This window comes from Variovorax sp. GW821-FHT09D05, assembly GCF_059416325.1.
Genome location: NZ_JBWKOZ010000007.1, coordinates 225,600 through 282,258, shown reverse-complemented (window position 1 = coordinate 282,258; position 56,659 = coordinate 225,600). Strand labels below are relative to the sequence as shown.

Annotated in this window: 52 protein-coding genes and 5 tRNA genes (2 of these 57 only partly in view); 40 read left to right on the top strand and 17 right to left on the bottom strand. The window is 65.4% G+C overall.

Features of this window, described 5'->3' with window-relative positions; all coding sequences use genetic code 11:
- On the bottom strand, positions 1-687 hold the beginning of the coding sequence (metE, locus tag AC07O3_RS20615; protein ID WP_495340212.1) for a 5-methyltetrahydropteroyltriglutamate--homocysteine S-methyltransferase. It extends 1,605 nt beyond the left edge of the window; 687 of the gene's 2,292 nt are visible here — the first part of the coding sequence; the start codon lies at positions 685-687; the stop codon falls past the left edge of the window.
- 107 nt (positions 688-794) lie between these two features.
- Between metE and AC07O3_RS20610 the strand changes: the two genes are divergently transcribed.
- Positions 795-1,676 carry a LysR family transcriptional regulator gene (locus AC07O3_RS20610; protein WP_093058789.1) on the top strand — a complete coding sequence of 294 codons (882 nt, stop codon included), beginning with the start codon at positions 795-797 and terminating at the stop codon, positions 1,674-1,676.
- A 34-nt stretch (positions 1,677-1,710) separates the two neighbouring features.
- Here the strand turns inward: AC07O3_RS20610 and prpF are convergent, their stop codons facing one another.
- The 6 genes from prpF to AC07O3_RS20580 form a co-directional block, all read right to left on the bottom strand.
- Positions 1,711-2,904: a 2-methylaconitate cis-trans isomerase PrpF gene (gene prpF, locus AC07O3_RS20605; protein WP_495340211.1), complete on the bottom strand. Its 1,194-nt coding sequence runs from the start codon at positions 2,902-2,904 to the stop codon at positions 1,711-1,713.
- A gap of 23 nt (positions 2,905-2,927) precedes the next feature.
- Positions 2,928-5,552, bottom strand: a complete 2,625-nt coding sequence (acnD, locus tag AC07O3_RS20600; protein WP_495340210.1) for a Fe/S-dependent 2-methylisocitrate dehydratase AcnD — start codon at positions 5,550-5,552, stop codon at positions 2,928-2,930.
- Between the two features lie 21 nt (positions 5,553-5,573).
- Complete coding sequence (locus AC07O3_RS20595) at positions 5,574-6,557, bottom strand: tripartite tricarboxylate transporter substrate binding protein (protein WP_495340209.1); 984 nt, start codon at positions 6,555-6,557, stop codon at positions 5,574-5,576.
- A gap of 119 nt (positions 6,558-6,676) precedes the next feature.
- On the bottom strand, positions 6,677-7,861 hold the full coding sequence (prpC, locus tag AC07O3_RS20590; protein WP_495340208.1) for a bifunctional 2-methylcitrate synthase/citrate synthase: 1,185 nt from the start codon (positions 7,859-7,861) through the stop codon (positions 6,677-6,679).
- The gene (locus tag AC07O3_RS20585; RefSeq protein ID WP_093058793.1) at positions 7,858-8,253 is read right to left on the bottom strand and encodes an acyl-CoA thioesterase; all 396 of its coding nucleotides are present in this window, start codon (positions 8,251-8,253) and stop codon (positions 7,858-7,860) included. Before AC07O3_RS20585 ends, prpC begins: the two co-directional genes overlap by 4 nt.
- A 181-nt stretch (positions 8,254-8,434) precedes the next feature.
- Positions 8,435-9,235 carry an IclR family transcriptional regulator gene (locus tag AC07O3_RS20580; RefSeq protein ID WP_495340207.1) on the bottom strand — a complete coding sequence of 267 codons (801 nt, stop codon included), beginning with the start codon at positions 9,233-9,235 and terminating at the stop codon, positions 8,435-8,437.
- Between the two features lie 192 nt (positions 9,236-9,427).
- Here AC07O3_RS20580 and AC07O3_RS20575 point away from each other — a divergent pair, with 192 nt between their 5' ends.
- From AC07O3_RS20575 to AC07O3_RS20555, 5 genes are all read left to right on the top strand, one after another.
- Positions 9,428-10,399 carry a tripartite tricarboxylate transporter substrate binding protein gene (locus tag AC07O3_RS20575; RefSeq protein ID WP_495340206.1) on the top strand — a complete coding sequence of 324 codons (972 nt, stop codon included), beginning with the start codon at positions 9,428-9,430 and terminating at the stop codon, positions 10,397-10,399.
- Positions 10,400-10,431: 32 nt separating this feature from the next.
- Positions 10,432-11,223: an enoyl-CoA hydratase/isomerase family protein gene (locus AC07O3_RS20570; RefSeq protein WP_495340205.1), complete on the top strand. Its 792-nt coding sequence runs from the start codon at positions 10,432-10,434 to the stop codon at positions 11,221-11,223.
- 3 nt (positions 11,224-11,226) lie between these two features.
- A complete protein-coding gene (locus AC07O3_RS20565) occupies positions 11,227-13,326 on the top strand; it encodes an acetate--CoA ligase family protein (RefSeq protein ID WP_495340204.1) in 2,100 nt (699 codons plus the stop codon).
- A gap of 53 nt (positions 13,327-13,379) precedes the next feature.
- On the top strand, positions 13,380-14,717 hold the full coding sequence (locus tag AC07O3_RS20560; RefSeq protein WP_495340203.1) for an MmgE/PrpD family protein: 1,338 nt from the start codon (positions 13,380-13,382) through the stop codon (positions 14,715-14,717).
- Between the two features lie 121 nt (positions 14,718-14,838).
- On the top strand, positions 14,839-15,543 hold the full coding sequence (locus AC07O3_RS20555; RefSeq protein ID WP_495340202.1) for a phosphoglycolate phosphatase: 705 nt from the start codon (positions 14,839-14,841) through the stop codon (positions 15,541-15,543).
- A gap of 9 nt (positions 15,544-15,552) precedes the next feature.
- Here AC07O3_RS20555 and AC07O3_RS20550 read toward each other — a convergent pair whose 3' ends face one another.
- The gene (locus AC07O3_RS20550; protein ID WP_093077145.1) at positions 15,553-16,155 is read right to left on the bottom strand and encodes a chalcone isomerase family protein; all 603 of its coding nucleotides are present in this window, start codon (positions 16,153-16,155) and stop codon (positions 15,553-15,555) included.
- 349 nt (positions 16,156-16,504) lie between these two features.
- On the opposite strand from AC07O3_RS20550, the gene trpE reads away from it, so the two are divergent.
- From trpE to AC07O3_RS20415, 27 genes are all read left to right on the top strand, one after another.
- Positions 16,505-18,007 (top strand): anthranilate synthase component I, encoded by a 1,503-nt coding sequence (gene trpE, locus AC07O3_RS20545; protein WP_093058806.1) that lies wholly within the window; start codon positions 16,505-16,507, stop codon positions 18,005-18,007.
- The gene (locus tag AC07O3_RS20540; protein WP_093058807.1) at positions 18,004-18,396 is read left to right on the top strand and encodes a GxxExxY protein; all 393 of its coding nucleotides are present in this window, start codon (positions 18,004-18,006) and stop codon (positions 18,394-18,396) included. Before trpE ends, AC07O3_RS20540 begins: the two co-directional genes overlap by 4 nt.
- Positions 18,393-18,977 (top strand): aminodeoxychorismate/anthranilate synthase component II, encoded by a 585-nt coding sequence (locus AC07O3_RS20535; protein WP_093058808.1) that lies wholly within the window; start codon positions 18,393-18,395, stop codon positions 18,975-18,977. The genes AC07O3_RS20540 and AC07O3_RS20535 overlap by 4 nt, the downstream gene beginning before the upstream one ends.
- A gap of 6 nt (positions 18,978-18,983) precedes the next feature.
- Positions 18,984-20,042, top strand: coding sequence for a low-specificity L-threonine aldolase (gene ltaE / locus AC07O3_RS20530; protein ID WP_093077147.1), 1,059 nt, complete (start codon positions 18,984-18,986; stop codon positions 20,040-20,042).
- 16 nt (positions 20,043-20,058) lie between these two features.
- Positions 20,059-20,721, top strand: coding sequence for a LysE family translocator (locus AC07O3_RS20525; RefSeq protein ID WP_495340201.1), 663 nt, complete (start codon positions 20,059-20,061; stop codon positions 20,719-20,721).
- A gap of 22 nt (positions 20,722-20,743) precedes the next feature.
- The gene (trpD, locus tag AC07O3_RS20520) at positions 20,744-21,766 is read left to right on the top strand and encodes an anthranilate phosphoribosyltransferase (RefSeq protein ID WP_495340200.1); all 1,023 of its coding nucleotides are present in this window, start codon (positions 20,744-20,746) and stop codon (positions 21,764-21,766) included.
- 29 nt (positions 21,767-21,795) lie between these two features.
- Complete coding sequence (gene trpC, locus AC07O3_RS20515; RefSeq protein ID WP_093058812.1) at positions 21,796-22,596, top strand: indole-3-glycerol phosphate synthase TrpC; 801 nt, start codon at positions 21,796-21,798, stop codon at positions 22,594-22,596.
- On the top strand, positions 22,593-23,300 hold the full coding sequence (locus AC07O3_RS20510) for a uracil-DNA glycosylase (protein ID WP_495340199.1): 708 nt from the start codon (positions 22,593-22,595) through the stop codon (positions 23,298-23,300). The genes trpC and AC07O3_RS20510 overlap by 4 nt, the downstream gene beginning before the upstream one ends.
- 106 nt (positions 23,301-23,406) lie before the next feature.
- A tRNA-Tyr gene (locus AC07O3_RS20505) sits at positions 23,407-23,492 on the top strand.
- 64 nt (positions 23,493-23,556) lie between these two features.
- A tRNA-Gly gene (locus tag AC07O3_RS20500) sits at positions 23,557-23,630 on the top strand.
- A gap of 51 nt (positions 23,631-23,681) precedes the next feature.
- Positions 23,682-23,756, top strand: a tRNA-Thr gene (locus AC07O3_RS20495).
- Positions 23,757-23,830: 74 nt separating this feature from the next.
- Positions 23,831-25,024, top strand: coding sequence for an elongation factor Tu (gene tuf / locus AC07O3_RS20490; RefSeq protein ID WP_093060175.1), 1,194 nt, complete (start codon positions 23,831-23,833; stop codon positions 25,022-25,024).
- 21 nt (positions 25,025-25,045) lie between these two features.
- Positions 25,046-25,121: transfer RNA gene (locus AC07O3_RS20485), tRNA-Trp, on the top strand.
- Between the two features lie 104 nt (positions 25,122-25,225).
- A complete protein-coding gene (gene secE / locus AC07O3_RS20480) occupies positions 25,226-25,609 on the top strand; it encodes a preprotein translocase subunit SecE (protein ID WP_093057178.1) in 384 nt (127 codons plus the stop codon).
- On the top strand, positions 25,610-26,230 hold the full coding sequence (gene nusG / locus AC07O3_RS20475; protein WP_256217011.1) for a transcription termination/antitermination protein NusG: 621 nt from the start codon (positions 25,610-25,612) through the stop codon (positions 26,228-26,230).
- A gap of 143 nt (positions 26,231-26,373) precedes the next feature.
- The gene (rplK, locus tag AC07O3_RS20470) at positions 26,374-26,805 is read left to right on the top strand and encodes a 50S ribosomal protein L11 (protein WP_007831051.1); all 432 of its coding nucleotides are present in this window, start codon (positions 26,374-26,376) and stop codon (positions 26,803-26,805) included.
- Positions 26,806-27,504, top strand: coding sequence for a 50S ribosomal protein L1 (rplA, locus tag AC07O3_RS20465; RefSeq protein WP_093057179.1), 699 nt, complete (start codon positions 26,806-26,808; stop codon positions 27,502-27,504).
- Positions 27,505-27,749: 245 nt separating this feature from the next.
- Positions 27,750-28,286 carry a 50S ribosomal protein L10 gene (gene rplJ / locus AC07O3_RS20460; protein WP_093057180.1) on the top strand — a complete coding sequence of 179 codons (537 nt, stop codon included), beginning with the start codon at positions 27,750-27,752 and terminating at the stop codon, positions 28,284-28,286.
- Positions 28,287-28,329: 43 nt separating this feature from the next.
- Complete coding sequence (gene rplL / locus AC07O3_RS20455) at positions 28,330-28,704, top strand: 50S ribosomal protein L7/L12 (protein WP_093057181.1); 375 nt, start codon at positions 28,330-28,332, stop codon at positions 28,702-28,704.
- A gap of 294 nt (positions 28,705-28,998) precedes the next feature.
- Complete coding sequence (rpoB, locus tag AC07O3_RS20450) at positions 28,999-33,123, top strand: DNA-directed RNA polymerase subunit beta (protein WP_093057182.1); 4,125 nt, start codon at positions 28,999-29,001, stop codon at positions 33,121-33,123.
- 21 nt (positions 33,124-33,144) lie between these two features.
- Positions 33,145-37,380: a DNA-directed RNA polymerase subunit beta' gene (gene rpoC / locus AC07O3_RS20445; protein WP_093057183.1), complete on the top strand. Its 4,236-nt coding sequence runs from the start codon at positions 33,145-33,147 to the stop codon at positions 37,378-37,380.
- A 102-nt stretch (positions 37,381-37,482) separates the two neighbouring features.
- Positions 37,483-38,091: a LemA family protein gene (locus AC07O3_RS20440; RefSeq protein ID WP_093180099.1), complete on the top strand. Its 609-nt coding sequence runs from the start codon at positions 37,483-37,485 to the stop codon at positions 38,089-38,091.
- 80 nt (positions 38,092-38,171) lie between these two features.
- The gene (gene rsmB / locus AC07O3_RS20435; RefSeq protein ID WP_436318311.1) at positions 38,172-39,560 is read left to right on the top strand and encodes a 16S rRNA (cytosine(967)-C(5))-methyltransferase RsmB; all 1,389 of its coding nucleotides are present in this window, start codon (positions 38,172-38,174) and stop codon (positions 39,558-39,560) included.
- Between the two features lie 46 nt (positions 39,561-39,606).
- Entirely contained in the window at positions 39,607-40,182 is a 576-nt protein-coding gene (locus tag AC07O3_RS20430; protein ID WP_371127394.1) for a DUF4390 domain-containing protein, read from the top strand.
- Complete coding sequence (locus tag AC07O3_RS20425; protein WP_495340198.1) at positions 40,179-42,509, top strand: sensor histidine kinase; 2,331 nt, start codon at positions 40,179-40,181, stop codon at positions 42,507-42,509. Before AC07O3_RS20430 ends, AC07O3_RS20425 begins: the two co-directional genes overlap by 4 nt.
- 92 nt (positions 42,510-42,601) lie before the next feature.
- Positions 42,602-43,303: a response regulator gene (locus AC07O3_RS20420; RefSeq protein WP_093057187.1), complete on the top strand. Its 702-nt coding sequence runs from the start codon at positions 42,602-42,604 to the stop codon at positions 43,301-43,303.
- 24 nt (positions 43,304-43,327) lie between these two features.
- A tRNA-Phe gene (locus AC07O3_RS20415) sits at positions 43,328-43,403 on the top strand.
- Between the two features lie 78 nt (positions 43,404-43,481).
- On the opposite strand, the gene AC07O3_RS20410 is transcribed toward AC07O3_RS20415, so the two are convergent.
- From AC07O3_RS20410 to AC07O3_RS20380, 7 genes are all read right to left on the bottom strand, one after another.
- Complete coding sequence (locus tag AC07O3_RS20410) at positions 43,482-43,832, bottom strand: hypothetical protein (RefSeq protein WP_495340197.1); 351 nt, start codon at positions 43,830-43,832, stop codon at positions 43,482-43,484.
- A 116-nt stretch (positions 43,833-43,948) separates the two neighbouring features.
- Positions 43,949-44,398, bottom strand: a complete 450-nt coding sequence (locus AC07O3_RS20405; protein ID WP_495340196.1) for a low affinity iron permease family protein — start codon at positions 44,396-44,398, stop codon at positions 43,949-43,951.
- Between the two features lie 53 nt (positions 44,399-44,451).
- Positions 44,452-44,655 carry a hypothetical protein gene (locus tag AC07O3_RS20400; RefSeq protein WP_495340195.1) on the bottom strand — a complete coding sequence of 68 codons (204 nt, stop codon included), beginning with the start codon at positions 44,653-44,655 and terminating at the stop codon, positions 44,452-44,454.
- 29 nt (positions 44,656-44,684) lie between these two features.
- A complete protein-coding gene (locus AC07O3_RS20395) occupies positions 44,685-45,116 on the bottom strand; it encodes a hypothetical protein (protein ID WP_495340194.1) in 432 nt (143 codons plus the stop codon).
- A gap of 260 nt (positions 45,117-45,376) precedes the next feature.
- Entirely contained in the window at positions 45,377-46,267 is an 891-nt protein-coding gene (locus AC07O3_RS20390) for a hypothetical protein (protein WP_097200281.1), read from the bottom strand.
- Between the two features lie 240 nt (positions 46,268-46,507).
- Complete coding sequence (locus tag AC07O3_RS20385) at positions 46,508-46,915, bottom strand: PaaI family thioesterase (RefSeq protein ID WP_495340193.1); 408 nt, start codon at positions 46,913-46,915, stop codon at positions 46,508-46,510.
- A 73-nt stretch (positions 46,916-46,988) separates the two neighbouring features.
- Positions 46,989-47,771 carry an IclR family transcriptional regulator gene (locus AC07O3_RS20380; protein ID WP_093079318.1) on the bottom strand — a complete coding sequence of 261 codons (783 nt, stop codon included), beginning with the start codon at positions 47,769-47,771 and terminating at the stop codon, positions 46,989-46,991.
- Between the two features lie 108 nt (positions 47,772-47,879).
- On the opposite strand from AC07O3_RS20380, the gene AC07O3_RS20375 reads away from it, so the two are divergent.
- Genes AC07O3_RS20375 through AC07O3_RS20355 form a run of 5 tightly spaced genes read left to right on the top strand, consistent with a single transcriptional unit; the run spans position 47,880 to position 52,267 of the window.
- Positions 47,880-48,890: a TRAP transporter substrate-binding protein gene (locus AC07O3_RS20375; RefSeq protein ID WP_093178228.1), complete on the top strand. Its 1,011-nt coding sequence runs from the start codon at positions 47,880-47,882 to the stop codon at positions 48,888-48,890.
- Between the two features lie 22 nt (positions 48,891-48,912).
- Complete coding sequence (locus AC07O3_RS20370; RefSeq protein WP_354336986.1) at positions 48,913-49,359, top strand: type II 3-dehydroquinate dehydratase; 447 nt, start codon at positions 48,913-48,915, stop codon at positions 49,357-49,359.
- Between the two features lie 15 nt (positions 49,360-49,374).
- Positions 49,375-49,956: a TRAP transporter small permease gene (locus AC07O3_RS20365; RefSeq protein ID WP_093079440.1), complete on the top strand. Its 582-nt coding sequence runs from the start codon at positions 49,375-49,377 to the stop codon at positions 49,954-49,956.
- Positions 49,953-51,233 carry a TRAP transporter large permease gene (locus tag AC07O3_RS20360; protein WP_093178232.1) on the top strand — a complete coding sequence of 427 codons (1,281 nt, stop codon included), beginning with the start codon at positions 49,953-49,955 and terminating at the stop codon, positions 51,231-51,233. The genes AC07O3_RS20365 and AC07O3_RS20360 overlap by 4 nt, the downstream gene beginning before the upstream one ends.
- 26 nt (positions 51,234-51,259) lie before the next feature.
- Positions 51,260-52,267, top strand: a complete 1,008-nt coding sequence (locus tag AC07O3_RS20355; RefSeq protein WP_495340192.1) for a TRAP transporter substrate-binding protein — start codon at positions 51,260-51,262, stop codon at positions 52,265-52,267.
- A gap of 9 nt (positions 52,268-52,276) precedes the next feature.
- Here AC07O3_RS20355 and AC07O3_RS20350 read toward each other — a convergent pair whose 3' ends face one another.
- Positions 52,277-52,972: an aspartate/glutamate racemase family protein gene (locus AC07O3_RS20350; protein WP_495340191.1), complete on the bottom strand. Its 696-nt coding sequence runs from the start codon at positions 52,970-52,972 to the stop codon at positions 52,277-52,279.
- A gap of 43 nt (positions 52,973-53,015) precedes the next feature.
- A complete protein-coding gene (locus AC07O3_RS20345; RefSeq protein ID WP_495340190.1) occupies positions 53,016-54,434 on the bottom strand; it encodes an MFS transporter in 1,419 nt (472 codons plus the stop codon).
- A 252-nt stretch (positions 54,435-54,686) separates the two neighbouring features.
- Between AC07O3_RS20345 and AC07O3_RS20340 the strand changes: the two genes are divergently transcribed.
- Positions 54,687-56,048, top strand: coding sequence for a dicarboxylate/amino acid:cation symporter (locus AC07O3_RS20340; RefSeq protein ID WP_093079297.1), 1,362 nt, complete (start codon positions 54,687-54,689; stop codon positions 56,046-56,048).
- A gap of 93 nt (positions 56,049-56,141) precedes the next feature.
- Positions 56,142-56,659 carry the start of a sensor histidine kinase gene (locus AC07O3_RS20335; RefSeq protein ID WP_093057211.1) on the top strand. The gene runs 1,336 nt beyond the window's last position, so the window shows 518 of its 1,854 coding nt (coding positions 1-518); it begins with the start codon at positions 56,142-56,144; its stop codon lies beyond the right edge, outside the window.

The window sequence follows — 56,659 nt, the reverse complement described above, 5'->3', positions numbered from 1 at the left end:
GTTGAAGGCATGCTGCCAGTCGGCATCCAGCTCGGTGACGAGCAGGGGCTCGTCGATCTGCACCCACTCGACGCCCTGGGCTGCCAGCGCGTCGAGCAGTTCCGCGTACACCGGCAGCAGGCGCGGCAGCAGCGCGAGCTTGTCGGAGTCGTCCTTGGCCTTTCCGATGGACAGGTACGTCACGGGGCCGACCAGCACGGGCTTGGCCTTCACGCCCTGCGCCTTGGCTTCGGCGAGCTGCTCCAGGATGCGCGATGCGTCGAGCTTGAACTCGGTTGCCGACGTGAACTCGGGGACGATGTAGTGGTAGTTGGTGTCGAACCACTTCGTCATCTCGCCCGCGGCCACGCCGCCGCAGCAGCCCGCGTGGTCTTCGGCGGACTGCGCCGAGCGGCCGCGCGCCACGCGGAAGTAGTTGTCCAGGGTGTCGCCGTGAAAGCCGCGCACGCGCTCGGGCAGGTTGCCGAGCGTGAAGCTCATGTCCAGCACCTGGTCGTAGAACGCGAAATCGCCCACCGGCACCAGGTCGATTCCGGCCTGGTCTTGCCAGTGGCGTTGGCGCAGCTCGGCGCCGAGGGCCTTGAGCGCGTCGCGCGAGGACTCTCCCTTCCAGTACGACTCGAGCGCGAACTTCAGTTCGCGCCTGGCGCCGATGCGGGGAAAGCCAAGGTTGTGGGTGGTGGTCATGGGTATCGGAGCGTCCGGGCAGTCAGAGAAAGGGTGGATCCTAGGTTTGACGACTCTTGAAGTAAAATGGTCTTATTTCACGTATCCATGAATACTGCTCATTAGTCATGTTGGAGCGCACGCATCTGGCCATCGTCCAGGAAGTGGACAAGCAAGGCTCGCTCACGGCCGCTGCCGAGGTGCTGCACCTGACGCAGTCGGCCTTGAGCCATTCCATCCGCAAGCTCGAGATCCAGCTCGGAACGGAGATCTGGCAGCGCGAAGGGCGCAGCCTGCGGCTGACCCAGGCGGGCCAGTACCTGCTGGCGGTCGCCAACCGCGTGCTGCCGCAGCTCACGCTGGCGGAGGAACGCCTGCGCCAGTTCGCCCAGGGCGAACGCGGGTCGCTGCGCATCGGCATGGAATGCCATCCCTGCTACCAGTGGCTGCTGAAGGTGGTGTCGCCGTACCTGGCGTCATGGCCCGACGTGGACGTCGACGTGAAGCAGAAATTCCAGTTCGGCGGCATCGGCGCGCTCTTCGGCTACGAGATCGACCTGCTGGTGACCCCCGATCCGCTCTACAAGCCAGGCCTGCACTACGAGCCCGTGTTCGACTACGAACAGGTGCTCGCGGTCGCGCGCGGCCACCGCCTGGCGAACGTGCCCTACGTGAAACCCGCGCAACTGACCGAGGAGGTTCTCGTCACCTACCCGGTTGCGACGGACCGGCTGGACATCTACAACATGTTCCTGATGCCCGCGGGCGTGACGCCCAAGCGCCACAAGGCCATCGAGACAACGGACATCATGTTGCAGATGGTGGCGAGCGGCCGTGGCGTGGCCGCGCTGCCTCGCTGGCTGGTGGAGGAGTACGCGGAGAAGATGGAAATCGTGCCGGTCCGGCTGGGCTCGCGCGGCATCGCCAAGCAGATCTTTCTTGGCGCGCGGGAAGCGGACACCGACGTCGATTACCTGAAGGCCTTTGTCGAGCTGGCGCGTCAGGTGTAGCGCCTTTCCAGCGCGTCCCACTCCGGCTTGTCGATCAGAAACTGTCGCCAGGCACGCGCACCCAGCCTTCCATCAACACGCGGGCGCTCCGGCTCATCAGGGCCTTGGTCACCACCCATTCGCCATCGACCTTGTGGGCCTCGGCGCCGACGCGCAGCGTGCCCGATGGGTGGCCGAAGCGCACTGCCTGGCGCTCGCCACCGCCGGCCGCAAGGTTCACCAGCGTGCCGGGGATCGCCGCTGCGGTGCCGATGGCGACCGCGGCCGTGCCCATCATGGCGTGGTGCAGCTTGCCCATCGACAGCGCACGCACGAGCAGGTCCACGTCCGCCGCCTTCACTGCCTTGCCGCTGGAGGCCGTGTAGTCCCTGGGCGTTGCGACGAAGGCCACCTTGGGCGTGTGCTGGCGCTTGGCGGCTTCACCGATGTCCTTGATGAGGCCCATCTTCACCGCGCCATGCGCGCGGATCGTCTCGAACATTGCCAGTGCCTTCGCATCGCTGTTGATCGCGTCCTGCAACTCGGTGCCGGTGTAGCCGATGTCGCCTGCGTTGACGAAGATGGTCGGAATGCCCGCGTTGATCAGCGTGGCGCGCAAAGTGCCCACGCCGGGCACTTCGAGCTCTTCGACCACCTTGCCGGTCGGGAACATCGCGCCGCCGCCTTCGCCGTCGCCCTCGTCGGCCGGGTCGATGAATTCCAGCGGCACCTCGGCCGCGGGGAAGGTCACGCCGTCGAGTTCGAAGTCGCCGGTTTCCTGAACCTCGCCTCGGGCGATCGGCACGTGGGCGGCGATGGTCTTGCCGATGTTGGCCTGCCAGATGCGCACGGTGCACGTGCCGCTTTGCGGCACGCGCGCCCGGTCGATCAGGCCCTGCGCAATTGCGAACGGCCCGACCGCCGCCGACAGGTTGCCGCAGTTGCCCGACCAGTCGACGAAGGCGCTGTCGATGGAGACCTGGCCGAACAGGTAGTCGACATCGTGGTCCGGCCGCGTGGAGCGCGACAGGATCACGGTCTTCGATGTGGAGGAGGTGGCCGCACCCATGCCGTCGATCTGCTTGGCGTAGGGGTCGGGGCTGCCGATCACGCGCAGCAGCAGCGCGTCGCGCGCCGGCCCGGGCTGCCGCGCCGCCGCGGGCAGGTCTTGCAGGCGAAAGAACACGCCCTTGCTGGTGCCGCCGCGCATATAGACGGCGGGAATCTTGATCTGGGGAACGGATGCCATGGCAAATGGAGTGGTGGTTGTCTTCAGGCTGCCGACTTGTTCTCGGCCAGGAAGTCTTGTGCAAAGCGCTGCAGCACGCCGCCTGCTTCGTAGATCGACACTTCCTCGGCCGTGTCCAGCCGGCAGGTCACCGGAACCTGCAGCGTGTCGCCGCCCTTGCGGTGGACGACCAGCGTGAGGTCGGCGCGCGGTGCGGGCTTGCCGATCACGTCGTAGGTTTCGGTGCCGTCCAGGCGCAGCGTGAGTCGTGTGGTGCCGGGCTTGAACTCCAGCGGCAGCACGCCCATGCCGAGCAGGTTGGTGCGGTGGATGCGCTCGAAGCCTTCGGCCACCACGGTTTCCACGCCGGCCAGGCGTACGCCCTTGGCAGCCCAGTCGCGTGACGAGCCCTGGCCGTAGTCGGCGCCGGCCACGATGATCAATGGCTGCCTGCGGTTCAGGTACGTCTCGATCGCCTCCCACATGCGCACGATCTTGCCTTCAGGCTCGATGCGCGCGAGCGATCCCTTCTTCTGCACGCCGTCGATCACCGCCATCTCGTTGACGAGTTGCGGGTTGGCGAAGGTGGCGCGCATGGCCGTGAGGTGGTCGCCGCGGTGCGTGGCGTAGGAGTTGAAGTCTTCTTCCGGAAGGCCCATCTTCGCCAGGTACTCGCCGGCGGCGCTGTCCAGCAGGATCGCGTTGGACGGCGACAGATGGTCGGTCGTGATGTTGTCCGGCAGCAGCGCCAGCGGCCGCATGCCGCGCAGCGTGCGCGGATTGGCCGCGAGCGCGCCCACGCCCTCGCTGTCCCAGTAGGGCGGGCGGCGGATGTAGGTGGACTGCGGCCGCCAGTCGTACTGCGGGCTCACCTTCTCGCCGTTGTCTGCGTGGATCGCGAACATGGGCTCGTACACCTTGCGGAACATCTCGGGCCTGACGGAGGCCGCGACGATCGAGTCGATTTCCTCGTCGCTCGGCCAGAGGTCCTGCAGGCGTATCTCCTTGCCGTTCACGACGTCCAGCACGTCGCGCTCGATGTCGAATCGCATGGTGCCCGCTATCGCGTAGGCCACGACCAGCGGCGGCGACGCGAGAAAGGCCTGCTTCGCGTACGGATGGATGCGGCCGTCGAAGTTGCGATTGCCCGAGAGCACCGCGGTGGCGTACAGGTCGCGCTCGATGATCTCCTGCTGGATCTTCGGGTCCAGCGCACCCGACATGCCGTTGCAGGTGGTGCAGGCAAAGGCGACGATGCCGAAGCCGAGCTGCTCCAGCTCGTGCAGCAGGCCGGCGTCGCGCAGGTAGAGCTCCACGGCCTTGGAGCCCGGAGCCAGCGATGACTTGACCCAAGGCTTGCGCTTGAGGCCCAGGCGGTTGGCATTGCGCGCCAGCAGCGCGGCGGCGATCACGTTGCGCGGGTTCGAAGTGTTGGTGCACGACGTGATGGCCGCGATGATCACGGCGCCGTCGGGCATCAGGCCCGCCGCTTCCTGCCGCCTGGCCTCTGCAAGACCGACGGCGATGTTGCGCTCGGCCAGCTGCGAGGTGGGCAGTCGGCGGTGCGGGTTGGAAGGGCCTGCCATGTTGCGCACCACGCTCGACAGGTCGAACTTCAGCACGCGTTCGTAGCTGGCGGTCTTCAGCGCATCGCCCCAGAAGCCGGCTGTCTTCGCATACGTTTCGACCAGCGCGACCTGTGCGTCTTCGCGGCCGGTAAGCCGCAGGTAGGTGAGCGTCTGGTCGTCGATGTAGAAGAGCGCGGCCGTGGCGCCGTACTCGGGGCACATGTTGGAAATGGTCGCGCGGTCGCCGATGGTCAGGCCGTGCGTGCCTTCGCCGAAGAACTCCAGGTACGCACCGACCACTTTTTCCTTGCGCAGGAACTCGGTGAGCGCCAGCACGATGTCGGTGGCGGTGATGCCCGGTTGGCGCCGGCCGGTCAGCTCCACGCCGACGATGTCGGGCAGGCGCATCCACGAGGCGCGGCCCAGCATCACGTTCTCGGCCTCCAGGCCGCCGACGCCCACCGCGATCACGCCCAGCGCATCGACGTGCGGCGTGTGACTGTCGGTGCCCACGCAGGTGTCCGGAAAGGCCAGGCCGTCCTGCACGTAGACCACCGGCGACATCTTCTCCAGATTGATCTGATGCATGATGCCGTTGCCCGCCGGAATCACTTCCATGTTGGCGAAGGCGCGCTTCGTCCAGTCGATGAAATGGAAGCGGTCCTCGTTGCGGCGGTCTTCGATCTGCCGGTTTTTCTCGAAGGCGTGCGGATCGAATCCGCCGCACTCCACGGCCAGCGAATGGTCGACGATCAGCTGCACCGGCACCACCGGGTTCACCTGCGCGGGGTCGCCGCCCTCGGCCGCTATCGCGTCGCGCAAACCCGCCAGATCCACCAGCGCGGTCTGGCCCAGGATGTCGTGGCACACCACGCGCACGGGAAACCACGGAAAGTCACGATCACGCCGGCGCTCGATGAGCTGCAGCAGGCATTCATCGAGGATGGACGGGTCGCAGCGGCGCACCAGGTTCTCGGCATGCACGCGCGCGGTGTAGGGCAGGGTGTCCCAGGCGCCGGGGCGCAGCGCATCGACCGCGGCGCGGGCGTCGATGTAGTCCAGCGTGGTGCCCGGGAGTTGTTTTCTGTGTCGTGAATTCATCGTGGCAAATCGGGAAGCGGCTTACTCGGAGCGGATGTCGTTGTCTTTCACGACCTTGGCGTAGCGCGGAATTTCGGCGCGAATCAGCGCGCCGAACTGTTCCGCCGTGCCGCCTGCAGCAGACACACCGGTGGGCTCCAGCTTGGCGTTGAGTTCGGGCGCCTTGAGGCCGGCGTCGAGCGCGCCGTTGAGCTTCGCGAGCACGGCGGGCGGCACGCCCTTGGGCGCGATCAGCCCGTGCCATGCCACCACGTCGTACTCGGGCAGGCCGCCGGCCTCGGCGATCGAGGGAATGTTGGGGTAGGCCTGCAGGCGCTGCGCAGTGGTCACCGCGAACGCACGCAGCCGGCCCGACTGCACGTGCGGCATCAAGGCCTCGGTGCCCGCGACCAGCATGTCCACGTTGCCTGCCACCAGGTCGGTGACAGCCGGCCCCGTGCCCCGGTACGGCACGTGCGTGGCCTTGACCTTGGCCATGCCGAACATGTACTCGGTCACGATGTGCAGGTGGCTGCCGTTGCCCGCCGAGGCGAAGGTCAGCTTGCCCGGGTTCTGGCGCCCGTAGTCGAGCAGCTCCTTCAGGTTCTTCGCCGGCACCTTGGCCGGGTTGACGCACAGCACGTATGCGCCCTTCGACAACTGGATCACCGGCGTCATGTCGGCGACCGGGTCGAAGCGCAGCTTGTACAGGGACGGGTTGACGGTGTAGCTGCCGGCAATCAGCAGCAGCGTGTAGCCGTCGCCGGGCGTGTGCAATGCGTACTCGGTGCCGAGCGTGCCGCCGGCGCCCGGCCGGTTGTCCACCACCACGGCCTGGCCCAGCCGCTGGCTGAGCACGTTCGACGCAACGCGCGCGATGAAGTCGGAGCCCCCGCCGGGTGCGAAGGGGCAGACGATCTTGAGCGGCTTGGCCGGAAAGGCATCCTGGGCCCAGCCGGTGCGGGCGACGGGCAATGTAAGCCCGGCCAGGGCGGCTGATGAAAAGGCGCGGCGATTCAGGGTCATGCTGTTGTCTCCAGTGTTGTTGTGCATGCCTCCCGCGACGGCGTGCCATCGCGGTGGCAGGCGCTAGTTTGCGCCCGTATGGCAAACCCGCGACAAACGCTCGGAGACTCCCGTGCGGCTCAGATCCGCGCCTCGATCGGCACGAACTTCACGTCCTCGGGGCCGGTGTAGTTGGCGCTCGGGCGAATGATCTTGTTGTCTACGCGCTGCTCGATCACATGCGCGGCCCAGCCGCTGGTGCGCGCGATCACGAACAGGGGCGTGAACATCGCGGTGGGCACGCCCATCATGTGATAGCTCACGGCGCTGAACCAGTCGAGGTTGGGAAACATCTTCTTGGCCTCCCACATCACCGATTCCAGCCGCTGCGCGATGTCGAACATCTTGGTCGAACCGGCTTCGTCGGACAGCCGCCTGGCCACGCCCTTGATCACCACGTTGCGTGGGTCGCTCACCGTGTAGACAGGGTGGCCGAAGCCGATCACCACCTCCTTGGCCTCCACGCGGCGGCGGATGTCAGCCTCGGCTTCGTCGGGCGAGTCGTAGCGCTTCTGGATCTCGAAGGCCACTTCGTTGGCGCCGCCGTGCTTGGGGCCGCGCAGCGCGCCGATTGCGCCCGCGATGGACGAATACATGTCGCTGCCGGTGCCGGCGATCACGCGCGCGGTGAAGGTCGAGGCGTTGAACTCGTGCTCCGCGTACAGGTTCAGCGAGGTGTGCATCGCACGCACCCAGGCCTTGGAAGGCTTCTCGCCATGCAGCAGGTGCAGGAAGTGGCCGCCGATGGAGTCGTCGTCGGTCTCCACGTCGATGCGCTTGCCCTGCGTGCTCCAGTGATACCAGTACAGCAGCATCGAGCCGAGCGAAGCCATCAGGCGGTCTGCGATGTCGCGCGCGCCGGGCAGGTTGTGGTCGTCTCTCTCGGGCAGGATGCAGCCCAGCGCGGAGACGCCGGTGCGCATCACGTCCATCGGGTGGGCGCCGGCGGGCAGGCTCTCCAGTGCGTCTTTCACGTTCGCCGGCAGGCCGCGCATGGCCTTCAGGCGTGCCTTGTAGGCCTTGAGCTCGGCACGCGTGGGCAGCTTGCCGTGCACCAGCAGGTGGGCGATTTCTTCGAATTCGCAGACCTCGGCGATGTCCAGGATGTCGTAGCCGCGGTAGTGCAGGTCGTTGCCGGTGCGGCCCACGGTGCAAAGCGCCGTGTTGCCCGCGGTCACGCCCGACAGGGCGACGGACTTCTTGGCCTTGAAGCCGGCCGGTGCGGCGATCTCGGTCGTGGGGGTCATGAGGGTCGTGGTGGTCATGCGGTTTCCTTGTCCAGATATGAGCGATCGATGGCGGCGGGGCGGCCGGCGGCATCGACCGCCACCATTTCGAACACGCCCTTGAGGACTTCTTCCGCCGGAACGCCCGGCACGTCGGCCAGGCCGGTCACGCACACGGTCATCGAACAGCGGCCGATGCGGCTGACCCATCCGCGCAGGACGAGTTGATAGCCCACCGGCACGGGCGAGAGAAAGCTGACGCTGGTCACCTCGGCCATCACCACTTCGCGCTGCGCCAGACCGCGCGCCGCCAGGAAGGCCGCCTTGCTCATGAGCTGCAGGCCCTGGCCGGCGAAGAGCGTGCCGCGGTGATTGGCATGCACCGGCAGCACCAGTTCGCGGAGTTCGGTTGTTCCAACGGGTGTCGTCATGGTTCGCAATCTACGCAGAAAGCAACGACTGCAGAAGGACTGAAAGGGCGAACTCCTGCGAACGGGAGCAGGCAGATTTGCGAATGCTGCGAAGTTCAGCGACTGGAGCCGCGAGCCATACTTGGCGAATGGCTCGATGTCTTGAGCCCTATTGCCTGATGCTTCGGAAAGCACCGGGCATCTAGGCGCCTCGCGGTTCCTGCACGATCAGCGCGTGACGAATCTTCTGCACCAGTTCGAGCAGAGCGGGCGCCAGCTCGCGCGATACGACGGCGATCGACTCCTCGGTCGAGACGCTGACATTCAGCACGTAGATGACGTCGTCCACCTGCAGTGGCGTGGCCAGCGCCACCACTTCGGGTTGCCAGGCCGCGACGCAGTACCCCTTGGCATGCACGTCCGCCCACGCCTGCTTGATCTCTGCCTCCATCTTGCGCCAGTGCCTGCGGCGTTGCGCGAACAGTTCCATCAGCCTCGCGCGGCGAGGTTGCGAAGCGACCGCCAGGTAAGCCCTGCCCAGCGACGTGAGTTCCATCGGCACACGCTGGCCCGAAACCACGTGCCGGAGCGCTACGCGCTTCGCATAGCGAATGGATTCAAGGTAAACCATCTCGTCCCGGTCCGGCGCGGCCAGTCCGACGTTGATGCGCTTTTGCAGCGCCAACTCGCGCATGTGCGGTGTTGCTGCCTGTAGAACACGCGATCCGGTGCGCATCGCGTGCGACAAGCTCAACACGGCGGGCGCCAGGCGATAGGCGCGTTCGATGCTGTCCAGCTGCAGCATGCCCGCACCCACCAGCGTCTGCGTGAGTCTGCTGACCGTGGACTTGGAAAGTCCGGTGCGCTCGGCCAGTTCGCCATTGCCCAACAGCTCGGAGCCTGGCCGGAATGCACGCAGGATTTCGATGCCTCGCTCCAGCGATCGATTGGCGGGTGATCGTCCGGGTTTGTGGTCGAGATTGAAGTTGGGAAGTTCGGTCATGGGAGCCTTGCGGACAGGCGACGCGTGGATTCACCGTGAATGGATCGAATCGAAGTATCCATTGCCTGTGTTCCATCCAGTGGAATTGCAATCACCTTTGCGAGCCGCTTGATCCTAGAGTTCGGCTGTCACGCGCTGCAGCTCGGGCATGTGACGGACTTTCAAATCAAACAGTTCTGGAGACATCAGACCATGGCAGCCCCTTCCACCGGGCGAGCACGCGTGCTCGCCTTCCTTCTCGCAGGCTTCGCAGTCGTAGGAACGGCCTTCGCCTACCCCGACAAGCCCATCCGTTTCGTCGTGCCCTTCGCGCCGGGCGGAGGCACCGACCTGATTGCTCGCACGCTGGGCGCGGAAATGTCCAAGGACCTCGGGCAGCCGGTCATCATCGACAACAAGCCGGGCGCGGGAACACTGATCGGCACGGACAACGTGGCCAAGAGCGCGCCCGACGGCTACAGCGTCGTGGTCGCCTCGTTCGCCCACGCCGTCAATCCATCGCTGCAGCCCAGGCTTTCGTATGGCAGCAACAAGGCCTTTGCGCCGGTCATCCTCGTCGGTCGCGGACCCAACGTGTTGGTGGTGCGCCCCGACAGTCCCTACAAGTCCGTGGCCGATCTGCTCACCGCCGCGAAGGCCAATCCCGGCAAGCTGACTTTCGCATCGCAGGGCGCGGGCACCTCCGCCCATCTGGCCGGCGAGATGTTCGCCAACCTCGCCAAGGTCAAGCTCTCGCACATTCCCTACCGGGGCGCAGGTCCCGCGCTGACCGATCTGCTGGGCGGCCAGGTCGACATGATGTTCGCCACCGCAGCGGCCGTGTCCACCTTCGTCGACAGCGGCAAGCTGCGCGCCCTGGGCGTGACCACGGCTGAGCCCTCGCCGGCATTCAAGGGTGTGCCGACCATTGCGGCCAGCGTGCCGGGCTACCTGGTGGAGAGCTGGTACGGCCTGTTCGTGCCGGCCGGTACGCCGCCAGCAGTCGTCGAGCGCCTCAACGCCGCCGGCCGCAAGGCCGCCCGTGCACCCGACTTCGTGCGAAAGATCGAACACGAAGGGCTGGTCATCAACGCCGGGCCGCCGGCTGAACTGGACAACTACGTGCGGGCCGAAGAAGAACGGTGGGCGCGCGTCATCAAGGAAAACGGCATCAAGGCCGATTGAACTGCGGCCATCGGCCGCCCAGGAAAAAGCACATGACATACACCCTCATCGACTTTCAGGTGACGGACGCCATCGCGACCGTGACATTCAACCGCCCGGACAAGCGCAACGCCATGAGCGACGACATGCGCACGGAATTCATCGACGTGCTGGAGCACGTGGCCGCCGACAGGGCCATCAGGGCAATGGTGCTGACCGGTGCGGGCAAGGGTTTCTGCGCCGGCGGGGACATCAGCGGAATGCAGAAGCGCATGAACGCTCCGGCAGGTGAAGTGGGGTTCAACGGCTGGCAGCGCCAGCAGCGCGTGCACCACGTGCAGGCCTTGCTGCACACCATGCCCAAGCCGGTGATCGCAGCGGTCAACGGCGCTGCCTCCGGTCTGGGGGCGGACACCGCGATGGCCTGCGACTTCATCATTGCCAGCGAATGGGCCAGCTTCGCCTGGAGCTATGTGCTGCGCGGCATCATTCCCGATGGCGGCGGCATGTACTTCCTGCCGCGCCGCGTGGGCCTGCCCAAGGCCAAGGAGCTGATCTTCACCGGCCGCCAGGTCAAGGTGGACGAAGCCCTCTCGCTGGGCATCGTGGACCGCAAGACCGGCGCGGACACGCTGCTCGCCGACGCGCGGGCGTGGGCGGTCGAACTCTCGTCTGCGTCTTCCACTGCGCTCGCACTGACCAAGACCATCCTTAACCAGAGCTTCGAGCTGACCTCGCACGACGTGTTCGCACAGGGCAGCCAGGCGCAGGGCATCTGCTACACCAGCAGCGAGCACCGCGCTTCGGTGGAAGCTTTTCTGGCCAAGACGGCCTCCAGGGACTGAGCCATGAATGAAGCCATCGCCAAGCTGCTGTCGCCGCGCAGCGTCGCCGTCATCGGTGCCTCGGCAGACCCGAAGAAAACCACCGGCCGCCCCGTGGCCTATCTGCAGAAGCATGGCTTTGCGGGCCGCATCATGCCGGTGAACCCGAAGGTCGAGCGCATCGGCGAACTGCCGTGCTACGCCGACATCGCTTCGCTTCCGGAAGTGCCCGACGTAGCCGTCGTGCTGCTGGGAGCCGAGCGCGCGCACCTGGCGGTGAAGGAGCTGTCGGCACGGGGCTGCGCCGCCGCCATCGTGCTGGCCAGCGGCTACACCGAAACCGGCGAGGAAGGCGCGCGGCGCCAGCAGCAGTTGGTCGAGGCAGCAGGGACGATGCGCATCCTGGGTCCCAACACCATCGGGCTCGTCAACCTCACGGACAACATCGTCCTGTCGCCGTCCGGAGCGCTGGAGATGGACGAGTTCCAGGCCGGCGGGATCGGCGTGGTCTCGCAAAGCGGGGGCATCCTGGGCTCGCTGCTGTCGCGCGCTGCGGCGCGCGGCATCGGCCTGTCGAAGCTGATTTCCACGAGCAACGAGGTCGACCTGGAGCTGGCCGACTTCATCGACCACCTGGCCGACGACCCGGCCACCAAGGTGATTGCGCTGTATGTCGAAACCGTGCGCGACCCCGCGAAGTTCCGCGCGGCCTGCCTGAAGGCCGCGCGCATGGGCAAGCCGGTCGTGACCTTCAAGATCGGCCGCTCGGAGGCGGGCGCCAAGGCCGCCGTGTCCCACACCGGTGCCATGGCAGGTGCCGACAGCATGTACGACGCGCTGTTCAGGCAGGTCGGCGTGATCCGGGCGCAGAGCTTCTCGGATCTGCTGGACATTCCTGCCGCGCTGTCCACGGGCCGCAAGCTGCGCGGCGGGCGCGTCGCCATCCTCACTTCCACGGGCGGCGCCGGCACGCTGGTGTCTGACGACCTGGGCGTGGCGGGCTTCGATACGCCTGCGCCCGACGAGGCCACCGCCAATGCACTGCGCGCGCTGCAGACCGGCAGCGAGGCCGTGCTGGACCGCAACCCCATCGACGTGACGCTCGCCGGCCTGCGCCCCGACCTGCTGCGCGGCGCCATCGATGCACTGCTGGCAAGCCCGAGCTATGACGCGCTGGTGATCATCGTCGGCTCCTCCAGCCTGGCCATGCCCGAACTGCTGGCCGGCGCCATCCAGGAATGCCTGCCGAATTCCGACAAGCCGGTGATGGCCTACGTGAGCCCGCATGCGCCCGAAGTGGGAGCGCTGCTCACGCGGCGCGGCGTGCCTGCATTCACCGCAGCCGAGAGCTGCACCGCCGCGCTGGCCGGCATGCTGCGCGTGCAGCGCTTCGTGGCGTCCGGGGAAGACGCCGCGGCCTTGCCGCCGGTGGAGGCCGGCGAACTGCCCTCCGGTTCGCTCGACGAGGCGCAGGCCAAACAGTTGTTCTCGCGCTTCGGCGTGCCTTGCGCCGCGGAACGCGTGGTCGCTTCGCCAGCCGCGGCGGAAGCCGCTGCGCGCGAACTGGGTGGGCGTGTCGTGCTCAAGATCCTGTCGTCCGAGATCACGCACAAGAGCGACGTGGGCGGCGTTGCCGTCGGGCTGGACGGCGACACCATCGGCGAGCGCATCGGCCGCATGGCGGCTGACGTGAAGGCCCGCACCGGCGTGCATCCGCAGCGCTTTCTCGTGCAGGAGATGGTTGCGGGCGGCACGGAACTGATCCTGGGAATGCACCGCGATGCGCTGGGCACGGCCATCCTGCTGGGCATGGGCGGCGTGACGGCGGAGCTTTTCAAGGACACCACCATGCGGCTGCTGGCGCAGGATGCGCGTGGCTTGAAGCCGCTCGGCCGCGCCGAGGCGCTATCGATGGCGCACGACCTCAAGACCTGGCCGCTGCTGGATGGTTTCCGTGGACGGCCCAAGGCCGACATCGAGGCCTTGGTCGATGCGATCGTCGCCTTCTCCAGGATGGCTGCGCAGCTTGGCGAGCGCCTGGTCGAGGCCGAGATCAACCCCGTCTTCGTGCTGCCGCAGGGGCAGGGCGTGCGCGCCGCCGACGGCGTTGTCGTGCTGGCCTGAGCGACAGGCCCAGCTCTTCTTTTTCTCTTCTTCTCGAACCGATCGGACATCCCGTGTACGCCACCGAAGTATTCGCCCGCTACGCCACCGAATTCCGCCAGGCCCGGCTGGGCGACGAGGTACTGCACCACGCCAAGCGCGCCGTGATCGACTGGCATGCCGCGCTGTTCCCCGGCCTGGAAGTTGCGCCCATGCCGCAGCTTCGCGCGCTGCTTGCCGACGATCTCGACCGTGGCCGTGCGCGCCTGCCCGATGGCCGCCCGGCGCCGGCACGCGCGGCCGCCCTGCTCAACGGCACGGCGGCCCACGCGGCCGAGGTGGACGACAGCTTCCGCGATGCCATGTACCACCCCGGCGCGGCCACGGTGGCGGCCGCGCTGGCCATTGCGCAGGACCGGGGCGCCAGCGGCCTTGAATTCCTGCGCGGCGTGGTGCTCGGCTACGAGGTCTCGACCCGCATCGGTGTGGCGATGGGGCGGGCGCACTATCGCCATTGGCACAGCACCGGCACCGTGGGAACCTTTGGCGCGGCCGCTTCCGCCGCCGGCCTGCTGGGGCTGCACGGCGCGCCCTTCGCCCATGCGATGGCTACGGCCGCCACCTTTGCAGCGGGGCTGCAGCAGGCCTTCCGCATGGATTCGATGTCCAAGCCCCTGCATGCGGGGCGTGCTGCCGAAGGCGGCGTGCTCGCCGCGCAACTGGCCGCGCAGGGTGTGACGGGCTCGCTGGACGTGCTCGAGGGCGAGGCGGGATTCGGCCGCGCCATGAGCGACGGTCCGGACTGGTCGGCGGTGGGCGACACGCTGGGGTGCGACTTCCACATCACCCGGCTGACCTTCAAGAACCACATCGGCTGCGGCCATGCCTTCGCTGCCATCGACGGGGCCCTGGAGCTGGCGCGCCAGCATGGCCTGCGGGCTGCGGATATCCGCAGCGTCCACGTGGCCACCTATGGTCCCGCGCTGGACATCGCCTGCTACGAAGATCCGCGCACCGAGAACGAGGCGCGCTTCAGCCTGCGCTTCGTGGTGGCCACGGCGCTGGTGCATGGCAGCGTGCGGCTCGCGGCGTACACGCCCGAGCGGCTGGCGGATGCCGACACGCGCGCGATGATGGCGCGCATCACGGCCGCGGTCGATCCGGAGATCGACGCCGCCTTCCCGGGCCGCCGCTCTGCCCGGGTGGAGATCGAGACGATCGACGGCCGGCGCCACGTCTGGCTGCAGCCCGACCGCAAGGGTGACCCCGAATTGCCGCTGTCGGACGCGGAGCTGGAAGACAAGCTGCTGGAACTGGCGGCGCCGGTGATCGGCGCCGAGCGAGCGCGGACGCTGCTGCGCAACATCTGGTCGCTGGAGCAGGCGAGCGACCTGCAGGGACTGGGAGGCTGAGGTTGCGCAGGCCGGCTTCGCAGCCTTCGCTTTTCACCCAGGATTCTCGAAATTTTTTTGGAACTCTATTTTTTGAGGGCCAGTAAAGTACCGGGCAATTTTCGAACTCTATTTGTTTGTTTTGAACTCCATCAGCTTCGACCACATTCGCTTCGACGCCGCCATCGTCGACCTCGACGGCACCATGGTCGACACGCTCGGCGACTTCGCTGCGTCGCTGAACCGCATGCTCGACGACCTCTCGCTGCCGCATGTGGCGCCTGCCGCCATCGAGACGATGGTGGGCAAGGGCTCGGAGCACCTGATTCATTGCGCGCTCGTGCATGTGATGGCGCCAGATGCTGCTGCCGATGCGAAGGCACGGGCCTTGTTCGACCGCGCATGGGAGCGCTACCAGCACCACTACCTCGCCATCAACGGACAGCACTCGGCGGTGTACCCCGGCGTGATCGACGGGCTGAAGGCGTTGCGTGCAAGCGGCCTGCGGTTGGCCTGCCTCACCAACAAGCCGACGTCGTTCGCAAAGCCCTTGCTGGTCGACAAGGGCCTCGACGGTTTCTTCGAGCTGGTGTTCGGTGGCGATGCCTTCGAGCGCAAGAAGCCCGATCCGATGCCGCTGCTGAAGACCTGCGAAGCGCTGGGCACCACGCCCGCGCGCACGCTGATGATTGGCGACTCGAGCAACGACGCGCGCGCCGCACGCGCCGCGGGCTGCCCCGTTGTGCTCGTGACCTATGGCTACAACCACGGTGAGCCGGTGCGCGGCGTCGATGCCGACGGCTTCGTCGATTCGCTGGCCGAGCTTGCTCCGGCTGCGTTGCGGTAACGGCTCTTCTTATTGCTTGCCGAGCAGCGCGTCTTTCAGCTTCCAGTCGGCCGGGTTCGGCCCCAGCCAGATGCGCAGCAGCGCATTGAAGAAGGCCGGCTCCTTCACCGGGTCGGGCTGAGGCACGCCGCGCACCGTGATCACCGTGCCGGTGCCGGGCAGCCAGTCGATGGTGAAGGTGTCGCCAGTCTTCAGCTGTTTCTGGTCCGCGAACATCTGGCCCATGCGCAGCAGGCCCGGAATGAGGTTGACCATTTCGCTCTTGGGCGAGTTGTCTTCCACGCCCTTTGTGAAGAGCTTGCCGAGTTCGTTCGCGTCGATGTCGCGCAGCATGGTGATGGCCACGCGCTTGGGGCCCGGCGCGGCCAGGGCCTCTTCGGTGGTCGACACCTTCTTGCCCACGTACAGGCCGGCCGTGTAGACCTTGAAGATGGCCTTGTAGCGGATGCCCGCGCCATTGAGCACCAAGGGGCTGCCGCGCAGATCCATCTGGTCTTCGAGCTTGACGCCGGCCACGTCGACCTGCGCGGCCGAGGCGCCGAGGGCGGTGGCCAGGCAGGCGGCCAGGGCGAGGCGGGAGAAGAGCACGGTCGGAAGCGAAAGAGCGGTCAACGGAGTCTCCTTGGAATTTTGCGAACGGTCGTGCGAATGTATCTTTTTGTTTTACGTTCGCGGCTTCGGGGGAACCCTGAAAGCGGCCAATGAAGGCGACCGTTGCACGCTTTGGCGTTTTCGTGGGCTAAACTCCGCGCCTCATATGTTCGTTCATCACATCATTCAAACAGGTGAAGGCAGCCGGGGAGCCTGGCCCTGGCGTCGCCATACTTCGCTGACTGTTTGATTGCACGGCGCACGCCGTGCGCCCGCGGTTCCGAGTCGATACACACTACGACGCCGGACCACCCGTGAATGACCTTGCCGCCGGCCGAAGGAGCGCCGCAGGCAAATGGAGAACGAATCCGTGATCACCGAACTTGAATTCAAGAGCCTCAGCGCCCAGGGCTACAACCGCATTCCGCTGATGGCCGAGGCCTTTGCCGACCTCGAGACGCCTCTTTCCCTCTACCTCAAGCTGGCCCATTCGCAGGGCGGCGGCAAGCACAGCTTTCTGCTCGAATCGGTGGTGGGCGGCGAGCGCTTCGGGCGCTACAGCTTCATCGGACTTCCGGCTCGCACGCTGCTGCGCGCCAGCGGCTTCGGCGCCGAGGCCGTCACCGAAGTGGTGACCGACGGGCAGGTGGTCGAGACTGCAAAGGGCAACCCGCTCGACTTCGTGGCCGAGTACCAGAAGCGATTCAAGGTTGCGCTGCGGCCCGGCTTGCCGCGCTTTTGCGGCGGCCTTGCCGGCTACTTCGGCTACGACACCGTGCGCCACATCGAGCGCAAGCTCGAAAAGAGCTGCCCGCCCGACACGCTGGGCTGCCCCGACATCCTGCTGCTGCAGTGCGAGGAGCTGGCCGTCATCGACAACCTGTCGGGCAAGCTTTACCTCATCGTCTATGCCGACCCGAAGCAGCCCGAGGCCTATGCCGTGGGCAAGCGCCGCCTGCGGGAGCTGAAGGAAAAGCTCAAGTACTCGGTGAGCGCCCCCGTCGTGAAGCCCACGCAGCCGCATCCGCCTGAGCGCAGCTTCGCCAAGGCCGATTACCTCGCGGCCGTCGAGCGCGCCAAGGAAATGATTGCCGCCGGCGACTTCATGCAGGTGCAGGTGGGCCAGCGCATCAGCAAGCGCTACACCGAGTCGCCGCTGTCGCTGTATCGCGCGCTGCGTTCGCTCAACCCCTCACCCTACATGTACTACTACAACCTGGGCGACTTCCACGTGGTGGGCGCTTCGCCCGAGATCCTGGTGCGCCAGGAGAACACGGGCGAGGGCGAGCAGAAGATCACCATCCGCCCGCTGGCCGGCACGCGCCCGCGCGGCGCATCGATCGAGCTCGACAAGGCGGCGGAGGAAGAACTCATCAACGACCCGAAGGAGCGCGCCGAGCACGTGATGCTGATCGACCTCGCGCGCAACGACATCGGCCGCATCGCCAAGACCGGCACGGTGAAGGTGACGGAAGCCTTCGCGGTGGAGCGCTACAGCCACGTGATGCACATCGTGAGCAACGTCGAAGGCACGCTGAAGGACGGCATGACCGCCATCGACGTGCTCAAGGCCACGTTCCCGGCGGGCACGCTGACCGGTGCGCCCAAGGTGCATGCGATGGAGCTCATCGACCAGTTGGAGCCGACCAAGCGCGGGCTGTATGGCGGCGCGTGCGGCTACATCAGCTACGCGGGCGACATGGACGTGGCCATCGCCATTCGCACCGGCATCGTGAAGGACCAGATGCTGCACGTTCAGGCCGCGGCCGGCGTGGTGGCCGACTCGGTGCCCGAGCTGGAATGGAAAGAAACTGAAGCCAAGGCGCGCGCACTCCTGCGTGCCGCCGAACTGGTCGAGGAAGGCCTGGAATGAGCACCGCACCTGATATTCAGAACGACTTCTCGCACGAGATCATCGGCGCGGCCGTCGAGGTGCAGCGCGTGCTCGGCACGGGGCTCGACGAAGGGGCCTATGCGGCTGCGCTGGCCATCGAGCTCGCCGAGCGCGAGATCGGCTTCACGCGCGACGTGGCGCTGTCGGCCAGCTACAAGGGCCGCTCGCTGGGCGAGGTGTACCGTGCGGGCTTCGTGATCGAGCAATCTGTCATCGTCGAACTCAAGGCGGTCGACGTGCTGACCGACCTGCATCGCGCGCAGGTGCTTGCCGCGTTGCGCCTGTCGGGCCTCAAGCTGGGCCTTCTGATCAACTTCAACGTGTTCCCCGTCGTCAAGGGCGTGCACCGGATTGTGAGCAAGCCATGAAACTGCTGATGATCGACAACTACGATTCCTTCACCTACAACATCGTCCAGTACTTCGGCGAGCTGGGTGCGGACGTGCAGGTGCACCGCAACGACGAGATCACGGTGGAGCAGATCGGCGAGCTGATCGCCTCCGGCGTGACGCGGCTGGTGGTGTCGCCCGGGCCGTGTTCGCCGGCGGAAGCGGGTGTTTCGGTGGCGGCCATCGAGGCCTTTGCGGGCAAGCTGCCCATTCTTGGCGTGTGCCTGGGCCACCAGGCCATCGGCGCGGCCTTCGGCGGCAAGATCGTGCGCGCGCAGCAGCTCATGCACGGCAAGACCAGCGAGATCACGACCACGCAAGAAGGCGTGTTCGCGGGTCTGCCCGAGAAGTTCATCGTCAACCGCTACCACTCGCTTTCCATCGAGCGCGAGAGCTGCCCGAAGGCACTGGCTGTCACCGCATGGACCGATGACGGCGAGATCATGGGGGTGCGGCACACCGGATTCGCGCATGACGTGCGCATCGAAGGCGTGCAGTTCCATCCCGAATCGATCCTCACCGAGCACGGCCACGCCATGCTCAAGAACTTCCTGGACTGAGCCACCATGACCGATCGCACTTCCCTCGTCGACCTGCGCAGCGACACCGTCACGCAACCCACGCCCGCGATGCGGGAGGCCATGATGGCGGCGCCGCTGGGCGACGACGTCTTCGGCACCGACCCGAGCGTCAATGCGCTGCAGGAAAAGATTGCCACGATGCTGGGCTTCGAGGCTGCGCTGTTCGTGCCCACCGGCACGCAGAGCAACCTGTGCGCGATTCTTTCGCACTGCGGCCGCGGCGACGAATACATCGTCGGCCAGCAGGCGCACTGCTATCGGTGGGAAGGCGGCGGCGCGGCGGTGTTCGGCAGCGTGCAGCCCCAGCCGCTCGACCACGCGCCCGACGGCACGCTGCCGCTGGCGCAGATCGAGGCGGCCATCAAGCCCGATGACGCGCACTTCGCGCGCACGCGGCTGCTGGCGCTTGAGAACACGCTGGGCGGCAAGCTGCTGCCCTTCGAGTACGTGCAGGCTGCGACCGATCTGGCGAAGAGCAAGGGGCTGCAGCGGCATCTGGACGGCGCACGGCTCTTCAATGCGGCGACCGCGCAGGCGGCGTTGAACAAGCGCAGCGACATCCGCGCGGAGGCGCGCCGCATCGCGCAATGCTTCGACAGCGTGTCGGTGTGCTTCAGCAAGGGGCTGGGCGCGCCCATCGGCTCGGCGCTGGTGGGATCGCGTGAATTCATAGCACGCGCACATCGCATTCGCAAGATGGCAGGCGGCGGCATGCGGCAGGCTGGGCTGCTGGCTGCGGCGGCTTCGCATGCACTCGATCACCATATCGATCGCCTGGCCGACGACCACGCATTGGCACAGCGGCTTGCACAAGGGCTCGAAGGCATCGAGGGCCTGACGGTCGAGGCGCCGCACACGAACATCGTGTTCGCGGATCTCACCGGGGCTGCGCAGGCGCGTTCGTCGGAACTGATCGCGAGCCTGAACCAGCAAGGCATCCTGGCGACGGGGCTTTACCGGTTGCGCTTCGTGACGCACCTCGACGTCGATGCCGCCGGCGTCGACCGGGCCGTCGCCGCGATCCGCGCCTTCTTCAACGCCTGAGCCCTGCGAGGACGCGATGCCTGATCTTCCCCATCTGCTCGCTTTCATCGCCGCCGGCTGGCTGCTGAACCTCACACCCGGACCCGACGTGCTGTACGTCGTGACGAATTCGCTGCGCTCCGGCGTGCGCGCCGGCATCGTGGCGGGGCTGGGCATCACGGCCGGCTGCTTCGTTCACATCTTTGCCGCCGCAGTCGGCGTCGGCACCCTGATGGCGACATCGGCGGCGGCCTTCACGGTGCTCAAGTACATCGGTGCGGCGTATCTGCTGTATCTGGGCGTGCGCATGCTGCTGTCGCGCGCGGCACCGCCTGCGGATCTCGACAAGGCGGCCGCCGATGCGAGCGGGGAGCGCAGTCTCAAGGCGATCTTTCTCGGGGGCTTCTGGACGAACGTGCTGAACCCCAAGGTCGCGCTGTTCTTCCTGGCCTTCGTGCCGCAGTTCATCGCGCCGGGCACCGACAACAAGGCGTTGGCCTTCGTGCTGCTGGGCGTGCTGTTCAACCTCAATGCCATTCCCGTCAACGTGGGATGGGCTTTGGCAGCAGGCTGGATGGCGCACCGCAGTGCCGTGCAGAAGGGCATGCACTGGCTCGACCGTGCTGCCGGCGTGCTTTTCATCGGCTTCGGCCTCAAGCTCGCGTTCACCGACGCGCCTGCCGTTCGCGTCGGCCGCTGATTCACTCTCGAGGAGACTTTCCATGATCACCCCCCAGGAAGCGCTGCAGCGCACCATCGAACACCGCGAAGTCTTCCACGACGAGATGCTGCACATCGTGCGCCTCATCATGAGCGGCGAGTGCTCGCCCGTGATGATGGCCGCGCTGATCACCGGCTTGCGCGTGAAGAAGGAAACCATCGGCGAGATCACCGCCGCCGCGCAGGTGATGCGCGAGGTGTCGACCAAGGTGCCCGTCGCGGACACGACGCATCTCGTGGACATCGTCGGCACGGGCGGCGATGGCTCGCACACATTCAACATCTCGACCTGCTCGATGTTCGTGGCGGCCGCGGCGGGCGCCAAGGTGAGCAAGCACGGCGGTCGCAGCGTGTCGAGCAAGTCGGGCAGTGCCGACGTGCTGGAGTCGCTGGGCGTGAACATCAACCTCAAGCCCGAGCAGATCGCGCGCTCGATCGAGGAGTGCGGCATCGGCTTCATGTTCGCGCCGAACCACCATCCGGCGATGAAGAACGTCGCGCCGGTGCGCAAGGAGCTCGGCATCAAGACCATCTTCAACATCCTCGGGCCGCTGACCAATCCGGCCGGCGCGCCGAACATCCTGATGGGCGTGTTCCACCCCGACCTCGTGGGCATCCAGGTGCGCGCGCTGCAGCGGCTCGGCGCCGAGCATGCGGTGGTGGTCTACGGGCGCGACGGCATGGACGAGATATCGCTCGGTGCCGCCACCATGGTGGGCGAGCTGAAGGACGGCGAGATCCGCGAGTACGAACTGCATCCCGAGGACTTCGGCTTCCAGATGTCGAGCAACCGCGCGCTGCGCGTGGAAACGCCCGAGCAGTCGAAGACGATGCTGCTGGGCGTGCTCGACAATCAGGCCGGCCCTGCGCTCGACATCGTGCTGCTGAATGCTGGCGCGGCACTGTATGCGGCGAACGTGGTCGATTCGGTGCAAGCGGGTGTGGAGCGCTCGCGCAGCGCCATCGCCTCGGGCGCGGCGAAGGCCAAGCTGGCCGAGCTGATCAAGGCCTCCTCGACAGTCTGAGCCCCAAGAAACCGGAAACCCCAGAAGTTATGTCCGACATCCTCGACAAGATCGTTGCCGTCAAGCACCAGGAGGTGGCTGCGGCCCTGAAGCGCGCCCCGCTCGAGGCCGTGCGCTTCGATGCCGAGAGCCGCGTGCTGACGCGCGACTTCGAAGGCGCCCTGCGCGCCAAGATCGCCGCCGGGCAGGCCGCGGTGATTGCCGAAGTCAAGAAGGCCAGCCCGAGCAAGGGCGTGCTGCGCGAAGACTTCATTCCGGCCGACATCGCCCAGAGCTATGCGGAGGGCGACGGCGAGATCAGCGCGGCCTGTCTTTCGGTGCTGACCGACAAGCAGTTCTTCCAGGGCGGCGTGGACTATCTCAAGCAGGCGCGCGCCTCGTGCGACCTGCCGGTGCTGCGCAAGGACTTCATCATCGATGCGTACCAGGTGTACGAATCGCGCGCGATGGGCGCCGATGCCATCCTGTTGATCGTCGCTTGTCTCGATGATGCGCAGATGAAGGACTACGAAGCCATCGCGCGCGGGCTGGGCATGGCGGTGCTGGTGGAGGTGCACGACGCGGCTGAGCTCGACCGTGCGCTCAGGCTGAAGACGGCGCTGATCGGGGTCAACAACCGCAATCTGCGCAACTTCGAAGTGTCGATCCAGGCGACCATCGACTTGCTGCCGAAGCTGCCTTCCGATCGTTTGCCGGTGACCGAGTCGGGCATCGGCACGCGCGAAGACGTCGCCACGCTACGTGCGGCCGGTGTCAACGCCTTCCTGGTCGGCGAAGCATTCATGCGCGCCAAGGAACCCGGCGAGGCCCTCGCTGCGTTGTTCAAATGAGCCGGCCCGATCAGCTGTCGAGCAGCGATCCTGCCGACTGGCCGGTGGCGCCTGGCTGGCAGCCACTGGTTGACGATTTCTTTGGCGGTGTCGTGGGACAAAAGCTGCTGGGCTTCTTGCGCGAGCGTCTCGATGCGGGGGCGGTGATTTTTCCGCCGCAGCCGCTGAGGGCGCTGGAACTCACGCCGCCGGAGGACGTGCGGGTGGTGATCCTGGGCCAGGACCCGTACCACGGGCGCGGCCAGGCCGAGGGGCTGGCGTTCTCCGTGGCGCCCGGCGTGGCATTGCCGCCTTCGCTGCGCAACATCTTCAAGGAGCTCCAGCGCGACTTGGGCACACAGCCGCCAGCATTCCCGAATCCGGGCGGCAGTCTGGTGAAGTGGGCGACGCATGGCGTACTGCTGCTCAACACCTGCCTGACGGTCGAGGAAGCGCAGCCGGCCAGCCATTCCGGCCGTGGCTGGGAGGTGCTGACGGATGCCGTCATTCGCCATGTTTCAGACGGTGCAAAACCTGTTGTTTTTATGCTGTGGGGCTCGCACGCGCAGAGTAAGCGGGCGTTGATCGATGTTAAGCGCCATAAGGTGCTGATGTCGAATCATCCGTCGCCTCTTTCGGCGTTGCGCCCGCCCGTGCCGTTCATCGGCTGCGGCCACTTCGGTGAAGCGCGTGCGTGGCGGGAGGCCCAGCGGGCGGAGGGGTGAAGTTGGGCGATAATCGTAGGCTCACACCTTGAGCAGTTTCCCCGCATCTTCTGGATGCTTGGATTTCTGAGTAGTCACAAAACCGTGCTATATTTCGAGGTTCGCCGGAGAGGTGGCCGAGTGGTTAATGGCAGCAGACTGTAAATCTGCCCTCTTACGAGTACGCTGGTTCGAATCCAGCCCTCTCCACCAGCGATGAATTTGGTTTCTAAGAGCGATTGGATTTCGCGCTTTGGGTGCCTTGGGTGCCCCCGATGCGGGAGTAGTTCAATGGTAGAACCCCAGCCTTCCAAGCTGATGACGCGGGTTCGATTCCCGTCTCCCGCTCCAGAGACTCGGTTCATTGTTGAGGCGATGTGAATTCGTAACTTTGTTACAAATGCCCTTTTGGCTCAGTGGTAGAGCACTCCCTTGGTAAGGGAGAGGTCGCGGGTCCGATTCCCGCAAAGGGCACCAGTTTTTTGGGGGTTGCAACGGCAGCTTTGCAACCCATCTGCATACGTTGGAAACGTTTTTTTCGGAGTCGAAAAATGGCAAAAGGTAAATTCACCCGCACCAAGCCGCACGTGAACGTGGGCACGATTGGTCACGTTGACCACGGCAAGACGACGCTGACGGCTGCGATCGCGACGGTTCTGTCGGCCAAGTTCGGCGGCGAAGCCAAGGCCTACGACCAGATCGACGCTGCGCCTGAAGAAAAGGCCCGCGGCATCACGATCAACACCGCGCACGTCGAGTACGAAACGGCCAACCGCCACTACGCACACGTCGACTGCCCCGGCCACGCCGACTACGTGAAGAACATGATCACCGGCGCTGCCCAGATGGACGGCGCCATCCTGGTGTGCTCGGCCGCTGACGGCCCGATGCCCCAGACCCGTGAACACATCCTGCTGGCTCGCCAGGTGGGCGTGGGCTACATCATCGTGTTCCTGAACAAGTGCGACATGGTCGACGACAAGGAACTGCTCGAGCTGGTCGAAATGGAAGTTCGCGAACTCCTCGACAAGTACGAATTCCCTGGCGACGACACCCCGATCATCCATGGCTCGGCCAAGCTCGCCCTGGAAGGCGACAAGGGCGAACTGGGCGAAGGCGCCATCATGAAGCTGGCCGAAGCCCTGGACACGTACATCCCGACGCCCGAGCGCGCCGTGGACGGCACGTTCCTGATGCCCGTGGAGGACGTGTTCTCGATCTCGGGTCGCGGCACGGTGGTGACCGGCGCAGTCGAGCGCGGCGTGATCAAGGTTGGTGAAGAAATCGAAATCGTGGGCATTCGCCCGACGGTCAAGACCACCTGCACCGGCGTGGAAATGTTCCGCAAGCTGCTGGACCAGGGCCAGGCTGGCGACAACGTCGGCGTGCTGCTGCGCGGCACGAAGCGCGAAGAAGTCGAGCGCGGCCAGGTGCTGTGCAAGCCCGGCTCGATCAAGCCGCACACGCACTTCACCGCCGAGGTGTACGTTCTGTCGAAGGACGAAGGCGGTCGTCACACGCCGTTCTTCAACAACTACCGTCCGCAGTTCTACTTCCGCACGACGGACGTGACCGGCGCGATCGAGCTGCCCAAGGACAAGGAAATGGTCATGCCTGGCGACAACGTCAGCATCACCGTCAAGCTGATCAACCCGATCGCGATGGAAGAAGGCCTGCGCTTCGCCATCCGTGAAGGCGGCCGTACCGTGGGTTCGGGCGTCGTGGCCAAGATCCTCGACATCTAAGTCGGGCGCAAAGAGTACCGGAGGGGTATAGCTCAATTGGCAGAGCGTCGGTCTCCAAAACCGAAGGTTGTAGGTTCGATTCCTACTGCCCCTGCCACTTAGGTGGCACTCCGAAAAAAGCCCGTCGCGTCCCGACGGGCTTCGGCGTCTCAAGAGACGCATTGAATTGAAGGCCTCAGGGCCACAGGAAATCAGCCAAACATGGCCACTTCTCAAATCGAAACCGTGAGTACCGGCGCCGACAAGGCCAAACTGGCCGTGGCTGTCGTGCTGGCAGTGGGCGCCATCGTGGCGTTCTATCTGCTGTCGCGCCAAGGCTCGCTGGTGCAATGGGCTGCGCTGCTGGTCGGCTTGGCCGCAGCGGTCGCTGCCTTCGGCAGTTCGGAGAATGGCCGTCAGTTGTGGGCCTTCGGCCGCGACTCGTGGCGCGAGGTCAAGAAGGTCGTCTGGCCGACCCGCAAGGAAGCGATGCAGATGACGGCTTATGTGTTTGCCTTCGTGGCGATCATGTCCGTCTTCCTCTGGCTCACCGACAAGACGCTCGAATGGGTGTTTTTCGACCTCATTCTGGGCTGGAGAAAATAAATGACCGCTGATCCAGTGAATGCAGTTGAAACCACGCCGGGCGCGCCAGAGGAAGAAAACACCTCGGTGCTGGCTCCCGCCGCCAACCCAGATCTGCGTTGGTACGTGGTGCATGCCTATTCGGGCATGGAGAAGGCCGTCGAGCGCAACATCACCGAGCGCATCAATCGCGCCGGCATGCAGGACAAGTTCGGCCGCATCCTGGTTCCGACCGAAGAAGTGGTCGAAATCAAGAACGGCCAGAAGCGCACCACCGAGCGCCGTTTCTTCCCGGGCTACGTGCTGGTCGAAATGATCATGGACGACGAGAGCTGGCACCTGGTGAAGCACACCAACAAGGTGACGGGTTTCGTGGGTGGCGCCAAGAACCGTCCGGCCCCGATCTCGCAGAAAGAGGTCGAGGACATCGTCAGCCAGATGCAGCAGGGCACCGAGAAGCCGCGCCACAAGGTCGAGTTCACCGTTGGCGAATTCGTGCGCGTCAAGGAAGGCCCGTTCACCGACTTCAACGGCACTGTCGAAGAAGTCAACTACGAGAAGAGCAAGGTCAGCGTGTCGGTCATGATTTTCGGCCGCGCGACACCTGTGGAACTCGAATTCAGCCAGGTCGAGAAGACCTGACGCCCCACCGGCCTTCGGGTCGGCGTTACTGTTTCCGGCTGCGCGTTGTCCGACTCGGCGCGCGGCCTTGATCGAAGAGTCGTTTAACCCCGGGGAGCCGCGGCCGCAAGCCAAGGCGATATCACCCGCAAGGAGCAAATAGCATGGCGAAAAAAATCGTCGGCTTCATCAAGCTGCAAGTGCCAGCTGGTAAGGCCAACCCGTCCCCGCCGATCGGTCCCGCACTCGGTCAGCGCGGTCTGAACATCATGGAGTTCTGCAAGGCGTTCAACGCGCAAACCCAAGGCGTCGAGCCGGGTCTGCCGCTGCCGGTGGTCATCACCGCGTTCGCTGACAAGAGCTTCACCTTCATCATCAAGACGCCCCCGGCGATCACCTTGATCAAGAAGGCCATCAAGCTGGAAAAGGGCTCGGCCCGTCCGCACACCGACAAGGTCGGCAAGATCACGCGCGCTCAGCTCGAAGAAATCGCCAAGGCCAAGATGAAGGACCTGACTGCCGCCGACCTCGACGCAGCAGTTCGTACCATCGCCGGCTCGGCCCGCTCGATGGGCGTGAATGTGGAGGGCGTGTAAATGTCCAAGATCACCAAGAAGCAGAAGTCGCTCGAAGGCAAGGTCGACAGCAACAAGCTGTACCCGCTGGTTGACGCGATCACCATCGTCAAGGAAGCCGCCACCGCCAAGTTCGATGAATCGATCGACGTGGCCGTGCAACTCGGCATCGATGCGAAGAAGTCGGACCAGGTCGTGCGTGGCGCCGTCGTGCTGCCCAACGGCACCGGCAAGACCAAGCGCGTCGCCGTGTTCGCCCAAGGCGCCAAGGCTGAAGAAGCCAAGGCCGCCGGCGCCGACATCGTCGGCATGGACGACCTGGCTGCCATGGTCAAGGCCGGCGACATGCCTTTCGACGTCGTGATCGCCGCACCGGACGCCATGCGCGTCGTCGGTACGCTCGGCCAGATCCTCGGCCCGCGCGGCCTGATGCCTAACCCGAAGGTTGGCACGGTGACCCCGGACGTCGCTACGGCCGTGAAGAACGCCAAGGCTGGCCAGGTTCAGTTCCGCGTCGACAAGGCCGGTATCGTGCACGGCACGATCGGCCGTCGCTCGTTCGACAACGACAAGCTGCAGGGCAACCTCGCAGCGCTGATCGATGCTTTGGTCAAGGCCAAGCCCGCGACCAGCAAGGGCGTGTACCTGCGCAAGGTGGCTGTGTCGTCGACCATGGGTCTGGGTGTCCGCGTGGACACGCAAACCATCTCGGCGAGCTAAAGAGATTTGCTCCGCCCGAAAGGGTGGGGCGAATGTGGTGGGTCGCGGCAGCTTCGGTTGCCGCGGGCCATCCAAGACCGCTGGTGTGCAGGGTGCTGCACTTAATCGCCGGACCTTTCCGTCAGGCAATCAGCGCAGATGGCGATCCCGCTGCAAGGAATTTGATTTTTGTTCCGAAACAGTTGGTCGCTGCATGAAGCGCGATCCCAGGCCCCAGCCGAAGATCGCATTAAAAGGAGTAGACCTTGAGTCTGAATCGCAGTGAGAAAGAAGCGGTCATCAGTGATGTGACCAGCCTCGCCGCAAAAGCTCAAACGCTCGTGATGGCGGAATACCGTGGCATCACGGTGGCCGATATGACCAAACTGCGCAACGAAGCGCGCAGCAAGGGTGTGAGCCTGAGTGTTCTGAAGAACACCCTGGCCCGCCGTGCTGTCGCTGGTAGCCCGTTTGAGATTGTTGGCGACCAGATGACCGGTCCGCTGATCTACGGCTTCTCCGAAGACGCTGTGGCCGCCGCCAAGGTGGTGGCCGATTTCGCGAAGACCAACGACAAGCTGGTCATTCGCGGCGGCGCCTTTGGTGGCAAGGCCCTGGACGTCGACGGCGTGAAGCAACTGGCCAACATCCCTTCGAAGGAAGTGCTGCTGGCGCAATTGCTGGGCTTGATGCAATCCCCGATCTCTCGTACCGCCCGCGTGCTCGCGGCGCTGGCCGAGAAGCGCGGTGGTGGCGAAGCTGCACCCGTTGCCGATGCACCGGCAGAAGCGCAGGCCGCCTGAGCCTCGCGTTTGAAATATTCAACCCAATTGTTAGGAAACAAAAATGGCATTCGATAAAGACGCATTTCTGACCGCGCTCGACAGCATGACGGTCCTGGAACTCAACGACCTGGTGAAAGCCATCGAAGAGAAGTTCGGCGTGAGCGCCGCTGCAATGTCGGCTCCGGCCGCTGGTGGTGGCGCAGCCGCTGCTGTGGTCGAAGAAAAGACCGAATTCAATGTCGTGCTGGCTGATGTCGGCGCGAACAAGGTGTCGGTCATCAAGGCCGTGCGCGAAATCACCGGCCTGGGCCTCAAGGAAGCCAAGGATCTGGTGGAAGCCGCTCCCAAGGCTGTCAAGGAAGGCCTGTCGAAGGCTGACGCTGACGCTGCCAAGAAGAAGCTGGAAGAAGCCGGCGCCAAGGTGGAACTGAAGTAATTCAGACCCCCTGGAGGGCTGGAGGCGCCTGAAAAGGCCCTCCAGCCTTTGCCGCTTTCAGAGCGCACCCAAAAGCCGGCTCGTTGCCGGTTTTCCCGGAGACCTTCAGGTCGACGGAAAAGCCAAGACGAGACGTTTTTTGAGTGTCTTCTGACCCCGACTGCAGAAGACCCCTTGGTTCGGGCGATGTGCAACGCATCGCTGTCCGCCAACGGCTGGTAGTGGCCAGCCGCCAAGCAGTGGTGCCTCGGCACTGCTGACAAGTCGCTGAAGATCTCAAGCACCGGAGCTCTCATGGCCCAATCGTCCGCGTACAGTTACACCGAACGCAAGCGCATCCGAAAAAGTTTCGGCAATCGCGATAGCGTCGTCGAAATTCCCTACCTGCTGCAGATGCAGAAAGACGCGTACACCGCGTTCCTGCAAGCCGGCATTCCCCCGAAACAACGCACCGTCGAAGGCCTGCAGGCCGCGTTCGACGCCGCCTTCCCGATCGTCTCGCACAACGGTTTCGTCGAGATGAAGTTCCTCGAGTACAACCTGGCGAAGCCGGCGTTCGATGTGCGCGAGTGCCAGACCCGTGGTCTGACCTTTGCCTCGGCCGTGCGCGCCAAGGTCCAGCTCATCATCTATGACCGCGAGTCGTCGACTTCGCAGTCGAAGGTGGTCAAGGAAGTGAAGGAACAAGAGGTCTACATGGGCGAAGTGCCGCTCATGACCGAAAAGGGTTCGTTCATCATCAACGGCACCGAACGCGTGATCGTGTCGCAGCTGCACCGTTCGCCGGGCGTGTTCTTCGAACACGACAAGGGCAAGACGCACAGCTCGGGCAAGCTGCTGTTCTCGGCCCGCGTGATTCCCTACCGCGGTTCGTGGCTCGACTTCGAGTTCGACCCGAAGGACATGCTGTACTTCCGCGTGGACCGTCGCCGCAAGATGCCGGTCACGATCCTGCTGAAGGCCATCGGCCTGAACCCGGAATCGATCCTCGCGAACTTCTTCGTGAACGACAACTTCCGCCTGATGGACAGCGGCGCGCAGATGGAGTTCGTCTCCGAGCGCCTGCGCGGCGAAGTCGCGCGCTTCGACATCACCGACAAGTCGGGCAAGGTCGTGGTCGCCAAGGACAAGCGCGTTACCGCGCGCCACACGCGTGAGCTCGAGCAGGGCGGCACCACGCACATCAGCGTGCCGGAAGACTTCCTGATCGGCCGCGTGATCGCCCGCAACATCGTCGACGCCGACTCCGGCGAAATCCTGGCCAAGGCCAACGACGAGCTGACCGAAGCGCTGCTGAAGAAGCTGCGCACGGCCGGCGTGCAAGACGTGCAGGTCATCTACACGAACGAACTCGACCAGGGCGCGTACATCTCGCAGACCCTGCGCATCGACGAAACCGTGGACGAATTCGCTGCGCGCGTGGCCATCTACCGCATGATGCGCCCCGGCGAGCCGCCGACGGAAGACGCCGTGCAGGCCCTGTTCCAGCGCCTGTTCTACAACCCGGACACGTACGACCTGTCGCGCGTCGGCCGCATGAAGTTCAACGCCAAGGTCGGCCGCGACGAATCGACCGGCCCGATGGTGCTGACCAACGAAGACATCCTGGCCGTGGTCAAGATCCTCGTTGACCTGCGCAACGGCAACGGCGAAGTCGACGACATCGACCACCTGGGCAACCGCCGCGTGCGTTGCGTCGGCGAACTGGCCGAAAACCAGTACCGCACCGGCCTGGCACGTATCGAGAAGGCCGTGAAGGAACGTCTGGGTCAAGCGGAACAAGAGCCGCTGATGCCGCACGACCTGATCAACAGCAAGCCGATCTCGGCCGCGCTGAAGGAATTCTTCGGTGCCTCGCAGCTGTCGCAGTTCATGGACCAGACGAACCCGCTGTCCGAAATCACCCACAAGCGCCGCGTGTCGGCCCTTGGCCCGGGTGGTCTGACGCGTGAACGTGCAGGCTTCGAAGTGCGCGACGTGCACGTGACCCACTACGGCCGCGTGTGCCCGATCGAAACGCCTGAAGGCCCGAACATCGGCCTGATCAACTCGCTGGCCCTGTACGCCCGCCTGAACGAATACGGCTTCATCGAGACGCCGTACCGTCGCGTGATCGACAGCAAGGTCACGATGGACATCGACTACCTGTCGGCCATCGAGGAAGGCAAGTACGTCATCGCCCAGGCCAACGCGGCCCTGGACAAGGACGGCAAGCTGACCGGCGACCTGGTCTCGGCGCGTGAAGCCGGCGAATCGATCCTGGTCGGTGCCGAACGCATCCAGTACATGGATGTGTCGCCTGCGCAGATCGTGTCGGTGGCCGCATCGCTCGTGCCGTTCCTCGAGCACGACGACGCGAACCGCGCGTTGATGGGCGCCAACATGCAGCGCCAGGCCGTGCCTGTGCTGCGCCCCGAGAAGCCGATGGTCGGTACCGGTATCGAGCGCGTCTCCGCGGTCGACTCCGGCACCGTGGTCACGGCCACCCGCGGCGGTATCGTCGACTACGTCGATGCGACCCGTGTCGTGGTGCGCGTGAACGACGCCGAAGCGGCTGCCGGTGAAGTCGGTGTGGACATCTACAACCTGATCAAGTATCAGCGCTCGAACCAGAACACCAACATCCACCAGCGTCCCATCGTCAAGCGCGGCGACAAGATCGCCAAGGGCGACGTAGTGGCCGACGGCGCATCGACCGACCTCGGCGAACTGGCCCTCGGCCAGAACATGCTGATCGCGTTCATGCCGTGGAACGGCTACAACTTCGAAGACTCGATCCTGATCTCGGAACGCGTCGTCGCAGAAGACCGCTACACCTCGATCCACATCGAGGAACTGGTGGTGATGGCTCGCGACACGAAGCTGGGCGCAGAAGAAATCACGCGCGACATCCCGAACCTGGCCGAGCAGCAGCTCAACCGCCTCGACGAATCCGGCATCATTTATGTCGGCGCCGAAGTGCAGCCGGGCGACACGCTGGTGGGCAAGGTCACGCCGAAGGGCGAGACCACGCTGACGCCTGAAGAGAAGCTGCTTCGCGCCATCTTCGGCGAGAAGGCTTCCGACGTGAAGGACACTTCGCTGCGTGTGGATCAGGGCTCGCAAGGCACCGTGATCGACGTGCAGGTGTTCACCCGCGAAGGCATCACGCGCGACAAGCGCGCCCAGCAGATCATCGACGACGAGCTCAAGCGCTTCCGCCTCGACCTGAACGACCAGCTTCGCATCGTCGAAGCCGACGCGTTCGACCGTATCGAGAAGCTGCTGACCGGCAAGGTCGCCAACGGCGGCCCGAACAAGCTGGCCAAGGGCACCAAGCTCGACAAGGCCTACCTGTCGTCGGTCGAGAAGTTCCACTGGTTCGACATCCGCCCGGCGGAAGACGAAGTGGCTTCGCAGCTCGAGTCGATCAAGAACTCGCTGGAGCAGACGCGCCACAGCTTCGACCTCGCGTTCGAAGAAAAGCGCAAGAAGCTCACGCAGGGCGACGAGCTGCCCGCGGGCGTGCTCAAGATGGTCAAGGTCTACCTGGCCGTCAAGCGCCGCCTGCAACCCGGCGACAAGATGGCCGGCCGCCACGGCAACAAGGGTGTGGTGTCGAAGATCGTTCCGGTCGAAGACATGCCCCACATGGCCGACGGCACGCCGTGCGACATCTGCCTGAACCCGCTGGGCGTGCCTTCGCGGATGAACGTGGGCCAGGTGCTCGAGGTGCATCTGGGCTGGGCCGGCAAGGGCATCGGCCAGCGCATCGGTGACCTGCTGCAGCAAGAGGCCAAGGTGGCCGAGCTGCGCAAGTTCATGGAGCAGCTGTACAACGGCTCGGGCCGCCAGGAAAACATCAGCTCGCTGAACGACACCGAACTGCTCGAAATGGCAGCGAACCTGCAGAACGGCGCGACCTTCGCGACGCCTGTGTTCGACGGTGCTTCGGAAGAAGAAATCCGCGGCATGCTGAAGCTCGCCTACCCGGACGACATCGCCAAGCTCAAGGGCCTGACCGATACGCGCACGCAGGCGTACCTGTTCGACGGTCGCACCGGCGACCAGTTCGAGCGTCCCGTCACCGTCGGCTACATGCACTTCCTGAAGCTGCATCACCTGGTCGACGACAAGATGCACGCGCGTTCCACCGGCCCGTACTCGCTCGTCACGCAGCAACCGCTGGGCGGCAAGGCGCAGTTCGGCGGCCAGCGTTTCGGGGAAATGGAAGTGTGGGCGCTGGAAGCTTACGGCGCCGCCTACGTCCTGCAGGAAATGCTGACCGTGAAGTCCGACGACGTGCAAGGCCGTACCAAGGTGTACGAAAGCATCGTCAAGGGCGAGCACTCGATCGAAGCCGGCATGCCGGAATCGTTCAACGTGCTGGTCAAGGAAATTCGTTCGCTGGGCCTCGACATCGAGCTCGAGCGTTCTTAATTTGAAAAGGGAAAGAGTCTTATGAAATCGCTACTCGACCTGTTCAAGCAATTCACGCCTGATGAGCATTTCGATGCCATCAAGATCGGCATGGCTTCGCCCGAGAAGATCCGTTCGTGGTCTTTCGGCGAGGTGAAGAAGCCCGAGACGATCAACTACCGCACGTTCAAGCCCGAGCGCGACGGTCTCTTCTGCGCCAAGATCTTCGGCCCCATCAAGGACTACGAGTGCCTGTGCGGCAAGTACAAGCGCCTGAAGCACCGCGGCGTGATCTGCGAGAAGTGCGGCGTTGAAGTCACGCAGACCAAGGTGCGTCGCGAGCGCATGGGTCACATCGACTTGGCCGCGCCCTGCGCCCACATCTGGTTCCTGAAGTCGCTGCCGTCGCGCCTGGGCCTCGTGCTCGACATGACGCTGCGCGACATCGAACGCGTGCTGTACTTCGAAGCCTACGTGATCACCGACCCCGGCATGACCCCGCTGAAGAAGTTCGGCATCATGTCCGAGGACGACTACGACGCGAAGCGCAAGGAATACGGTGACGAATTCGTCGCCAAGATGGGCGCCGAAGGCATCAAGGACCTGCTCGAAGGCATCGAACTCGACAGCGAGATCGAACGCCTGCGCGGCGACCTGACCGGCTCCGAAGTCAAGGTCAAGAAGAACTCCAAGCGCCTGAAGGTGCTGGAAGCCTTCCGCAAGTCGGGCATCAAGCCCGAGTGGATGGTGCTCGACGTGCTGCCCGTGCTGCCGCCGGACCTGCGTCCGCTGGTGCCGCTGGACGGCGGCCGCTTCGCGACCTCCGACCTGAACGACCTGTATCGCCGCGTCATCAACCGCAATTCGCGTCTGCGCCGCCTGCTGGAGCTGAAGGCTCCGGAAATCATCGCGCGCAACGAAAAGCGGATGCTGCAGGAAGCTGTCGACTCGCTGCTGGACAACGGCCGCCGTGGCAAGGCCATGACGGGCGCCAACAAGCGCGCGCTGAAGTCGCTGGCCGACATGATCAAGGGCAAGAGCGGCCGCTTCCGCCAGAATCTGCTGGGCAAGCGCGTCGACTACTCGGGCCGTTCGGTCATCGTGGTGGGCCCGACGCTCAAGCTGCACCAGTGCGGCCTGCCGAAGCTGATGGCGCTCGAACTGTTCAAGCCCTTCATCTTCTCGCGCCTCGAAGCCATGGGCATCGCGACGACGATCAAGGCTGCCAAGAAGGAAGTCGAATCGGGCACGCCGGTGGTCTGGGACATCCTGGAAGAGGTCATCAAGGAGCACCCGGTCATGCTGAACCGCGCTCCTACGCTGCACCGTCTGGGCATCCAGGCCTTCGAACCGATCCTGATCGAAGGCAAGGCCATCCAGCTGCACCCGCTCGTCTGCGCGGCATTCAACGCCGACTTCGACGGCGACCAGATGGCTGTTCACGTGCCGCTGTCGGTGGAAGCGCAAATGGAAGCCCGCACGCTGATGCTGGCCTCCAACAACGTGCTGTTCCCGGCTTCGGGCGAACCGTCGATCGTTCCTTCGCAGGACGTGGTGCTGGGTCTGTACTACACGACCCGCGACCGCATCAACGGCAAGGGCGAGGGCCTGATCTTCTCCGACATCGGTGAAGTGCAGCGCGCGCTCGACGCCAACGAAGTCGAACTCACCGCCAAGGTGGCAGTGCGCATCACGGAATACACCAAGAACAAGGAAACCGGCGAATTCACGCCGTCGACCTCGCTCGTGGACACCACCGTGGGCCGTGCCCTGCTGTCCGAGATCCTGCCGAAGGGCCTGCCGTTCTCGAACATCAACAAGGCGCTGAAGAAGAAGGAAATCTCCAAGCTCATCAACGTCTCGTTCCGCAAGTGCGGCCTGAAAGAGACCGTCGTGTTCGCCGACAAGCTGCTGCAAAACGGCTTCCGCCTGGCGACCAAGGCCGGCATCTCGATCGCCATCGACGACATGCTGGTGCCCGCCGAGAAGCACGGCATCATTGAGCGCTCCGCCAAGGAAGTGAAGGAGATCGAGCAGCAGTACGTGTCGGGTCTGGTGACCTCCGGCGAACGCTACAACAAGGTGGTGGACATCTGGGGCAAGGCCGGCGACGAAGTGTCGAAGGTCATGATGGCCAAGCTGTCGAAGCAACGCGTCATCGACCGCCACGGCAAGGAAGTCGAGCAGGAGTCCTTCAACTCGATCTACATGATGGCCGACTCGGGCGCCCGCGGTTCCGCGGCCCAGATTCGCCAGGTGGCCGGTATGCGGGGCCTGATGGCCAAGCCGGACGGCTCGATCATCGAGACGCCCATTACCGCGAACTTCCGCGAAGGCCTGAACGTGCTGGAGTACTTCATCTCCACCCACGGTGCCCGTAAGGGTCTGGCCGACACGGCGCTGAAGACGGCGAACTCGGGCTACCTGACCCGTCGTCTGGTCGACGTGACGCAAGACCTGGTCGTGACCGAGCAGGACTGCGGCACGCACGGCGGCTACCTGATGCGCGCCATCGTCGAAGGCGGTGAAGTGATCGAGTCGCTGCGCGACCGTATCCTCGGCCGCTCGGCTGCGGACGACGTGCTGCACCCGGAAAACCGTTCGGTGCTGCTGAAGGCCGGCGAGATGTTCGACGAAGACAACATCGAAGCGCTGGAAGCGCAAGGCGTCGACGAGGTCAAGGTCCGCACGGCGCTGACCTGCGAAACCCGCTTCGGCATCTGCGCGACCTGCTACGGCCGCGACCTGGGCCGCGGCGGCCTGATCAACATCGGCGAAGCCGTCGGTGTGATCGCCGCTCAGTCCATCGGCGAACCCGGCACGCAGCTGACGATGCGTACCTTCCACATCGGTGGTGCCGCTTCGCGCGCTGCCATCGCTTCGAGCGTGGAAGCCAAGTCGAACGGCTCGATCGGCTTCAACGCCACGATGCGCTACGTGACCAACAGCAAGGGCGAGCTGGTCGTGATTTCGCGTTCGGGCGAGATCGTCATTCATGACGAGCACGGCCGTGAGCGCGAACGCCACAAGGTGCCGTACGGCGCGACCCTGACGGTCAAGGCCGACCAGCAGATCAAGGCCGGCCACGTGCTTGCCAACTGGGATCCGCTGACGCGCCCGATCATTACCGAGTTCGCCGGCAAGACGCAGTTCGAAAACGTCGAGGAAGGCCTCACCGTTGCGAAGCAGGTGGACGAAGTGACCGGCCTGTCGACCCTGGTCGTGATCGACCCGAAGCGCCGCGGCGCTGCCAAGGTCGTGCGCCCGCAGGTGAAGCTCATCGATGCCTCCGGCGCCGAAGTGAAGATCCCGGGCACCGACCACTCGGTGACGATCGGCTTCCCGATCGGCGCACTGGTCCAGATCCGTGACGGTCAGGACGTGGGCCCCGGCGAAGTGCTGGCGCGTATTCCGGTCGAAGGCCAGAAGACCCGCGACATTACCGGCGGTCTGCCGCGCGTTGCCGAGCTGTTCGAAGCCCGTTCGCCGAAGGACAAGGGCATGCTGGCCGAAATGACCGGCACCGTGTCGTTCGGCAAGGAAACGAAGGGCAAGATCCGCCTGCAGATCACCGATCCGGAAGGCACGGTCTGGGAAGACCTCGTGCCGAAGGAAAAGAACATCCTGGTGCACGAAGGCCAGGTGGTGAACAAGGGCGAATCCGTGGTCGACGGCCCGGCGGACCCGCAGGACATCCTGCGCCTGCTGGGTTCGGAAGAACTGGCGCGCTACATCGTGGACGAAGTGCAGGACGTGTACCGCCTGCAGGGTGTGAAGATCAACGACAAGCACATCGAGGTGATCGTTCGCCAGATGCTGCGCCGCGTCGTGGTCGACAACATCGGCGACACGAGCTACATCTCCGGCGAACAGGTCGAACGCAGCGAAATGCTCAACACCAACGACGCCCTGCGCGCCGACGGCAAGATCCCCGCGACGTTCACCAACCTGCTGCTGGGTATCACGAAGGCGTCGCTGTCGACCGACTCGTTCATCTCGGCTGCTTCGTTCCAGGAAACGACGCGCGTGCTGACCGAAGCCGCGATCATGGGCAAGCGCGACGAGCTGCGCGGCCTGAAGGAAAACGTCATCGTCGGCCGCCTGATCCCCGCAGGCACCGGCATGGCTTACCACCAGGCCCGCAAGGTCAAGGACGCCATGGACGAAGCCGAGCGCCGTGCCATCGCCGAATCGGAAGCTGCCGAACTGGCAGGCTCCGCCGACAGCGATGCAGCGGCCAGCACGGCTGACGCCAGCGAAGGCGCCGCGACCGAATAACTCGGTAGCATCACCGGCCATGACCGGTACACCACGCCCCCCGACCGCCTCCGGTTGGGGGGCGTTTTTCTTTGTGTTTTCAATGATGAGGCGTTGTCGTCGATGAGCGTATTGCCCGAATCGCTGACCAGCTGGATCGTGATCGCGGTCCTGCTGTTCTGGTTTGTCGGTGCCTACAACCGGCTGGTGCGTTTGCGCGCGGCCGTGCTGCAGGCCTACGGGCTGCTCGATGCGGCCCTGGGCAAGCAGCTCGATTTCGTGCAGGCCAGCATCACCGCCGCGCCACCGGTGGACGCGTCGCCGACGGGTGAGTCGCTGTCGTCCATCGCGCCATTGCAGGCCGCGACCACCCAGCTCGCGACCCTGCTCGGCGCGACCCGGCTGCACCCGCTGGACACCGGCGTCATGGCCGCGCTGGCCACTGCGCTGCAGGTGTGGATCAATGCGTGGCGACGCCAGCACCCGGACGATGTGACGGTGTTCGACGCCGACGGCACTCTGTCGCGGCCGGCGCAACTTCAGCCCGGGACCGAGGCCACGGTGCCCAGCGCCATCGAGCCGATCGCGTGGCCCGAGCCTTCGGCCGCGGCGGAGATCGCGCGCAGCCAGTTCAACCAGGCGGTGGGGCACTACAACGCTGCGATCGCGCAGTTTCCGGCGTTGCTGGTGGCATGGGCCGTGCGTCTGCGTCCAGCCGCTCCGCTGCTCTGAGTTCGGCGCCCGGCGCGGCTCTTTCTTCTTTCCATTGCACGGCGTCCGGCTTTACGGTCGCCCGTTACCATCGCCCCAACTTGTCAGAACTACCTTCCGATCCTTCCTCCAGCAGCAACAACGGTGCGCCGTCGCTGCAGCCTCCGCTCTGGCGCCAACTGCAACTGACCGCGGTGGCGCTGGCGTCGATTCGCGCCGGCACCTCGGGCTCGGTTGCCTTCGAGGCGGTCGAGCCTTCGCTGCGCCCCGGCGTGCAGGCGCTCGGCTTCCAGGTGCTGCGCTGGCTCGGCCGCGCCGAGGCGCTGCGTCGCCACCTGGCCAAGCGCACGCCGCCGCCGCTGCCCGATGCCCTGCTGTGCACCGCGCTGGCGCTGGCGTGGGACAGCGAGCGTGCACCTTACGAGCCCTTCACGCTGGTCGACCAGGCCGTCGAGGCCGCCAAGCGCAACCCGGCCACGCGGGCGCAGGCCAGCTTCATCAATGCCTGTCTGCGGCGCTTCTTGCGCGAACGTGACGAGCTCGTGGCCGCCACCGACACCGAACCCGTCGCGCAATGGAACCACCCGCGCTGGTGGATCGAGCGCCTCAAGCGCGACCATCCGCGCGACTGGCAGCGGGTGCTGGGCGCCGACAACGCGCAGGCGCCGATGACGCTGCGGGTCAACGCTCAGAAATCGACCGTGGCTTCGTATCTGGCGGAGCTGGAGGCCGTTGGCCTCGGTGCGATACGCGTAGGCCCCAGCGGCCTGCAGCTGACGCGCGCACGCCCCGTGCAGCAACTGCCCGGTTTTGCCGACGGCGCCTGCTCGGTGCAGGATGCCGCCGCGCAGATGGCCGCACCGCTGCTGCTCGAAGGCCTCTTGCCGACGAAGCCGGGTGCGGCGGCGCCACTGCGCGTGCTCGATGCCTGCGCCGCCCCCGGCGGCAAGACCGCGCACCTGCTCGAAATGGCGGCCCCCGGCGTTATCGACGTGACAGCCCTGGAAGTCGATGCCGTCCGCAGCCGCCGCATCGACGAAACCCTGGCCCGCATCGGCCTCAACGCCAAGGTGCTCGTCGCCGACGCGGGGCGTCCGGACCAATGGTGGGACGGCACGCCCTTCGACGCCATCCTGCTCGACGCACCATGCACGGCCTCGGGCATCGTGCGACGCCATCCTGATGTGCGCTGGCTGCGCCGCGAAAGCGACACCGCCCAGCTCGCAGCCCAGCAGGCCGCTCTCCTGGCCGCGCTCTGGCCGCTGGTGCGGCCCGGCGGCCGGCTCCTTTACTGCACCTGCTCCGTGTTCCGCGAAGAGGGTTCGCAACAAATTGATGCGTTTCTTGTACACAACACCGACGCACGATTGCTGCCATCGCCAGGCCATTTGCTGCCCCAAAGCGGGTCGAATGCCCGTGGCGTCCCGGACAATCCCTCTGGTGACCACGACGGTTTCTTCTACGCCCTGCTTGAGAAGCGCCCGCACTGAACGGCGCTGGCCGGCCTTGCTGGCTGTCCTGCTCTGGGCCTGGGCAATGTGGATGGTCCTGCTGCTGCCGGCCCCGGCGGCCGCCCAGGGCCGCAACGGCACGTCGATCACCCAGATGCGCCTCGAGCAGTCCGACGACGGCGTCTACTTCAGCGCTGCCGTGCAGTTCGAGCTGCCCTCCTTGGTGGAGGAGGTGCTCGACAAGGGCATCGCCATCTATTTCGTGGCCGAGGCCGAGCTCTACCAGGAGCGCTGGTACTGGACCGATCGCAAGGTCGCCCAGGTCGCGCGCCACATGCGGCTGGCCTACCAGCCACTCACGCGGCGCTGGCGACTCAACGTGTCGGCGGCGCCGATGACCGGCGCGGCCGGCCTGGGCATCTCGCTGAACCAGAACTTCGACACCCTCGGCGATGCGCTTGACGCCATCAAGCGCATAGGCCGCCTGCGGCTGGGCGATGTGGCCGAGATCGGCGACGACCCGCAGCACCAGGTCACTTTCCGCTTCCGGCTCGACACCTCGCAGCTGCCGCGCCCATTCCAGATCGGCGTGGTCGGGCAGGCCGACTGGAACATCGCCGCCGAACGCACGGCAAAGCTCCCTCTGGAGAAGCAGAAGTGAGCACTTCCGGGCGCAGCGGCGCAGCGGCCACGCCGGCCGCGCGCCGCGCGCGGGCCACGCGCTGGGCCATTGGTGTCGGCGCCGCGCTGGTCACGGCCATCGGCCTGGTGCTGATGTTCCTGCTGGCGCAGGCCACCAACAACCGCGCACTGTACGAGCGCTACTACGTGCGCCTGTTCGGCATCAACGTCGTGGTGGCGGTGCTGCTGGTGCTGGTGATCGGCTGGGTTGCCTTCCGCTTGCTGCGGCGGCTGCGGCAGGGCAAGTTCGGCAGCCGATTGCTCATCAAGCTGGCGGCCATCTTCGCGCTGGTGGGCGTGGTGCCCGGGGCGCTGGTCTACGTGGTGTCTTATCAGTTCGTCGCGCGCTCGATCGAGAGCTGGTTCGACGTGAAGGTCGAGGGCGCGCTCGATGCTGGCCTCAACCTGGGGCGCGCCACGCTCGATTCGCTGTCCGATGACCTCGCCGCCAAGACGCGCAGCGCCAGCGCACAGCTGGCGCAAGTGCCTGACACGAGCGCGGGCCTGGTGCTGGAACGCATCCGCGATCAGCTTGAGGCCACCGACGTGATCCTGTGGACCGGCAACGGGCAACTCGTGGCCAGCGCCGGCTCCTCGCGTTTTCAGCTCAACCCCGAGCGGCCAACCGTGCAGCAGTTCCGCCAGGTCCGCCCCGAGCGCGCCGTCGCGCACGTCGAGGGGCTGGACGAAACAGCCGCGCCGGGCGCAACCCCGCCAGTCGCGAGCGTGCGTGCGCTCGCCATGGTGCAGAGGCCGGGCTTCGACTTCGACACCGCGCCGCGCTATCTGCAGGTCACGCGGCCGCTGCCGCCGGCCGTGGTCGCCAACGCGCTCGCCGTGCAGGAGGCCAACCGCGAATACCAGGAGCGGGCGCTCGCGCGCGAGGGCCTGCGTCGCATGTACATCGGCACGCTCACGCTGAGCCTGTTCCTCGCCGTGTTCGGTGCGGTGCTGCTGGCCGTGCTGTTCGGCAACCAGCTCGCGCGGCCGCTGCTCGTGCTGGCAGACGGCGTGCGCCAGGTGGCGGCCGGCGACCTGCGGCCCACCGCCGTGCTGCAGGGCAAGGACGAACTCGGCGGCCTTACGCGCTCGTTCGCCGTCATGACGCAGCAACTGGCCGACGCCCGCGGCGCGGTCGAGAAGACCATGGGCCAGCTCGACGCTGCGCGCGCCAACTTGCAGACCATTCTCGACAACCTGACATCGGGCGTGATCGTGCTCGACGCCAAGGGCACTGTGCTGTCCACCAATCCGGGCGCGACCCGCGTGCTGCGTGCGCCGCTCGCCGCCTACGAAGGCCGGGCACTCATTGATGTGCCGGGCCTGGCCGAGTTCGGTGCCAAGGTGCAGCAGCAGTTCGACGACTTTCTCGTCGAGCGCATGCAGCACGGCCTCGACCACTGGCAGCACGCCTTCGAGCTGCACGCCTCCGGCACCGACCTGCCGCAGCAGGACGGCGCCATCAACATCGTCGCGCGCGGCGCGGAACTGCCCGGCGCCGCGCGGCTGCTGGTGTTCGACGACATCTCCGAAATCGTCTCGGCCCAGCGCGCGCAGGCCTGGGGCGAAGTGGCGCGCCGCCTCGCGCACGAGATCAAGAATCCGCTCACGCCGATCCAGCTCTCGGCCGAGCGGCTCGAGATGAAGCTCTCGGGCAAGGTCCCGCCGCCCGAACAGGCCGTGCTCGTGAAGTCGGTGAAGACCATCGTCGACCAGGTCGATGCGATGAAGCGGCTGGTGAACGAATTCCGCGACTACGCGCGCCTGCCCGCAGCCGACCTCAAGCCGGTGGACCTCAACGCCTTGCTGACCGACGTGCTCCAGCTCTACAACGCCGAGAGCCTGCCGATCACGCTGCGCTCAGAACTCGACGAGCGCTGCCCGCCCATCCGCGGCGACGCGCAGCAGATCCGTCAGGTCATACACAACCTGTTGCAGAACGCGCAGGACGCCGCCGAAGCTGCCGCCAGCGGCACAGGCAGGGCCGGCGAGGTCGTCATCCGCACGCGGCTCGGCGATTCGGGGCAGCGCGTGCGCCTGACGGTGCAGGACAGCGGCCCGGGCTTTGCCGAAAATATTTTGAAGCGCGCCTTCGAACCATACGTAACCACGAAAACAAAAGGTACTGGTTTGGGCCTTGCCGTCGTGAAGAAAATCGCGGACGAACACGGCGCGCGCATCGAGCTTTCCAACCGCGTCGTCGATGGGGCTGTAGCAGGGGCACAAGTCTCGCTATCATTCGCGCTGGCAGGCGAGCCGCGGGCAGCGGTCGCTCACACCGAAGATTCGAAGTCTTCCGCCGCCTGAGCCGCACGAATCTCCGTCGTCGCACAGGCGATGGATGGGCCAGCGGACCCTCAATACATTGCAGACACCAGCGCAAACAACAAGCAGCACTCATGGCAAACATTCTCGTGGTCGATGACGAGCTGGGCATCCGGGACCTGCTCTTCGAAATTCTCAATGACGAAGGCCACAACGTGGAGCTCGCGGAAAACGCCGCCGAAGCCCGCGCTGCGCGCCAGCGCGCACGGCCCGATCTCGTGCTGCTCGACATCTGGATGCCCGACACCGACGGCGTCACGCTGCTCAAGGAGTGGTCCACCGCGGGCCTGCTGAGCATGCCCGTCATCATGATGAGTGGCCACGCCACCATCGACACCGCGGTCGACGCCACGCGCATCGGCGCCTTCGCCTTCCTCGAGAAGCCCATCACCATGCAGAAGCTGCTCAAGGCAGTGGAGCAGGGCCTGGCGCGCGAGAGCGCGCGCCGCGCCGCGGCAGGCGTGGTGCCCGCGCCGGTCACCGGCAACCAGGCGGCCGCCATCACGACGACAGGCGACAGCCTGCTGATGGCCTCGCTGGCGTCCGTGCCCGTGGTCGACGCCGGCCCGCAATCGACACAGAGCTTCGACCTCGACCGCCCGCTGCGCGATGCGCGCGATGGTTTCGAGAAGGCGTACTTCGAGTTTCACTTGGCGATGGAGAACGGTTCGATGACCCGCGTCGCCGAGAAAACCGGCCTCGAACGCACCCACCTGTACCGCAAGCTCAAACAACTTGGCGTCGATCTTTCAAGAGGGCGCAGAAGCGCTGTATAATTTAGGGCTGCACACAAATGCAATGGCCCGGTAGCTCAGTTGGTAGAGCAGCGGATTGAAAATCCGCGTGTCGGTGGTTCGATTCCGCCCCAGGCCACCATATTCCGCAAGGCGCTACAACTTTCGAGGTTGTAGCGCCTTTTTGCTTTTGCGCTAGCAAATCGGCGTCATTGCGGCGTCATTGCGGCGCCTGTTCGCGTAGCAGGGCGCCACGCAAGGAGTTGATCGTGCCGTCCGTGGCTTCGATGCGCCGCCGCAGTTCCTCATTGACGAGGCGGATCAACGCGCCGAGTTCGGAGCGGGTTGGATAGACCTCTTCGCAATCATTCACCTGCTGTGGAACGATAAGCTTCTCGATGCATGCACATGCGCAGTGCACGTCGCGAATGTTTTCGATGTCATCGCCTGCTGCAGCGCGAATGATTCGGGGTTGTGCTGAAGAGAGTGTGACTGTGGCGCCGCAGCGGGTTCTTCGACGGAATGAGGGAGCGTGCGCGTGAACGCGCGAGCGGATCTGGCGTCGTATCACGTGCGCATCGACGATCAGCTGACGACGTTCCGCGAGGTAGTCGCATCACAACTGCGTGCCTGATACGGCGCAACAAGCAGCTCATCACCATACTGGATATGGCTGCTTGCCGGCAGCTATGGATCGATTGAGCGGGCGTTGCTGCCTCGGTCCACGCGGTGGTCATGGTGGCCGCGGCGCTTGCGCTCGGTCCGGGCTTTCTCCAGCGTCTCCTGGCTTTTCTTCGCTGCCGCCTCGCAGCGCTCGTGCAGCGCAATCAACTCCCTGTCCGTGAGCTTCTCGATGCCGATGAAGTCATCCTCCGCGTTGGAGGAGCGGATCAGTTCGTCCAGCTTGGTCTGCAAGGCCACACCATCGCGGTTCTGGGTGTTCTGAATGAGGAAGACCATCAGGAAGGTGACGATGGTGGTGCCCGTGTTGATCACGAGTTGCCATGTCTCCGAAAAGCCGAAGAACGGACCCGAAACCGCCCAGGCCACGACCACGGCCACGCAGATCAGGAAGGCCGCCGGGCTGCCGGCCATGCGGGCGAAGGTGTTGGCGAAGGAGTCGAAGAGTCGTTCCATGGGCTTGCCTGTGTCTTCCGATGCGCTCGGCGATGCCTGCACCGCCGAACGCTCTAACTGCCCGGAAGAACTCCGGGCATTTCGCTGGGAGCGCTCTGCGCGGGCGGCATCATCTCTGCCGGGAATTCGAAGCGTTTCTGGAGTGCATGGAAGTACGCGAGCGCGCCAAGCAGCACGACGATGACCGCCACGACGCCCCATGCCGATACGCGGCGGTTGTCGTCACGCTCGTCGCTTCCCGCCTGCTGCTGCTTCATGCTCGAGGCTCCTTCTGCCGCACCGCGATCTACTTTTTCATTGCCTTGATCTCGGCCTTGCCCTTGTCTTCATCGGCCTTGGCCTGCTTCATGCAGGCGGACTTGGCGTCGCCCTTCTGGTCGTCGCACTTTTCCTTCGCGATGCTGTAGGCAACGTCCACCTTGGCTTGCGCCACCTTGCGGGCGTTGCCGTCACTTGGCTTGAGCTTCTGGTCCAGCTCGGCCTTGGCGATCTTTTCCTTGCCCTTGGCCTCCTCGATGCAGACGTCCTTGGCGTTGTCCTTCATGGCGTCGCAGGCTGCACGGTCGGTCTTGTAGTCGGCTGCAATCTTGTCGCGGCCGGCCTTGAGTTCGGCAATGGCCGGATCAACGGTCGCCGCCGGAGGCGGGTTCATCTGCGCGTGGGCCGAGAGCACCGTGAGGCACGACGCGACGGCGCAGGTCCATATGAGTTTCTGCATGGTCATCTCCTTTGGGCACCGTGTTCGTTGCACACATAGAGGATGTCCGAGAGGATGTCCGGTGCCTGGAGTCCAGACTAGAAACCACGGTCGATGCGTCGATAGGACGCTGCGCGAACTGGCCGTAAGCGCATGCCGACGCCACCGGGACGGGGCACCATATTGGATATCGCCGCTTGCCGACGGCGATGGATCGATTGATCGGCAGCAGGACTTTACTTTCGTGCATCCGCCGTATCGCCCCGCATGCAGGGCGGCATTCAGATCCGGGGGAGCGCTCGCGGCCAGATCAGTTCTTTTCCCTTGTAGCCCAGGAGGGTCAAGATCAGCACGATCACGCCGAGATGGGTGATCGACCGGGTGCTCCTGAGCACATAACCGGTAAGCCCCGTCGTTCCCGGATAGCGTTGGGGAACCGGCCGCGTAGACCGCGTTGCAGGATGAAGCGGATCTTCCTCCGAGATGAAGAGGCTGCCCGGTATGCCGCCGGGCCCGATGAAGACGTTGTTGACAATCACGCTTGTCCCGGACGGCGCGGTCAGGTGTCCGGTGTAGTGGCTGTCCCAGGAGCTCGAGACCAGCGATGTTTCGACGGAGAGCGTCGGTTGTGCGAAGTTGTGTCCCGTCAGCCAGCCGATGAAGTAGCCGAACAGGTCGTACACACCGCGCTGCATGCGGGGGGCAACTCCGTGTGCCAGCGCAACGTCTGTTTGCGCATGCCCCACCCGGAGGTTTGCCACCGAACTCGAGAGCGCTTCGCTCAGTCGGGTCGCGTATTCGGCTTGCTTTGTCTTTGACAATCTGACGACTTGCGACGTTATGACGGTGAGTGCCTTCGCCAAGGCCAGGGACCACTGGAGCCAGATCTTGAAGAGACGCGGTGTGACGATCACATCGACCCAGCTCGTCAGGTAGAGCGCCCCGATTCGATCCAGTAGAACAGCCATGTTGATGGTGCCGTTCATGTAGTCGCAGATCATCAGCTGGATTTCATGGTCCGCGATGTGATGGGCGCGCATCGTTCCCTGCCCGGGAGTCACTACTCCGGTGGATCGGTCGGTGACGTTCTGGTGGGGCGTGCCATGCACATAGCGGCTTTCCGTCGGACCCAACGGGCTCCAGGTGCCCAAAGGCCGGAAGACGGTCTGCATGTAGCTTGTGGATGAGTCCACAAATTTCGCATCGTCCCTGTCAAAGCCAACCCGGCCTCTGACGATGAAGCCCGGAGGCGGGGGCGGACCTGGATTCCATTCGATTGCCATGGCTGGTTTTGCCACCGCTTCGAGCAGCCGAATTGGCTGGTGGCCTCCTTGAGGCGAAATGTATGATTTTGTGACGGGTGATACAAGCAGTCCAAAGTCTACTTTGCGGACTGCTGGCCACCGTGGCTTCTAAGCCCCGTCCAGCACCAGTTGCGTCTGCGTGACGACCGCGCACAGCTTGCCGTCGGCATTGGTCACCGAGGTTTGCCACACATGCGTAGTGCGTCCGCGATGCAGCGCCAGGCAGGTGCCCGTGACGGTAGTGCCCAGGCGCGCGCCCGCGATGAACTTGGTGCTCGAATCGGTGGTCGTCGTGCGCTTGCCTTCTGGCAGGTTGGCGATGGTGCCGACCGCACCCAGAGTGTCGGCGAAGGCCATGTAGGCGCCGCCGTGCAGGATGCCGCCGGCGGTGCACAGGTCTTGCCGCACCTCCATCTGCGCGACCACGCGGTCGGGTGCGAGCTCGGTGAGTCGTACGCCCATCAGGCCGGGGAAGATCGTGTCCAGCAGTTTCTGGAGCGCGGCGATGTCGTGCATGAATGTCTCCTTGGCTTGTCGAGGAGGCTCCATTCTGAATAGATAAGCACCATGGCCGCCGCGCGATGTCCGGTCAGGCCCTTCGCTTGAACATCGCGGACGCTCCGCTGGCCTGCGCCACGTCCTCGGCCGACGACAGCAGCACCGGTCCCAGTTCGAGCATGCGTTCCTCGGTCAGTCGCACCAGTGGCCCTGCGATGGTGATGACGCCGATCACCGCGCCGTTGCCGCTGCGCACCGGCGCGGCCATGGCGGTCATTGCCGGCGCGAACACCTCGCTGATCATCGCGAAGCCGCGCTTGCGTGCCGCACGCAGATATGCCAGCAGTGCTTTCACGGTAGTCGGCGCCTTCGGGCCGTAGTCCTCGGGCTTGCCGAAGCCCTGCTTCGCCACGAGTTGCAGCGCCTGCTCGTCCGTCATTGTCGACAGCCAGGCGTGGCCGGCGGAGCTGCAGGAGAGGTTCACCGAAAGGCCCATGTCCGGGTCGTAGCGCAGGCCGCGCGTTGCACCCTGCGCCTTGGCGACGAAGGTGAGCTCGTCGCCGTCGACCACCGCCAGCCGCACCAGTTCGCCCGATTCGGCGGCGAGCCGGTCGAGCAGCGGCTGCGCCACGTCGACGATACCGCTGTTGCTGAGGAAGCTCAGGCCCAGCGACACCAGCTTGATGGTGAGCATGTAGTCGCCGTGGCTCTGGTCCTGCCGCACATAGCCGCAGCGGATGAGCTCGGTCAGCAGGCGGTGCGTGGCGCTCAGCGGCATTTCCAGCTCGGCCGACAGTGCCGACAGCGCGCGGCCTTCGGGGTGGCCGGCCAAGTGTTCGAGGACCTTGAAGCTGCGTTCGAGTATGGCTGTCATGACGTCACTCTAGCGCTTTTGCCAAGTGTTTTCACTAGTGGAAATATTTTCCAATTCCGCCCTAAGATCGCGCCGCCCTTGCACCTTCACACAGTTGGAGATCACATTTTGAGAACGCTTCATCGCCAGCTGGCAGCGGCCGGCCTGACCCTCGCCCTGGCCATTCCCGCGCTCGCGCAGGGCGTGCAGGACCGTGTGATCCGCTTCGGCCACCTCAACAACGCCGACCACCCCGTGAGCTTTGGCGTGAAGCGTTTTGCCGAACTGCTCGCGGCCAAGAGCGGCGGCAAGATGAAGGTGCAGGAGTTTCCGGCCTCGCAGCTGGGCAACGAGATGCAGCAGCAGTCGGCGCTGCAGGGCGGTGTGCAGCAGATGTCGGCACCGGCCACCACGTCGCTCGCAGGCATCGTCAAGGAGTTCGGCCTTGTCGACTTCCCGTTCGCGGTGGGCAGCTTTGCGCAGGCCGATGCGCTGCTCGACGGCCCGCTGGGCCAGGCGTTGATCGCGAAGCTGCCGGAGAAGGGGCTGGTGGCGCTGGGCTATTGGGACCTGGGCTTTCGCAACGTCACCAACAGCAAGCGGCCCATCACCAAGCCCGAGGACCTCGAAGGCCTGAAGATCCGCGTCATTCCGAACCCCGTGTTCCTCGAAACCTTCAAGGCCTTCAAGGCCAACCCGGTGCCGATGCCTTTCGCCGAGCTGTACGGCGCGCTCGAGTCGAAGGCGGTCGATGGCCAGGAGAACCCGTACGCGGTGATCCTGTCGAACAAGTTCTACGAGGTGCAGAAGTTCGTGAGCGCCACGAACCATGTGTATGCGGCCAACATCGTGCTGGTCAGCAAGAAGTTCTGGGACTCGCTGAGCCCTACCGAGCAGAAGATGATGCGCGAGGCCGCCGACGAAGCGCGCGGCTATCAGCGCCAGGTGAGCCGCGCCGCCGCGCAGCGCGCCGTAGGCGACTTGCAGGCCAAGGGGGCGCAGTTCAACGAGCTCGCGCCCGCCGAGCAGGCCCGCATGCGGCAGATTGCCAAGCCTGTCACCGAGCGTTTCGCCGCGAGCTATGACCCCGCCATCGTCAAGCTCTACACCGACGAACTCGCGCGCATCCGCAAGCAGTAAGACCTCCGACCGAAGGCGCCTCATGAAGATCCTCGTCCTGCACGGCCCCAACCTCAACCTGTTCGGCCGCCGCGAACCCCACATCTACGGCAAGACCACGCTGGCCGAAATCAATGCGCAGCTGCAGCAGCTCGCCACCGAACTCGGCGTGACGCTGGACATCCTCCAGTCGAACCACGAAGGCGACCTGATCGACTTTTTGCACACCCACATCGACGGGGCTCAGGGTGCGCTGGTCAACCCGGCCGGCCTCACGCAGCACGGCGTGCCGCTGCACGACGCGATCAAGGCGATGCCGTTCCCGATCATCGAGGTGCACATGTCCAACATCGCCGCTCGCGAGACATGGCGCGCGCATTCGATCATCTCGCCGGCGGTGAAAGGCACGGTCCAGGGCCTGGGCCCGCAGTCTTACCTGGCTGCGCTGCGCGCGCTGGTCGAGATGCACAGGCAGGCCGCGCCGGCCTGAACGCAGAGCATGGCCATGAACCGATGGATCGACCGGTGCTGCGCCGGCATCGAAGCCCTGATCGCAGCCGCGCTTGCGGTCATGGTCGTGCTGGTCTTCGGCAACGTGGTGCTGCGCTACGGCTTCAATTCGGGCATCACCCTGTCCGAGGAAGTCTCGCGCTGGCTCTTCATCTGGATGACCTTTCTCGGCGCGGTCGTCGCGCTGAAGGAGCACGGCCACCTGGGCGTCGACATGGTGGTGCAGAAGCTGCCGCCCATCGGCAAGAAGATCTGCCTTGCGATAGGGCACGTGGTAATGCTCTACATCGTGTGGCTGCTGTTCCAGGGCAGCACGGCGCAGACGCGCATCAACTGGGACGTGACAGCGCCGGTCACCGGCGCCTCGATGGCGGTGGTGTACATGTCAGGCGTGGTGTTCTCGGTGCTGGCTGCGTTCATCCTCATGCTCGACCTGCTGCGCCTGCTCACCGGGCGCATTGCCGAGAGCGATCTGGTGATGGTGCAGGAGTCTGAAGAAGCGGTGCAGCTGCAGCAGATCCTCGGTTCGCAAGACAGCACCGCTCAAGGCGATGCACAACAGGGAGCACGCAAGTGACCATCGTCGTCTTCGTGGGCTCGCTGCTCCTTGCCATGGCGATGGGCATTCCCATCGCGTTCTCGCTGCTGGCCAGCGGCGTCGCGCTGATGTGGCACCTCGACCTGTTCGACGCGCAGATCCTTGCGCAGAACGTGATCGGCGGCGCCGACAGCTTTCCGCTGCTGGCCGTGCCGTTCTTCATGCTGGCCGGCGAGATCATGAACGTGGGCGGCCTCTCCAAGCGCATCGTCGATTTCGCGCTCGCGCTGGTCGGCCATGTGAAGGGAGGCCTTGGCTACGTGACCATCATGGCGGGCTGCCTGCTCTCCGCGCTCTCGGGGTCGGCCGTGGCCGACGCCGCCGCGCTGACGGCGCTGCTGCTGCCGATGATGGTCAAGGCAGGCCACGACAAGGCGCGCGCGGGCGGGCTCATCGCGGCCACCGGCGTGATCGGCCCGGTGATCCCGCCGAGCATCGGGCTCGTGATCTTCGGCGTTGCGGCCAACGTCTCGATCTCCAAGCTGTTCCTCGCGGCCATCGTGCCGGGCCTGCTGATCGGCGGCGCGCTGTGGATCACCTGGGCCTGGCTGGTGCGGCGCGAGAAGATCGTGCCTCCGCCGCGCAAGTCGGGCGGCGAAGTCTTCACCGCGTTCCGCAAGGCGCTGTGGGCGCTGATGCTGCCGGTGATCATCCTCGTAGGTCTGCGCATGGGCGTGTTCACGCCGACCGAGGCGGCCGTGGTGGCCGCCGTCTATGCGCTTTTCGTGTCGACCGTCGTCTATCGCGAGCTGAGCTGGAAGGACCTCTACGCGGTGTTCGTGGGCGCGGCCAAGACCAGCGCCATCGTGATGTTCCTGATCGCTGCGGCCATGGTGAGCGCGTGGCTCATCACGGTGGCCGACCTGCCTTCGAAGGTGGTGGGGCTGCTGCAGCCCTTCATGGGCAACCAGATCCTGCTGATGATCGCGATCATGGTGCTGGTGATGATCGTGGGTACCGCGATGGACATGACGCCGACGATCCTGATCCTCACACCCGTGCTGATGCCCATCGTGAAGGCCGCGGGCATCGACCCGGTCTACTTCGGCGTGCTCTTCATCATCAACAACTCGATCGGCCTGGTCACGCCGCCGGTGGGCACGGTCCTCAACGTGGTGGCCGGCGTCGGAAAGATCTCGATGGACGACGTCACGCGCGGCGTGGTGCCTTTCATGATCGCCGAGTTCGCCGTCATGTTCCTGATGGTGCTGTTCCCGTGGCTGGTGACGGGGCCGGCCAGGTTGTTCCACGGATAGACATATACATACAAGGAGACGTTGCCATGAAGAAGCCTTCGATGCTGAAACTGCTGGTTGCCGCCGTTGCGTTGTTCGCCATGTGCGGCGCCGGTGCGCAAGTCAAGGAGCGGACGCTCAAGTTCGCGTTTCAGAACCAGACCGGTCACCCGCAGGCGCAGGGCGCGCAGAAGTTCGCCGACCTCGTGGCCGCCAAGTCGGGCGGCAAGATCACCGTCAAGCTGTTCGCGGGCGGCGCGCTCGGCGGCGATCTTCAGACCGTGTCGGCGCTGCAGGGCGGCACGGTCGAACTCACGGTGCTGAACGCGGGCATTCTCTCGGCGCAGGTGAAGGAGTTCGCGGCCTACGACTTTCCGTTCCTGTTCAACAGCGGCAAGGAGGCCGATGCGGTCACCGACGGACCCTTCGGCCAGAAGCTGATGGCCAGGCTGGAAGACAAGGGCCTGCATGGCCTGGGCTACTGGGACCTGGGCTTTCGCAACCTAACCAACAGCAAGCGGCCGATCGTGAAGGCGGACGACATCGCGGGGCTGAAGATCCGCGTGATCCAGTCGCCGATCTACATCGACCTGTTCGGCGCGCTGGGCGCCAATGCCACTCCGCTGCCGTTCCCCGAGCTGTATCCCGCTCTCGACCAGAAGGCGGTCGACGGGCAGGAGAACCCGAACACCACCATCCTGTCGTCCAAGTTCGCCGAGGTGCAGAAGTACATCACCCAGACCCGGCACATCTACAACCCGCAGGCGCTGCTGATCAGCAGGAAGACCTGGGACGGCATGAGCGCGGAAGAGAAGAAGATCATCACCGAGGCGTCGACCGAATCGACCGCGTTCCAGCGCGAGGCCTCGCGCGGCGCCGCCGACAGCGCGCTCGACGCATTGAAGAAGGCGGGCATGACCGTGTCGGAGCTGCCGCCCGAAGAGATGGCGAAACTGCGCACGAAGGTGAAGCCGGTCATCGACAAGTACTCGGCCTCGGTCGGCGAGGCCACCGTGAAAGAGCTGATGGCCGAGATCGACAAGGCGCGCAAATAGGCGGGGTGCTCAGCCGGTCGTTGCACGCCGCAGTGCCGCGCGTGCCAGCAGGCGCGTCGAGTCGAGTGTCGGGAGTGCCGAGTTGCCGTCGTTCAGCACCAGTGGCAGTTCGGTGCAGCCCAGCGCCACTGCATCGCAGCCGCGCGCCTTCAGGCCTTCGATCATCTGTTGCAGCACCGCGGTGGACTCGGGCCGGACCACGCCGCGCACCAGTTCGTCCATGATGATGCGGCCGAGCATTGCACGCTCATCGGCATCAGGCCGCACGGCTTCCAGCCCGGCGGCCGACAGCGCCTGCGGGTAGACCTCGCTGTCGACCAGCCAGCGCGTGCCCAGAACGCCCACGCGGCGAAAGCCCCGCGACACCGCCTCCGCTGCAACCACCTCGGCGATGTGCAGCCAGGGCAGCGGCGACTGCGGCAGCACCCGATGCATCGCCTGGTGGATCGTGTTGTCGGGGCAGATCAGAAAGTCAGCACCAGCCGCCGCGAGCTTGCCCGCCGACGACAGCATCAGTCGCGCGACGCCGTCGACGTCGCCGCGATCGAGGCAGTCCACGTACGCGGCGAGCGAGTGCGTGTGCATCGAAACTTCGGGATGCGCGTGGGCCTGGCCCATGTGCTGGGCGCCTTCGACGCACAGCGTGCGATAGCAGAGCGCAGCGCCTTCGGCCGAGCAGCCGACGATGCCGATGTGCAGTGGCATGGAAGAAATCTCCGAAAGGGAAACAGCAGGGCGAACGATGTTCTCACGGCCTTCGCGACACTGCCATGCCCGCATGGCGGTCGAGCCGCAGCGTCATCAGCGTTGCGATGGCCATCAGCAGGCCGACCACATACCAGGCGTGATGGAAATCCGCGAGCTGCACAGCCGGCGCGCCGCGCAGTGCCTTCGACGCGCCGAGCACCATCGCGCCCAGCGCCACGCCGAGCGCGAGCGAAACCTGCTGCAGCATCGTGCCGAGCGTGCTTGCGCCGGCGCGGGATTCGTCGGGCACGTCGGCAAAGGCGAGCGTGTTGATGGCCGTGAAGTTCATCGAGCGCGCCATGCCTGCCACGAAGAGCAGCACGCACACCCACGGCAGCGGGTCGCCCGGTGACAGCAGCCCGCAGCCGAACAGCGTGGCGGCGCAGATCGCACCGTTCACCGTCAGCACGTTGCGAAAGCCGAAGCGCCGCAGCACCGCCGTGGTGGCGCTCTTCATCACGAGGTTGCCGCCCATGTACACCAGCAGCATCGAGCCCGCCTGGAACGCGTTCATGCCGAAGCCGATCTGGAACATCAGCGGCAGCAAAAAGGGCGAGGCGTTGATCGCGATGCGCGAGACGAAGCCGGCCGTCGCGGTGGCCAGCGCATAAGTCGGCACAGCCAGCGCGCGCAGGTCGAGCAGGGGCGCCGTCGTGCGTCGCGCATGGCGCACCGCGGCGGCTGCGGCCACGGCGCCGGCTGCCAGCAGGCCAAGGGTGGTGGCCGAGCCTGGCTGCGATCCGCCCAGGCGCGTGAGGCCTTCGACCAGCGCGGCCAGCGCAACGGCGGTGAGCACGAAGCCGATTGCATCGAAGCGGGTCGGGGCCACGTCGGTGCGGCGCGGGAACAGTCGCATGATGAGCCACAGGCCCACGAGGCCCAGCGGCACGTTCAGCAGGAAGATCCAGCGCCACGACGCGTGCGTTGCGATGAGCCCGCCCAGCGGCGGGCCGATCACCGGCGCGATGAGCCCCGGCCAGGTGATGGTGCCGATGGCCTCTATCAGCCGGTGCTTCGGCGTTTCGCGCAGCACCACGAGCCGGCCCACCGGCGACATGAAGGCCGCCGCCGCGCCCTGCAGCACACGCGCCGCAACGAACACCTCGAAGGTGGGCGCCAGCCCGCAGGCGAGCGAAGCCACGGTGAAGGTGCCGACCGCGAGCGCAAACACCCGCCGCGCGCCGAAGCGCCCGGCGCACCAGCCCGCCGCCGGCACCAGCGCCGCCATCGCGATCAGGTAGACCGTGACGCCCAGGCTCGCGTCCAGCGCGCCCATGCCGAAGCCGGCTCCGATGGCCGGCAGGGCGGTGACGATGATGGTGGCGTCCAGCGTCTCCATGAAGAAGGCGGCCGCCACCGTGAGCGCGATGCGCTTGGAGGCGCTGTCCGTGGCTGCTGCCGGCTGGGCGTTGTCGTTCATGCGGCAAGTCTGACATCGTTGAATGAGGGCTAGGGTTTTCCCCGAGGCGTTGATCCGGCGGATCGGACGGGCGTTGCCCGCGCCATCCGGATCGTCGGCGGGTCGCGGTTCGCACGCTCACCAAAAGGTCCATCAAATCAAGGACTTAGCGCGCGGTGCGACCGGTGCCGTGCGTGGCATGTCGATTGCTGAACCACGGGGCCGGCCGCGCGCCCCGCTGCGGAGCCTGGCCACGAAATTGGAGACAACCCGATGAGCCACCCCGTGGAACACACCACCGCACCCAAGCCCTTCTACAAATCCCTGTATTTCCAGGTCATCACGGCCATCGTGCTCGGGGTGCTGCTGGGGCATTTCTACCCCGACACCGGCGCTTCGATGAAGCCGCTGGGCGACGGCTTCATCAAGCTGATCAAGATGATCATCGCGCCGATCATCTTCTGCACGGTGGTGGTGGGCATCGCCGGCATGGAAGACATGAAGAAGGTCGGCAAGACCGGCGGCCTGGCGCTGCTGTACTTCGAGATCGTGAGCAGCATCGCGCTGGTGGTGGGCCTGGTCATCATCAACATCGTGAAGCCCGGCGCGGGCATGAACGTCGACGTGAGCCAGCTCGACACCAAGAGCATTGCGGCCTACACCGGCCCGGGCAAGATGCAGAGCACCACCGACTTCCTGCTCAACATCATTCCGAACACGGTGGTCGATGCGTTCGCCAAGGGCGAGATCCTGCAGGTGCTGCTGATCGCGGTGATGTTCGGCTTCGCGCTGCACAAGTTCGGCGGCCGCGGCACGCTGGTGTTCGACGTGATCGAGAAGGGCTCGCACGTGCTCTTCGTGATCGTCGGCTACATCATGAAGGTCGCGCCTATCGGCGCCTTCGGCGCCATGGCCTTCACCATCGGCAAGTACGGTGTGAGCTCGCTGCTGCAGCTGGGCCAGCTGATGGCCACCTTCTATGCCACCTGCCTGTTCTTCATCTTCGTGGTGCTGGGGCTCATTGCAAGGTTCCACGGCTTCAGCATCTGGAAGTTCATCAAGTACATCAAGGAAGAACTGCTGATCGTGCTGGGCACCTCGTCGAGCGAGTCGGTGCTGCCGCGCATGATGGCCAAGCTGGAGAACCTGGGCGCGAAGAAGTCGGTGGTCGGGCTGGTGGTGCCCACGGGCTACTCGTTCAACCTCGACGGCACCTCGATCTACCTGACGATGGCGGCGGTGTTCATCGCCCAGGCGACCAACACCGACATGACGCTGACGCAGCAACTCACGCTGCTGGCCGTGCTGCTGCTCACTTCGAAGGGCGCTGCGGGCGTCACGGGCAGCGGCTTCATCGTGCTGGCGGCCACGCTGTCGGCCGTGGGCCACGTGCCGGTGGCGGGGCTCGCGCTCATCCTGGGCATCGACCGCTTCATGTCGGAAGCTCGCGCGCTCACCAACCTGATCGGCAACGGCGTGGCCACCATCGTGGTCGCCAAGTGGACCGGCGACCTCGACACCGTGCGCATGCACCAGCACCTGGACCAGGAAAGCACGGTGGAAGCCGACGAGCCCGAGCGCGTGCTCGACGCAACCGAAGCGCACATGCCTGCCAGCCCGGCACGGCAGGCCTGACCCTTTCCTTACCGGCCCCGCGAAAGCGGGGCGGCGCGGGGCCATCGGGCTGCCACCGATGCGGACGGCCCGGCCTTGTGCAATAACGCTCCCATGATTTCAAGGGAGCCGGCCCGGCGTTTCGATGGACCTTCCGACAATGCCAGGGGATGGCGCGGCCTGCCGCGCTGGTGCGGCGCACTGGCCCTGGTGGCCGTGGCCGCCTTCGCCGGCCACCAGATCGCCATGCAGGCCGGCCTGGCGCGCCTGCGCGAGGCGGCTGAACACCGGCTCGACATGCTCGCGACCGGGCTCGACGCCGACCTGGCCCGCTTCGACTACCTCCCGGCGCTGCTGGAGATGACGCCCGTCGTGCCGGCGCTGCTCGGCACGCCGACCGACACTCGCCTGCGCGACGTGGTCAACCGCTACCTCGACGGCGTCAACGCCACCGCCGGTGCCGAGATGCTCTATGTGCTCGACGCCGCCGGCACTTCGCTGGCGGCATCGGACTGGGACAAGCCCGGCACCACCGTCGGCCAGGACCTGTCGTTCCGGCCCTACGTGATCGACGCGCTGGGGCAGGGCAGGGGCCGCTTCTACGGCGTGGGCATCACCAGCAAGCGGCCGGG

What these genes read in the sequence shown, in the direction of transcription:
- AC07O3_RS20610 (WP_093058789.1), top strand. Translation starts at nt 795, where the DNA reads ATGTTGGAGCGCACGCATCTGGCCATCGTCCAGGAAGTGGACAAGCAA.
- prpF (WP_495340211.1), bottom strand. Translation starts at nt 2,904, where the DNA reads ATGGCATCCGTTCCCCAGATCAAGATTCCCGCCGTCTATATGCGCGGC.
- acnD (WP_495340210.1), bottom strand. Translation starts at nt 5,552, where the DNA reads ATGAATTCACGACACAGAAAACAACTCCCGGGCACCACGCTGGACTAC.
- AC07O3_RS20595 (WP_495340209.1), bottom strand. Translation starts at nt 6,557, where the DNA reads ATGACCCTGAATCGCCGCGCCTTTTCATCAGCCGCCCTGGCCGGGCTT.
- prpC (WP_495340208.1), bottom strand. Translation starts at nt 7,861, where the DNA reads ATGACCACCACGACCCTCATGACCCCCACGACCGAGATCGCCGCACCG.
- AC07O3_RS20585 (WP_093058793.1), bottom strand. Translation starts at nt 8,253, where the DNA reads ATGACGACACCCGTTGGAACAACCGAACTCCGCGAACTGGTGCTGCCG.
- AC07O3_RS20580 (WP_495340207.1), bottom strand. Translation starts at nt 9,235, where the DNA reads ATGACCGAACTTCCCAACTTCAATCTCGACCACAAACCCGGACGATCA.
- AC07O3_RS20575 (WP_495340206.1), top strand. Translation starts at nt 9,428, where the DNA reads ATGGCAGCCCCTTCCACCGGGCGAGCACGCGTGCTCGCCTTCCTTCTC.
- AC07O3_RS20570 (WP_495340205.1), top strand. Translation starts at nt 10,432, where the DNA reads ATGACATACACCCTCATCGACTTTCAGGTGACGGACGCCATCGCGACC.
- AC07O3_RS20565 (WP_495340204.1), top strand. Translation starts at nt 11,227, where the DNA reads ATGAATGAAGCCATCGCCAAGCTGCTGTCGCCGCGCAGCGTCGCCGTC.
- AC07O3_RS20540 (WP_093058807.1), top strand. Translation starts at nt 18,004, where the DNA reads ATGAGCACCGCACCTGATATTCAGAACGACTTCTCGCACGAGATCATC.
- AC07O3_RS20535 (WP_093058808.1), top strand. Translation starts at nt 18,393, where the DNA reads ATGAAACTGCTGATGATCGACAACTACGATTCCTTCACCTACAACATC.
- ltaE (WP_093077147.1), top strand. Translation starts at nt 18,984, where the DNA reads ATGACCGATCGCACTTCCCTCGTCGACCTGCGCAGCGACACCGTCACG.
- AC07O3_RS20525 (WP_495340201.1), top strand. Translation starts at nt 20,059, where the DNA reads ATGCCTGATCTTCCCCATCTGCTCGCTTTCATCGCCGCCGGCTGGCTG.
- trpD (WP_495340200.1), top strand. Translation starts at nt 20,744, where the DNA reads ATGATCACCCCCCAGGAAGCGCTGCAGCGCACCATCGAACACCGCGAA.
- trpC (WP_093058812.1), top strand. Translation starts at nt 21,796, where the DNA reads ATGTCCGACATCCTCGACAAGATCGTTGCCGTCAAGCACCAGGAGGTG.
- AC07O3_RS20510 (WP_495340199.1), top strand. Translation starts at nt 22,593, where the DNA reads ATGAGCCGGCCCGATCAGCTGTCGAGCAGCGATCCTGCCGACTGGCCG.
- tuf (WP_093060175.1), top strand. Translation starts at nt 23,831, where the DNA reads ATGGCAAAAGGTAAATTCACCCGCACCAAGCCGCACGTGAACGTGGGC.
- secE (WP_093057178.1), top strand. Translation starts at nt 25,226, where the DNA reads ATGGCCACTTCTCAAATCGAAACCGTGAGTACCGGCGCCGACAAGGCC.
- nusG (WP_256217011.1), top strand. Translation starts at nt 25,610, where the DNA reads ATGACCGCTGATCCAGTGAATGCAGTTGAAACCACGCCGGGCGCGCCA.
- rplK (WP_007831051.1), top strand. Translation starts at nt 26,374, where the DNA reads ATGGCGAAAAAAATCGTCGGCTTCATCAAGCTGCAAGTGCCAGCTGGT.
- rplA (WP_093057179.1), top strand. Translation starts at nt 26,806, where the DNA reads ATGTCCAAGATCACCAAGAAGCAGAAGTCGCTCGAAGGCAAGGTCGAC.
- rplL (WP_093057181.1), top strand. Translation starts at nt 28,330, where the DNA reads ATGGCATTCGATAAAGACGCATTTCTGACCGCGCTCGACAGCATGACG.
- rpoB (WP_093057182.1), top strand. Translation starts at nt 28,999, where the DNA reads ATGGCCCAATCGTCCGCGTACAGTTACACCGAACGCAAGCGCATCCGA.
- rpoC (WP_093057183.1), top strand. Translation starts at nt 33,145, where the DNA reads ATGAAATCGCTACTCGACCTGTTCAAGCAATTCACGCCTGATGAGCAT.
- AC07O3_RS20440 (WP_093180099.1), top strand. Translation starts at nt 37,483, where the DNA reads ATGAGCGTATTGCCCGAATCGCTGACCAGCTGGATCGTGATCGCGGTC.
- AC07O3_RS20430 (WP_371127394.1), top strand. Translation starts at nt 39,607, where the DNA reads ATGTGGATGGTCCTGCTGCTGCCGGCCCCGGCGGCCGCCCAGGGCCGC.
- AC07O3_RS20420 (WP_093057187.1), top strand. Translation starts at nt 42,602, where the DNA reads ATGGCAAACATTCTCGTGGTCGATGACGAGCTGGGCATCCGGGACCTG.
- AC07O3_RS20405 (WP_495340196.1), bottom strand. Translation starts at nt 44,398, where the DNA reads ATGGAACGACTCTTCGACTCCTTCGCCAACACCTTCGCCCGCATGGCC.
- AC07O3_RS20400 (WP_495340195.1), bottom strand. Translation starts at nt 44,655, where the DNA reads ATGAAGCAGCAGCAGGCGGGAAGCGACGAGCGTGACGACAACCGCCGC.
- AC07O3_RS20395 (WP_495340194.1), bottom strand. Translation starts at nt 45,116, where the DNA reads ATGCAGAAACTCATATGGACCTGCGCCGTCGCGTCGTGCCTCACGGTG.
- AC07O3_RS20390 (WP_097200281.1), bottom strand. Translation starts at nt 46,267, where the DNA reads ATGCAGACCGTCTTCCGGCCTTTGGGCACCTGGAGCCCGTTGGGTCCG.
- AC07O3_RS20385 (WP_495340193.1), bottom strand. Translation starts at nt 46,915, where the DNA reads ATGCACGACATCGCCGCGCTCCAGAAACTGCTGGACACGATCTTCCCC.
- AC07O3_RS20380 (WP_093079318.1), bottom strand. Translation starts at nt 47,771, where the DNA reads ATGACAGCCATACTCGAACGCAGCTTCAAGGTCCTCGAACACTTGGCC.
- AC07O3_RS20370 (WP_354336986.1), top strand. Translation starts at nt 48,913, where the DNA reads ATGAAGATCCTCGTCCTGCACGGCCCCAACCTCAACCTGTTCGGCCGC.
- AC07O3_RS20365 (WP_093079440.1), top strand. Translation starts at nt 49,375, where the DNA reads ATGAACCGATGGATCGACCGGTGCTGCGCCGGCATCGAAGCCCTGATC.
- AC07O3_RS20355 (WP_495340192.1), top strand. Translation starts at nt 51,260, where the DNA reads ATGAAGAAGCCTTCGATGCTGAAACTGCTGGTTGCCGCCGTTGCGTTG.
- AC07O3_RS20350 (WP_495340191.1), bottom strand. Translation starts at nt 52,972, where the DNA reads ATGCCACTGCACATCGGCATCGTCGGCTGCTCGGCCGAAGGCGCTGCG.
- AC07O3_RS20345 (WP_495340190.1), bottom strand. Translation starts at nt 54,434, where the DNA reads ATGAACGACAACGCCCAGCCGGCAGCAGCCACGGACAGCGCCTCCAAG.
- AC07O3_RS20340 (WP_093079297.1), top strand. Translation starts at nt 54,687, where the DNA reads ATGAGCCACCCCGTGGAACACACCACCGCACCCAAGCCCTTCTACAAA.